Annotated in this window: 54 protein-coding genes and 1 pseudogene (2 of these 55 running past the window's edge); 23 read left to right on the plus strand and 32 right to left on the minus strand. The window is 44.8% G+C overall.

Going from position 1 to position 57,671, the window contains the following annotated elements; genetic code table 11:
• A protein-coding gene (locus tag ACSX1A_RS16690) for a M43 family zinc metalloprotease (protein WP_439880779.1) crosses the window boundary here: on the plus strand, positions 1-727 show its final stretch. It extends 800 nt beyond the left edge of the window; 727 of the gene's 1,527 nt are visible here — the last part of the coding sequence; its start codon lies off the left edge, out of view; it ends in the stop codon at positions 725-727.
• 38 nt (positions 728-765) lie between these two features.
• Here ACSX1A_RS16690 and ACSX1A_RS16695 read toward each other — a convergent pair whose 3' ends face one another.
• From ACSX1A_RS16695 to prfA, 3 genes are all read right to left on the minus strand, one after another.
• Positions 766-1,185, minus strand: a complete 420-nt coding sequence (locus ACSX1A_RS16695; RefSeq protein ID WP_439880780.1) for a secondary thiamine-phosphate synthase enzyme YjbQ — start codon at positions 1,183-1,185, stop codon at positions 766-768.
• Between the two features lie 39 nt (positions 1,186-1,224).
• Entirely contained in the window at positions 1,225-2,598 is a 1,374-nt protein-coding gene (locus ACSX1A_RS16700) for a right-handed parallel beta-helix repeat-containing protein (protein WP_439880781.1), read from the minus strand.
• Positions 2,599-2,754: 156 nt separating this feature from the next.
• The gene (prfA, locus tag ACSX1A_RS16705) at positions 2,755-3,831 is read right to left on the minus strand and encodes a peptide chain release factor 1 (protein ID WP_439880782.1); all 1,077 of its coding nucleotides are present in this window, start codon (positions 3,829-3,831) and stop codon (positions 2,755-2,757) included.
• Between the two features lie 302 nt (positions 3,832-4,133).
• Here prfA and ACSX1A_RS16710 point away from each other — a divergent pair, with 302 nt between their 5' ends.
• Complete coding sequence (locus ACSX1A_RS16710; RefSeq protein WP_439880783.1) at positions 4,134-4,454, plus strand: thioredoxin family protein; 321 nt, start codon at positions 4,134-4,136, stop codon at positions 4,452-4,454.
• A 6-nt stretch (positions 4,455-4,460) separates the two neighbouring features.
• Positions 4,461-4,703: a DUF6952 family protein gene (locus ACSX1A_RS16715; protein WP_439880784.1), complete on the plus strand. Its 243-nt coding sequence runs from the start codon at positions 4,461-4,463 to the stop codon at positions 4,701-4,703.
• Positions 4,704-4,803: 100 nt separating this feature from the next.
• Here the strand turns inward: ACSX1A_RS16715 and ACSX1A_RS16720 are convergent, their stop codons facing one another.
• The 8 genes from ACSX1A_RS16720 to rbfA form a co-directional block, all read right to left on the minus strand.
• Positions 4,804-5,418, minus strand: coding sequence for a TetR/AcrR family transcriptional regulator (locus tag ACSX1A_RS16720; protein ID WP_439880785.1), 615 nt, complete (start codon positions 5,416-5,418; stop codon positions 4,804-4,806).
• A 122-nt stretch (positions 5,419-5,540) separates the two neighbouring features.
• Positions 5,541-6,221, minus strand: coding sequence for a carotenoid biosynthesis protein (locus ACSX1A_RS16725; protein ID WP_439880786.1), 681 nt, complete (start codon positions 6,219-6,221; stop codon positions 5,541-5,543).
• A complete protein-coding gene (crtD, locus tag ACSX1A_RS16730; RefSeq protein ID WP_439880787.1) occupies positions 6,214-7,716 on the minus strand; it encodes a 1-hydroxycarotenoid 3,4-desaturase CrtD in 1,503 nt (500 codons plus the stop codon). The genes ACSX1A_RS16725 and crtD overlap by 8 nt, the downstream gene beginning before the upstream one ends.
• Positions 7,717-7,783: 67 nt before the next feature.
• Complete coding sequence (locus tag ACSX1A_RS16735; RefSeq protein WP_439880788.1) at positions 7,784-8,224, minus strand: SRPBCC family protein; 441 nt, start codon at positions 8,222-8,224, stop codon at positions 7,784-7,786.
• A 157-nt stretch (positions 8,225-8,381) separates the two neighbouring features.
• A complete protein-coding gene (locus ACSX1A_RS16740) occupies positions 8,382-11,288 on the minus strand; it encodes an SNF2-related protein (RefSeq protein WP_439880789.1) in 2,907 nt (968 codons plus the stop codon).
• 207 nt (positions 11,289-11,495) lie between these two features.
• A complete protein-coding gene (locus tag ACSX1A_RS16745) occupies positions 11,496-12,719 on the minus strand; it encodes an ABC transporter permease (RefSeq protein WP_439880790.1) in 1,224 nt (407 codons plus the stop codon).
• A gap of 103 nt (positions 12,720-12,822) precedes the next feature.
• Complete coding sequence (locus ACSX1A_RS16750) at positions 12,823-13,632, minus strand: class I SAM-dependent methyltransferase (protein ID WP_439880791.1); 810 nt, start codon at positions 13,630-13,632, stop codon at positions 12,823-12,825.
• A 24-nt stretch (positions 13,633-13,656) separates the two neighbouring features.
• Positions 13,657-14,049 (minus strand): 30S ribosome-binding factor RbfA, encoded by a 393-nt coding sequence (gene rbfA / locus ACSX1A_RS16755; protein ID WP_439880792.1) that lies wholly within the window; start codon positions 14,047-14,049, stop codon positions 13,657-13,659.
• Positions 14,050-14,151: 102 nt separating this feature from the next.
• Here rbfA and ACSX1A_RS16760 point away from each other — a divergent pair, with 102 nt between their 5' ends.
• Positions 14,152-15,552 (plus strand): hypothetical protein, encoded by a 1,401-nt coding sequence (locus ACSX1A_RS16760; protein ID WP_439880793.1) that lies wholly within the window; start codon positions 14,152-14,154, stop codon positions 15,550-15,552.
• Positions 15,553-15,609: 57 nt separating this feature from the next.
• Here ACSX1A_RS16760 and rpiB read toward each other — a convergent pair whose 3' ends face one another.
• The 9 genes from rpiB to ACSX1A_RS16805 all read right to left on the minus strand — a co-directional run bounded on the left by rpiB (position 15,610) and on the right by ACSX1A_RS16805 (position 25,913).
• Positions 15,610-16,047 carry a ribose 5-phosphate isomerase B gene (gene rpiB, locus ACSX1A_RS16765; RefSeq protein WP_439880794.1) on the minus strand — a complete coding sequence of 146 codons (438 nt, stop codon included), beginning with the start codon at positions 16,045-16,047 and terminating at the stop codon, positions 15,610-15,612.
• Positions 16,047-16,889 carry a twin-arginine translocase subunit TatC gene (tatC, locus tag ACSX1A_RS16770; protein ID WP_439880795.1) on the minus strand — a complete coding sequence of 281 codons (843 nt, stop codon included), beginning with the start codon at positions 16,887-16,889 and terminating at the stop codon, positions 16,047-16,049. Before tatC ends, rpiB begins: the two co-directional genes overlap by 1 nt.
• A gap of 25 nt (positions 16,890-16,914) precedes the next feature.
• On the minus strand, positions 16,915-18,189 hold the full coding sequence (gene glyA / locus ACSX1A_RS16775; RefSeq protein ID WP_439880796.1) for a serine hydroxymethyltransferase: 1,275 nt from the start codon (positions 18,187-18,189) through the stop codon (positions 16,915-16,917).
• 203 nt (positions 18,190-18,392) lie between these two features.
• A complete protein-coding gene (locus tag ACSX1A_RS16780; protein ID WP_439880797.1) occupies positions 18,393-20,567 on the minus strand; it encodes a T9SS type A sorting domain-containing protein in 2,175 nt (724 codons plus the stop codon).
• Between the two features lie 523 nt (positions 20,568-21,090).
• Positions 21,091-23,244, minus strand: coding sequence for a T9SS type A sorting domain-containing protein (locus ACSX1A_RS16785; RefSeq protein WP_439880798.1), 2,154 nt, complete (start codon positions 23,242-23,244; stop codon positions 21,091-21,093).
• A gap of 328 nt (positions 23,245-23,572) precedes the next feature.
• Positions 23,573-24,268: a metallophosphoesterase gene (locus tag ACSX1A_RS16790; RefSeq protein ID WP_439880799.1), complete on the minus strand. Its 696-nt coding sequence runs from the start codon at positions 24,266-24,268 to the stop codon at positions 23,573-23,575.
• An 83-nt stretch (positions 24,269-24,351) separates the two neighbouring features.
• Complete coding sequence (locus ACSX1A_RS16795; RefSeq protein WP_439880800.1) at positions 24,352-24,588, minus strand: hypothetical protein; 237 nt, start codon at positions 24,586-24,588, stop codon at positions 24,352-24,354.
• Positions 24,589-24,647: 59 nt separating this feature from the next.
• Positions 24,648-24,950 carry a hypothetical protein gene (locus ACSX1A_RS16800; RefSeq protein WP_439880801.1) on the minus strand — a complete coding sequence of 101 codons (303 nt, stop codon included), beginning with the start codon at positions 24,948-24,950 and terminating at the stop codon, positions 24,648-24,650.
• 93 nt (positions 24,951-25,043) lie between these two features.
• Entirely contained in the window at positions 25,044-25,913 is an 870-nt protein-coding gene (locus ACSX1A_RS16805; protein ID WP_439880802.1) for an SDR family oxidoreductase, read from the minus strand.
• A gap of 87 nt (positions 25,914-26,000) precedes the next feature.
• Between ACSX1A_RS16805 and ACSX1A_RS16810 the strand changes: the two are divergent.
• From ACSX1A_RS16810 to ACSX1A_RS16835, 6 genes and pseudogenes are all read left to right on the plus strand, one after another.
• A pseudogene (locus tag ACSX1A_RS16810) lies at positions 26,001-26,285 on the plus strand (4a-hydroxytetrahydrobiopterin dehydratase); the annotation flags it as partial.
• Between the two features lie 38 nt (positions 26,286-26,323).
• On the plus strand, positions 26,324-27,013 hold the full coding sequence (gene rsmI, locus ACSX1A_RS16815; protein WP_439880803.1) for a 16S rRNA (cytidine(1402)-2'-O)-methyltransferase: 690 nt from the start codon (positions 26,324-26,326) through the stop codon (positions 27,011-27,013).
• An 18-nt stretch (positions 27,014-27,031) separates the two neighbouring features.
• Entirely contained in the window at positions 27,032-28,270 is a 1,239-nt protein-coding gene (locus ACSX1A_RS16820; protein WP_439880804.1) for an Lnb N-terminal periplasmic domain-containing protein, read from the plus strand.
• A complete protein-coding gene (locus tag ACSX1A_RS16825; protein ID WP_439880805.1) occupies positions 28,267-29,070 on the plus strand; it encodes an inositol monophosphatase family protein in 804 nt (267 codons plus the stop codon). Before ACSX1A_RS16820 ends, ACSX1A_RS16825 begins: the two co-directional genes overlap by 4 nt.
• A gap of 34 nt (positions 29,071-29,104) precedes the next feature.
• Positions 29,105-29,290, plus strand: coding sequence for a FeoB-associated Cys-rich membrane protein (locus ACSX1A_RS16830; protein WP_439880806.1), 186 nt, complete (start codon positions 29,105-29,107; stop codon positions 29,288-29,290).
• A 111-nt stretch (positions 29,291-29,401) separates the two neighbouring features.
• A complete protein-coding gene (locus ACSX1A_RS16835) occupies positions 29,402-29,740 on the plus strand; it encodes a hypothetical protein (RefSeq protein WP_439880807.1) in 339 nt (112 codons plus the stop codon).
• A 52-nt stretch (positions 29,741-29,792) separates the two neighbouring features.
• Here ACSX1A_RS16835 and ACSX1A_RS16840 read toward each other — a convergent pair whose 3' ends face one another.
• The 5 genes from ACSX1A_RS16840 to ACSX1A_RS16860 form a co-directional block, all read right to left on the minus strand.
• Positions 29,793-30,725, minus strand: a complete 933-nt coding sequence (locus ACSX1A_RS16840; RefSeq protein WP_439880808.1) for a mechanosensitive ion channel family protein — start codon at positions 30,723-30,725, stop codon at positions 29,793-29,795.
• A gap of 27 nt (positions 30,726-30,752) precedes the next feature.
• Positions 30,753-31,775: an SPASM domain-containing protein gene (locus ACSX1A_RS16845; protein ID WP_439880809.1), complete on the minus strand. Its 1,023-nt coding sequence runs from the start codon at positions 31,773-31,775 to the stop codon at positions 30,753-30,755.
• A 131-nt stretch (positions 31,776-31,906) separates the two neighbouring features.
• Positions 31,907-33,094 (minus strand): baeRF7 domain-containing protein, encoded by a 1,188-nt coding sequence (locus ACSX1A_RS16850; RefSeq protein ID WP_439880810.1) that lies wholly within the window; start codon positions 33,092-33,094, stop codon positions 31,907-31,909.
• 223 nt (positions 33,095-33,317) lie between these two features.
• Complete coding sequence (gene radA, locus ACSX1A_RS16855) at positions 33,318-34,697, minus strand: DNA repair protein RadA (RefSeq protein WP_439880811.1); 1,380 nt, start codon at positions 34,695-34,697, stop codon at positions 33,318-33,320.
• A 51-nt stretch (positions 34,698-34,748) separates the two neighbouring features.
• Positions 34,749-37,670 (minus strand): CHASE domain-containing protein, encoded by a 2,922-nt coding sequence (locus ACSX1A_RS16860; protein WP_439880812.1) that lies wholly within the window; start codon positions 37,668-37,670, stop codon positions 34,749-34,751.
• Between the two features lie 251 nt (positions 37,671-37,921).
• Between ACSX1A_RS16860 and ACSX1A_RS16865 the strand changes: the two genes are divergently transcribed.
• The 3 genes from ACSX1A_RS16865 to fumC all read left to right on the plus strand — a co-directional run bounded on the left by ACSX1A_RS16865 (position 37,922) and on the right by fumC (position 40,661).
• Positions 37,922-38,404, plus strand: a complete 483-nt coding sequence (locus ACSX1A_RS16865; protein WP_439880813.1) for a DUF962 domain-containing protein — start codon at positions 37,922-37,924, stop codon at positions 38,402-38,404.
• Positions 38,405-38,428: 24 nt separating this feature from the next.
• Complete coding sequence (locus tag ACSX1A_RS16870) at positions 38,429-39,145, plus strand: hypothetical protein (RefSeq protein ID WP_439880814.1); 717 nt, start codon at positions 38,429-38,431, stop codon at positions 39,143-39,145.
• 121 nt (positions 39,146-39,266) lie between these two features.
• Positions 39,267-40,661, plus strand: coding sequence for a class II fumarate hydratase (gene fumC / locus ACSX1A_RS16875; protein ID WP_439880815.1), 1,395 nt, complete (start codon positions 39,267-39,269; stop codon positions 40,659-40,661).
• Positions 40,662-40,719: 58 nt separating this feature from the next.
• Here the strand turns inward: fumC and ACSX1A_RS16880 are convergent, their stop codons facing one another.
• Positions 40,720-42,180 (minus strand): alpha/beta hydrolase family protein, encoded by a 1,461-nt coding sequence (locus ACSX1A_RS16880; protein ID WP_439880816.1) that lies wholly within the window; start codon positions 42,178-42,180, stop codon positions 40,720-40,722.
• A gap of 325 nt (positions 42,181-42,505) precedes the next feature.
• Between ACSX1A_RS16880 and ACSX1A_RS16885 the strand changes: the two genes are divergently transcribed.
• The 3 genes from ACSX1A_RS16885 to ACSX1A_RS16895 all read left to right on the plus strand — a co-directional run bounded on the left by ACSX1A_RS16885 (position 42,506) and on the right by ACSX1A_RS16895 (position 45,029).
• The gene (locus tag ACSX1A_RS16885; protein ID WP_439880817.1) at positions 42,506-43,510 is read left to right on the plus strand and encodes a hypothetical protein; all 1,005 of its coding nucleotides are present in this window, start codon (positions 42,506-42,508) and stop codon (positions 43,508-43,510) included.
• Between the two features lie 35 nt (positions 43,511-43,545).
• On the plus strand, positions 43,546-43,959 hold the full coding sequence (locus ACSX1A_RS16890) for a hypothetical protein (protein ID WP_439880818.1): 414 nt from the start codon (positions 43,546-43,548) through the stop codon (positions 43,957-43,959).
• Between the two features lie 293 nt (positions 43,960-44,252).
• Positions 44,253-45,029: an SDR family NAD(P)-dependent oxidoreductase gene (locus ACSX1A_RS16895; RefSeq protein ID WP_439880819.1), complete on the plus strand. Its 777-nt coding sequence runs from the start codon at positions 44,253-44,255 to the stop codon at positions 45,027-45,029.
• 207 nt (positions 45,030-45,236) lie between these two features.
• Here ACSX1A_RS16895 and ACSX1A_RS16900 read toward each other — a convergent pair whose 3' ends face one another.
• Positions 45,237-45,977: an SDR family oxidoreductase gene (locus ACSX1A_RS16900; protein ID WP_439880820.1), complete on the minus strand. Its 741-nt coding sequence runs from the start codon at positions 45,975-45,977 to the stop codon at positions 45,237-45,239.
• 230 nt (positions 45,978-46,207) lie between these two features.
• On the opposite strand from ACSX1A_RS16900, the gene rlmF reads away from it, so the two are divergent.
• From rlmF to ACSX1A_RS16915, 3 genes are all read left to right on the plus strand, one after another.
• Positions 46,208-47,173: a 23S rRNA (adenine(1618)-N(6))-methyltransferase RlmF gene (gene rlmF, locus ACSX1A_RS16905; protein ID WP_439880821.1), complete on the plus strand. Its 966-nt coding sequence runs from the start codon at positions 46,208-46,210 to the stop codon at positions 47,171-47,173.
• Between the two features lie 88 nt (positions 47,174-47,261).
• A complete protein-coding gene (locus ACSX1A_RS16910; RefSeq protein ID WP_439880822.1) occupies positions 47,262-47,660 on the plus strand; it encodes a methionine-R-sulfoxide reductase in 399 nt (132 codons plus the stop codon).
• Positions 47,661-47,706: 46 nt separating this feature from the next.
• Positions 47,707-48,015, plus strand: coding sequence for a peptide-methionine (R)-S-oxide reductase (locus tag ACSX1A_RS16915; protein WP_439880823.1), 309 nt, complete (start codon positions 47,707-47,709; stop codon positions 48,013-48,015).
• Here the strand turns inward: ACSX1A_RS16915 and ACSX1A_RS16920 are convergent.
• The 3 genes from ACSX1A_RS16920 to ACSX1A_RS16930 all read right to left on the minus strand — a co-directional run bounded on the left by ACSX1A_RS16920 (position 48,012) and on the right by ACSX1A_RS16930 (position 50,468).
• Positions 48,012-48,953 carry a hypothetical protein gene (locus ACSX1A_RS16920; RefSeq protein ID WP_439880824.1) on the minus strand — a complete coding sequence of 314 codons (942 nt, stop codon included), beginning with the start codon at positions 48,951-48,953 and terminating at the stop codon, positions 48,012-48,014. The two genes, ACSX1A_RS16915 and ACSX1A_RS16920, sit on opposite strands and share 4 nt — an antisense overlap.
• Positions 48,954-49,104: 151 nt before the next feature.
• The gene (locus ACSX1A_RS16925; protein ID WP_439880825.1) at positions 49,105-49,701 is read right to left on the minus strand and encodes a hypothetical protein; all 597 of its coding nucleotides are present in this window, start codon (positions 49,699-49,701) and stop codon (positions 49,105-49,107) included.
• Between the two features lie 44 nt (positions 49,702-49,745).
• A complete protein-coding gene (locus tag ACSX1A_RS16930; RefSeq protein ID WP_439880826.1) occupies positions 49,746-50,468 on the minus strand; it encodes a hypothetical protein in 723 nt (240 codons plus the stop codon).
• A 224-nt stretch (positions 50,469-50,692) separates the two neighbouring features.
• Between ACSX1A_RS16930 and ACSX1A_RS16935 the strand changes: the two genes are divergently transcribed.
• The 4 genes from ACSX1A_RS16935 to ACSX1A_RS16950 all read left to right on the plus strand — a co-directional run bounded on the left by ACSX1A_RS16935 (position 50,693) and on the right by ACSX1A_RS16950 (position 53,733).
• Positions 50,693-52,231, plus strand: a complete 1,539-nt coding sequence (locus tag ACSX1A_RS16935) for a hypothetical protein (protein ID WP_439880827.1) — start codon at positions 50,693-50,695, stop codon at positions 52,229-52,231.
• A gap of 107 nt (positions 52,232-52,338) precedes the next feature.
• Positions 52,339-52,716: a diacylglycerol kinase family protein gene (locus ACSX1A_RS16940; protein WP_439880828.1), complete on the plus strand. Its 378-nt coding sequence runs from the start codon at positions 52,339-52,341 to the stop codon at positions 52,714-52,716.
• A gap of 142 nt (positions 52,717-52,858) precedes the next feature.
• Entirely contained in the window at positions 52,859-53,251 is a 393-nt protein-coding gene (locus tag ACSX1A_RS16945) for a DUF6970 domain-containing protein (RefSeq protein WP_439880829.1), read from the plus strand.
• Positions 53,252-53,256: 5 nt separating this feature from the next.
• Positions 53,257-53,733 carry a DinB family protein gene (locus ACSX1A_RS16950; protein ID WP_439880830.1) on the plus strand — a complete coding sequence of 159 codons (477 nt, stop codon included), beginning with the start codon at positions 53,257-53,259 and terminating at the stop codon, positions 53,731-53,733.
• A gap of 92 nt (positions 53,734-53,825) precedes the next feature.
• Here ACSX1A_RS16950 and ACSX1A_RS16955 read toward each other — a convergent pair whose 3' ends face one another.
• Together ACSX1A_RS16955 and ACSX1A_RS16960 are read right to left on the minus strand one after the other, a co-directional pair.
• Positions 53,826-54,614 carry a DUF4382 domain-containing protein gene (locus ACSX1A_RS16955; RefSeq protein ID WP_439880831.1) on the minus strand — a complete coding sequence of 263 codons (789 nt, stop codon included), beginning with the start codon at positions 54,612-54,614 and terminating at the stop codon, positions 53,826-53,828.
• A gap of 263 nt (positions 54,615-54,877) precedes the next feature.
• On the minus strand, positions 54,878-57,671 hold the 3' portion of the coding sequence (locus tag ACSX1A_RS16960; protein WP_439880832.1) for an AsmA family protein. The gene runs 230 nt beyond the window's last position; 2,794 of the gene's 3,024 nt are visible here — the last part of the coding sequence; its start codon lies off the right edge, out of view; it ends in the stop codon at positions 54,878-54,880.

Here is a 57,671-nt window from a genome sequence, read left to right on the forward strand (position 1 = left end):
TGATGGCGTAGACGATACACCCAATCAGTATGAAGAGAACACTGGCTGCCCAAGCGGCAACAAAGTCTCCTGCGACAATGCCCCGTACGGCGATATGTATCAGAACTATATGGATTATACTGATGATGCCTGCATGAACCTTTTTACAAATGGGCAAGCCACGCGAATGCAGGCTTTTTTAAGTACTTCTCGCAATTCTTTGTATAGCTCCCTGGCTTGTTCCGCAACCCTGCGCTCCGATTTCAGAACTGAGATAGTAGGAGATACCCTTACCCTGGCTGGTAAAAAGGTACAGTTCGTAAGTGCCTCTGCCGGCATACGCCCAACGTCGTATTTCTGGGAATTTGAAGGAGGAACACCTGCCACTTCTACTGAAAAGGATCCCATTGTTACGTATCCTAACCCGGGCAGGTATAACGTACAGCTAACTATTACAAATGGAGACCTTAACAGCACCAAAGTTAAAGATAACTATGTGCACGTTACTGTAAATGATTTAACGGTATACCCTAACTCATCTACTGACTTTATCACGATAGAGCAACCAGCCCGCATTACGGTGCGCCAGGTGCAGATGCTGAACCATGTGGGGCAGGAAGTGCTGAGAGCAGAGGTACGGGACCGTGTGCTGCGTGTAGATGTACGCAACCTTTCTCCCGGCATATACTTCCTTCATATCACCAGCACCAACGGTACTATTGTTAAAAAGGTAAGCGTTGTACGATAGATAGGAGAGAAGCTATTTTATTTTTATTAGCGCACCCATTATTCCCCTTGAAGCGTCACGACAAGCGTGCGTTTCGTGGCGTTGTTCCGGTGTTCGCAAAGGTAAATTCCCTGCCAGGTTCCTAAGTTAAAATCTCCGTTTTTGACAGGCACAGTAACAGACGTGCCCAGTATAGCCGCTTTCAGATGTGCCGGCATGTCATCTGAACCTTCTAAAGTATGCCGGTAGTAAGGCTGGTTCTCAGGCACCATGTGGTTGAAATGGCTTTCAAAATCTTGGCGCACCGTTGGGTCTGCGTTTTCGTTAATAGTAAGGCTGGCCGACGTATGTTTTATAAATATATGAGCGAGCCCTATATTTATTTCTTCCAGCTCTGGCAGGTTCGCTGTAATCAGATCGGTTATTAAATGGAAGCCCCGCTTAACGGCAGGCAACCTTATTTCTTTCTGAAACCACATAGTTTAACAATTTGGCGTGAGAGTGATAAAGGACAGGACTTAATCTTTAGTCCTTTCAAAAGCGCCTATGTCCGGGGCAGTAGTGCTACGCACCTCACCTTTGATGTCTGATAACACTGTAGACAGCACCTTAGCCCCTCCGTTGGCAGGAGATAAAGTATCCAGTTTGAAATCAGATTTATCCGGAGCCTTAAATTTAGGCGCCACATTCAGCTTGTTCCCATTATCCTTTAGCTGATCCTTGTATACCTGCGTCCGCAGGATGTTGTTACTCACATTAACCGCAGCAGCAAAAGGAGTTATTAGAACTTCGTTATCAGCGCTAAAGCCATCCGAAAAGATAATGGAGTTCACCAGGCGGAACGAGGTAGGTTTATCCTTTATCTCTGTTCCCGGTATAAAATCGGCAATGGCAAGCAAAGGCGTTTCGCGTAGCAGCGGGTTCTTATAACTGACAATGGTGGAGTAAATGATCTCGTAATTGCCGCCTCCCAGTCCACCAAAGCCATATTGACCACAGTTATGAATCAAGGTATTAACAATTTTCACATCCGAAGTAAAAGCGACTATGCCATCCAGAAAAGCATATTGAATAGCGCAGCCTTCTACTAGAGTGCCTGCTTTACCCGGATTACCGATTCGCAGGCCATACTGCGTATTCTTAATATCGGCGTAGCGAATATTATTACTACCACTTTTAGTTAATATTCTGATACCCTCCCATTGCCCCGGGGCAGTCAGGTATTCCGGTTCACGTCGGTAGCCACTGAACACTACACGTTCTTCGGGGGTACCTTCCACCAGCAATTGTCCGTTTACCAGCAGTACCGATCTGTTACTTCCGTAAATGTGCGTTCCCTTTTCTATAGTTAGCGTTGCGCCTTCCTGTACAAGCACAGTGTCCAGGAGTACGTGCGGCTTGTCGTTTTTCCAGGTCAGTGTGTTTATAGATTCTTTCCGATGAAAATACGCGTTCTGTCCGTATGCCACCAACTTCACATGTTGTGCATTCCCGTTGGTCCGGAAAAGGATAGAGTCCGCTACAAGAAAAGGAAGTTTATCGTCAGAAGGGTTGATATTGGCCTTTACCAATACATATAGGCTATCACCACCGCGTAGCTCCACATTGTTGACAAGGGGGCTTTGTACCCCGTTTACAGTAAGCTGATAAGCAGATGCGCCCGCACCTGCCAAGGCAATCTCACTGATCCTGACTGCTCTTTTATTCCGGTTATATACTTTCAGGCGCTTGGTAACGCTTCCTCTACTCACAAATACTGTATCGAATAACACTGTATCACCAGAGAACTCCAGTACAGCACTTGGGTCTGAGGTAAATATCTCATCTTTTGGCTCACAGGAAAACACGGAGAGCGCAAGGAGAAAGGATAGTATGGCGAGCAGGTATCTCAAAGCATATATGAATTACAGGCTTATTAAAAAACCCGGATTGGTAAATGGGTGCACTACGTTCAGTAGCAATTTAATAAATCGGCTAACAACAAAAAAAGGATGCAGCTTCAGCTATACTTGCCTGACTGCATCCTTATTAATCTTTCTTAGATGGCATTACTCTGCTGATGCGCCTTCTTTTAGCCTTTCAGCATTCTCAGCAATACGCAGTTCCTCGATAAAGTCTTCAATTCCTCCGTCCATAACGTTTGGCAGGTTATAAACAGTATATCCTATACGGTGGTCAGTTACGCGCCCCTGAGGGTAGTTGTAGGTTCGGATCTTATCAGAACGGTCACCACCGCCTACCATAGACTTACGCTGCGCACCTTCTACTTCCTGCTTTTTGGCAAGCTCCTGCTCATAGATACGGGAACGTAATACAGCCAACGCTTTGTCGAAGTTCTTTAGCTGCGATTTCTGGTCCTGGCACTGGGCTACCAGTCCGGTTGGTAAGTGAGTTAAACGAACGGCAGAATATGTTGTGTTCACTGACTGTCCACCAGGTCCGGAAGAACAGAACAAGTCCTTACGGATGTCGTTCATATCCAGTTCAATATCAAACTCTTCTACTTCTGGCAACACCACAATCGATGCTACAGAAGTATGAATACGCCCTTGTGTCTCCGTAGCTGGCACACGCTGTACGCGGTGCACACCAGACTCAAATTTTAACTTACCGTACACATCTTCCCCAGACATGCCTACCATGATCTCTTTATAACCGCCAGAAGTACCTTCTGTGGCATCGATCAGTTCTGTGCGCCAGCCCATTTTTTCAGCAAAGCGGGTATACATACGGTAAAGGTCGCCGGCAAATATCGAAGCCTCATCACCACCTGCACCTGCACGGATCTCCATGATGATGTCTTTGCTATCATTCGGGTCTTTCGGGATAAGCAGTTCCTTCAGATGATCTTCCATTGCTTCTCGCTGCGGAAGGAGCTCATCCATCTCTTCTTTTGCCATTTCACGGAACTCTTCATCCTTCTCTGTTGCAATAACCTGCTTTGCGCTGTCAATATTGCTCAGGATGTTCAGGTACTTCTTATATTCAACAACTATCTTGTCCAGGTCTTTATACTCTTTGTTCAGCGCCTTGAATCTCTTCATATCGCTGGCCACATCAGGCTGGATAAGCAACTGGCTTACCTCTTCAAATCGCTGGTTTATGGCTTCTAACTTATCTAACATTGTTCTCTTCTGGTTTTAGGCTACAAAGATACGAAATTGCAGTGTAGTTTCTTTTATACAAATTAGCTTAAAAAGATGTTCAATTGGTGTAAACATCTCAAAACTATAACCTTGCTACAGGTTTGGTTAGTTTCAATTGGTAAACATGCAGCTATATTAACTCCAGCACAAACAAAAACACACTAGGCCTGTTTATTTAAACTATAGTAAAAGCTGCATATTTTGCTTGAAACATTTACTTTTGAAGCAAGTATGTTTAATGAATACCTGGTTCGATTTTAAACTGATTAAAACTATATAATATGGCCGTAATAAAAGCAACTGACAGCGATTTTAACGAAGTGCTAAACTCTAACCAGAAGGTTGTAGTGAAGTATTATGCGGACTGGTGCGGTAGCTGCCGTTTATTCGCGCCTAAGTTTAAGCGCATGTCCGACGACGAGAACTTTACAAATATCGCCTTTGTAGACGTAAACGCTGAAACCAGTCCGGAAGCCCGTAAGATGGCAGAGGTTACAAACCTGCCTTTCTTCGCCGTTTTTAAGAATGGCAAGCTCATCGACTCTGTTGCAGCCAGTAAAGAAGAGGCTGTGCTTTCCCTTATCCATAAACTAGACGCGTAACCAGACATGAAGATACCTGCGATAAAGAAACTTGTAGAGAACTATAACCTGCATGAACTCATTGCCGCCGAAGAAGCGATTGTAGATGAGCAGCAGCCTGCTATTGAGGTTGAAGGAGATGATGAAGGCGAGCAACTCACGCACATTCTGGCTGCCGTATGGATTCTGAATGATATGGAAGATAATGGCAATGAGTTTAAAAACTCACTCAGAGAATATACAAAAAAAGTGCGCGTATCTATCAGCTAATAACGCTGTTAGTAAAATTCGAACACATCAATGTTTTTCATAAAAAAAGCGTCCGGCTACATAAGTGTATGCCGGACGCTTTTTTTATGAATGACGAATTTTACTTATTGTTTATCTTCGAGAAGAACTCTTCTGCCATTTTCCCCCCGTGCTCTGTACATATCCCTCTTAAATAATATAGGTAGACACTGCGGAACACTTCCCTGATATTATAACGCTCTGGCGGAAAAACCACCGGGTTCAGGATCATAGTTATCTGCTCCAGGATGATCTTTGTAACCAGTTGCAGGTTAACATCTTTGCGGAAAAGGGATTCTATGATACCTCTGTTAATTATGTCAGATATCTGATGGTAGGAGTGGGAGTTAAGATGATCCAGGCAGAGCTTCCATATTTCAGGATATGATTGCTGAAGGTCAACAAAGTAAAGCGGATTCATACTTTGAAGGTTATCCAGTCCGTCCTGCAGCAGCAGCATGATCTCCTCAACAGGGTTTTGGGCCAAAGCCAGTATGCGCTCTTTTCCTTTTTCCTGCGTATCTATATCAAACAGTACCGTCTCCCTTACCAACTCTGTTTTGCTCTTAAACATTTCGTTGTAAGAAGATTCCCTGATGTCTAGCTTTCTGATCAGTTGCTCTTCAGAATTTGCCTCTATGCCTTCTTTTTTAAATATCTGGAGAGTTTCCTCCAATATTGTTTCCAGAAATGTCATTGTCTTTCAGGTATAAATTTGCCCGGGCATTATACATTTATAAAATGACCCAAAGGTTAACTACGCAATTTAGCTAAATTAGTCAGGCTTCATCAAGCGATTCCGGAATACTTGCATACTTTTCAAGCGATAATTCCAATGAACAGGAAAAACAGCAACTGCACAAGGTATACATAGGGCGCCATCGCATTCTTTTTCGGAAAAGCTGCTTTCTGAAAATATAATTGCAAAAATGTGGCCACAATTAACCACCCCAAGTAGTTTGTAATCGGAATATGCCCCCCTTGCCAGCTCCAAAAATCGAATTGCGTGGCAACAGGTTCAATAAAGTAGTCCAGCAGCACCATCAGCAGGGCTGCCACCAAAGCTTTAGCATACCATGCCAGCCGCAGCCTGCTGCTTATTATGCCGGTTACGTAAGTTAGCATCAGCCAATTTAAGCCGATCAGTAAGGGCACCTCCCACACTTTAATTCCTAAGGCTACCCCGTAGCTATAGTTACCAAACAACAAGCCTGTGTGCACCCCCAGCACCTCTGAGAAGAAACCTACCGCAAAAACGACCCCGGCAAAGAGAACAAAAGCAGCGTTCCAACGACGATGAAACGCAAACAGTATCGCGTTGGTGAGCAACAGGTTCATGGGGGTAAGTCGTTGAAAATACTCTGGCCTGCCACTGTAGAGCATCCCCCAAAAGCCTACAGCATGAAAGATGACCAATATGGCCACAGCCAGTGGTAAAGCGTACTTACCCAACCTACGCGCTACAGGTGAGAGGATTGGTGCTGCTTTGATATCAGGCATGGTTCATTAATGAGTTAGCGGGTAAAGGGGCAGCTGCCGGCGTTAGATCTCCCACGATCTTGGCTGAAAGCAAGCACAACGGAATACCTCCGCCCGGATGCACACTGCCACCACAAAAGTAAAGGCCGCTGAGTTTGGCACTAAAATTAGGATGCCGCAGAAAAGCTGCCATCCGGTTGTTGGAGCTGCTCCCATACAAGGCTCCAGCGTACGAAGAAGTATGACTTTCGATGAGGAGCGGATCCAGTACCTGCTCTTCCTCTATTAACGCTTCCACATCGGTTTGTAGCATCTTGCTTATCTTTTGCAACACAGCTTGCCGGGTATCCCTTGTTAACTGGTCCCAGTCCTGCCCCTGGTTGTGCGGCACATTAACCATCACAAACCAGTTTTCTGAATTGGCAGGCGCATCGCCGGCATCAGTCTTGGACGTGATGTTGATGTATACAGTTGGGTCAGAAGAGACAGTTTTATGTTGAAAAATAGCTTCAAATTCTTCTCTATAATCCTGACTAAAGAAAATATTATGCACGTGCAGCTGTGGAAAACGCTGTTTCACTCCCCAGTAAAATATAAGGGCAGAGCTAGACCGCGGCTGCTGAAGCGTTTTTTCAGGAGCGGGTTGGTCTGGTAGAAGCTTACGGTATGTCGGCACTACATCCATATTGCTTACCACCACATCCGCCTTATAAAAGGCCCGATCTGTCTGCACACCTGTAACTTTACCGTCTTCGGCCATTATCCGCTTTACGGGCTCGCTGTACCTGAACTCAACGCCTAATTCCCTGGCCAGCTTCACCAGGCTTTCCGCAATAGCATAAATACCTCCTTTGGGGTAAAAAGCACCGATATTGTGTTCCAGGTGCGGGATAATATTGAGCGTGCCCGGCGCCTGGTAAGGGTCTGAACCATTATAAGTGGCAAACCTGTCCAGCAGCTGCACAAAGCGAGGATCTGAGAACTGCCGTGCATTGGCCTCATGCATGGTGGTGGTCAGGCCGAGGTCGGTCAGGCAGCTTAATGCCTTCAGTACATCAGGGCTCAGGTAAGTATTTAGTTTGTGCAGCGACTTGTGCAGGAAGGTATCTGCCGTGCCTTTATAAAGCCTGCTACTCCTGGTAAGCGCCTCCTTTACCGCTTGCTTCGGCACACCTAGTTGCTGCGCTGCTTCCTCGGCAAATCGCCCGGCATCGGCATAGGCTTTGACCTGGCTGCCATCCGGCCAGAAATAATGCGTGATCGGGTCCAGGCGCGTATAGGTAAAGTAATCTTCAGGCTTGCGGCCAGCCAGTATAAAAAGCTCATCTACCAGGTGTGGCAGTGTAAACAGCGAAGGTCCCGCATCAAACCGGTATTGGCCCAGCCAGAACTCATGCATCTTACCGCCAAAGGTCTCATTGGCCTCCAGCACGGTTACAGCATAGCCTTTTACGGCCAGGCGCACTGCTGTGGCAATGCCCCCTATTCCTGCCCCTATAATAGCTGCTTTCGACATACCCTAATATACGCTTTTATACTTTTTGTGCAGTAAACTGATGGAGCAGGGGAAAAGTTTTCAGTTGTTATACTTTCCCGAACACCCGCTGATATACTGGCTTGCGCATTCCGAATTGTAACCGCATAACCGGGTACAACAACAGGTCCAGCAGTTTGTACCCGGTGCTGTATGTGATGATGTCGTGGATAATGGCCCCTGTTCCATTTTTTGCGACCAGGTGCTTGTGGCGCCAGATGCGCAGGGGAGGGGGCAGCTGCTGCCCTTCATCTATAAAGTAAGCCGCTGCATCCGTAATGTTTCTGTCTACGATCAAACTTGTCCAGCGGAAAGACTTTATACCTGTCTGCAACTCTACATCCACTACATCGCCTGTTTCCGAGCCATCAAAGCGCAACAGCTTTAGCTTAGGGTATGGCGGAGACAGCTTCCGGAACAACTGCTCATCAAAGGCATTGAAAACGCGCATATAATCCTGCTGTACCGCTGTTTGTAAATGTAGCTGCATGTATTGTAGTTGGTGTAGGTTTGGTTACTTATACCGGCCCTGTTTCCATTAACCTCTTCTCAGAGTAAAAGTTATGCCTTTGGGCAAATTAAAAAGCCGCTGCAAGTATACTTGCAGCGGCTTTTTAAACTTTTATACTAATAGTCAGCGGTAAAGCTTAACTCAGCAGATTGTCTATGTCTTCTTTTGTCAAGCTTTTGATGATCGTTTCATCAGTGCTAATGAGGTCCGTGACCAGCTGAATCTTACGGTTCTGCAAGGCTAGAATCTTTTCTTCCACGGTGTCTTTGGTGATGAATTTATAAGTGAACACCGTGTTTTGCTGCCCAATTCTATGCGCTCTGTCCACTGCCTGTGCCTCTACGGCCGGGTTCCACCAAGGGTCAAGTACAAATACATAGTCAGCCGCTGTTAAATTTAAGCCAACACCGCCAGCCTTTAAAGAGATCAGGAACACCTGTATACTTTTATCGTTCTGAAAACGGTCTACCTGCCCCTGCCTGTTTTTGGTGTTGCCATCCAGGTAAGTATAGGCTATTTCCTTCTCATCCAACGATTTTCTGATGATCTCAAGGTGTTTTACGAACTGGCTGAATATTAAAACCTTATGCCCCTTGCCCACAATATTTTTAGTCATGCGCAGCACCTCTTTCAGTTTGCCTGATTCACCTTCGTAGCCGGCATCAGTCATCAGCGGGTGATTTGCAATCTGCCGGAGCTTGGTTAGGCCCTGCAAGAGCATGAACTGCGTATTGCCAGGTCCGTTTTCTTCCAGGTTTGTCAGTATCTTGTTCCTATAAAAGGATTTTGTTTCTTCGTAGGCATGCTCCTGTTCCTCCGTCATTTTGCAGAAGGTGGTATGCTCAATCTTTTCCGGCAACTCCTTTGCCACCTGAGACTTATGCCTGCGCAGGATAAATGGCTTTATCAGCGCGTGCAGCTTACGGGTCTTCTGCTCATCCTTCTCCCGCTCAATTGGTTTAAGAAACTCATTACGGAAAAAGTGCTGATTCCCTAACAGGCCAGGGTTGATAAAAGACATCTGCGACCACAGGTCCATGGTGCTGTTCTCAACCGGGGTACCGGTAAGTATAAGTCTGTGCCTTGACTTAAGCTCCCGCACTGATTTGGAAGTATTGGAGTCCGGGTTTTTTATCGCCTGGGACTCATCCAGAATAATGTAATCGAAATAATAAGTTTTCAGCAGTTGAGCATCTAACCGTACGATACCATAAGAAGTGAGCACTACATCATAATCCACAAACTGCTCCACATTCTTATCGCGGTAAGTGCCTGTGTAGTTTAGAATGCGCAATTCAGGGGTAAACTTCTGAGCTTCGTTTATCCAGTTGTACACCAGGGAAGTAGGCATTACAAGCAGCGAGACCGATTCTGCTCCGCTCTCCTTGCGGTGTTGCAGCATTGCCAGTGTTTGCACTGTTTTACCCAGGCCCATGTCATCCGCAAGGCACCCTCCAAACTTGTAGTTCTGTACAAAATGGAGCCAGTTGTAGCCCGCTTTCTGATACGGCCTTAATTCACCTAGGAAGCCTGCCGGTAATGGCTTGTCCTCGATTGCTTCGAATTCACGTAACTGCTCCAGCTTCCTGCTCATTGTTACGGTAGCCAGGTTGCCATTCTGCAGATCGTTCACCAGAGACATGTGGTGCTTTTTAAGGGTAAGCTGGTGCTCTCCTTCTGAAAAAGCGAATAACTCAATGTACTGCGTAAACCACTCTTCCGGAATAATGGCTACTTGTCCGTTCGGAAGCACGAACTCGTTATTCTTGGTAAGGATATAGTTCTTTAGCTTTATAAACGGCACCTCAAATTCGCCGAAGCGAACCGTACCATAAATATCAAACCAGTCGTTTTTCTCTGATATATCTACTTCAAGTGAAATCTCGCCGATAAAGTAGTTCTTCCCACTGCTTTCTGTCTGGCGAACAGTGAAGCCGGCTTGCTCCAGTTCCTGCAAATTGTTGTTCAGCCACGAGAACGCATCGCTTTTATCGAGCACTGCTTGCCCGTTCTTTAACTCCAGGCCATGTTTTTGTAATTCCTTTGCAAATTCCTTTTCCTGATTTCCACTCCGTATAAGTTTATGGAAAATATAGGAATCAGCGGTTTTCTCCATATTCACACTTATCCGCTTGGCATCCTGCAGCTGCACCAGATGGTCTCCATACTTAAAGGAAAGTGTAAACAGGATCTTCTTTGTCTGCCCATTGCCATTTGCCTTTACAGCAGGCAAGTCAGTAGCTGCGATCTCTGAAAAATGGAGGAAAGGTCTTGGCTCATACTTCTCCGACTGAATATCGAAGCCTTTGGCATGCACATCAAATGACTCTACCAATGCCGCCACAAACTTTCGGTAGTAGTTCTCCTCCACAGAGCGCGGCACAACAATAAACTTTTTATTCAGGAAGGGTTGCAGTTTTTTGCCGTCTACGGCTTTTTCGAAACTGTAGACAACATCATTCAGCATCAGCCAGGCAGGCTCGTAACAGATAAGTGAGGCATTCTTATACTGAAACTCCAGCTTTTGGCCTTCATATTTTATAGTCGGGAAATAATGGGTATTATCGGTGTTACGCATAAAATGGAATAGCACCGTTGCTTTTTCAGGAGCAATACTGATGCGTTTCCAGGTGGGTTCGCCATCCTTCCCCATTATAAAAGTCATCTTGTTGCGCAGCAGGTCCAGTATCTTGCCCATGCGCCCCTGAATATAGTGACTGATTGTATCCTGCAGGTTCTTATCGCCTTTCTCCGGGTCATATACTTTCAGGAAGAAATCTACTGTAGACATCTTTTTGGCAGCGAAACGCTTTAGCACCGCATCCTGCTGTATCTGATCAATAAGCTGGATAAGTTTAAAGTCGTTAGCGTCCAGGCGGGAGGCAAACTCATCCGCATTTTTTGCGGAGATATTCTGATGCTGCAGGGTAAGCTGTCCTTTGGAGTTTACCTGAACCACAAAAGATTCGAACAGGTATCCCAGGTACTCATGCTCGAACAAAGAATAAATTACCTGAAAAGGCTGAGTGGTATAAACTTTCATGCCAAAGACAGTTTTAGGACTTCAAATTTAATCTTAAACAAGCTTAATTCCTATCAAAAAAGCTGCTATTCGCCACCTTATACCAATGATTGGCTAAATGAAGTCAGATGATAAAAGGACTTGAACTGTTGTTTCGCTTACACCAAAGCTATGGTAAAAGCTACATGAAGAGGAGAGGGTACTTGAGTATACTTTAAATGGCGGAGATTACAGGTTCTCTGTCACAGACATGGCAGCAGCCTTACGGGCCGGCCTGATCGACACCAGCAACGTGATCACGATAATGGCTAAACCTGTCAGAGCAAAGTCCTCTACTTCCATCTTCACAGGATAGGCCTCTACAACTGATGTTGCCATACCCATACTTACCAGGCCAAATGTTTGCTGCAGGTTACAGATCAGCATGCCCAGGGTAAGGCCGTAAGCTGCTCCGATAAAGGCCACCAAGGCACCTTCCAGTAAAAAGATGTTACGAATCGTTTTTGCCGTGGCCCCCATGGAGGCGAGGATGGCAATGTCTTTCTTCTTATCAATCACAAGCATAGAGAGTGAGAAGAAGATATTGAGCGAGGCGATGAAAAGTATAAACGCAAAGGTGATAAAAACAAACAGCTTCTCTACCTTAACGGCACGTAGCAGGCTGGTGTGCTGCTCATCGCTATTCTGAATTTTAAAGCTGCTGCCAAGCCTTTTCTGGAGCTCTTGCTTTACCTGTTCTATTTTAGCATCCTCCGTAACCTTTATTTCCAGAGCTGTGCGCCGTCGGCCATACTCCAGCAATTCTTCTGCAAAGTTAAGTGGCACAAAAACGTACGAATCATCATACTGCCGCTCAATTGCAAATATTCCCCCAGGCAAAATGTTAAGGCTATTAAATGCTCCTTCCGGGTTTAGCGGATTAAACTTGGTGTTTCGCGGGTACAGAAACTGCAAAGGCACAAATTGATTCGTTGGCCTGATAGAGAGCTGATACTGTACGCCACGCCCCACCAGGGCGTGGTAGGTATCGTTGTAAACCAGATCGCTGCTTCCCTCCACCACAGACTCCGCAATGGTATTCTGCTCAAAGAAGTTGTCGCTTACCCCTTTCACCTTTACCACCATCTGGCGGTCGTTATAGCGCAGAAGCGCATTGTCTTCTATTATCTCCGAAACCACAGCCACCCCCGGGGTTTTTCGAATACGGTTCATAAACTCCGTATCTGTTTCAAATGACTTCCCTTCTACGGCAGTGATCTTAAGATCAGAGTCGAAGCTGGAGTAGATCTCGCGGATCAGATCCTCTAAACCGTTGAAGACTGATAATACTATGATAAGTGCTGCGGAGCCTACCGCTACGCCTATCATGGCAATGTTGGAGATTATACTAATGATGTTCCTCTTCTTTCTGGAGAAAAAATAACGCTTCGCTATTAGAAAAGGGAAATTCATTAGTTTCTAAGTTGTTACTTCTTATTTAGTGGTAATCAAACTATCGGCTGCCATGGCTCGCACAAATAATGTGAACTACGAAGCAGGTACTTCAACTATAAAATTATTTCCAGGCTTTAACGATCAGGCCTGTCCCGGAGCTGTGCTTCTGGTTTACATCCATCCAGTTCAGCACAAGGCTAAACGGAAAAGTAATCAGGTAGTAAAACGGCAACACCAGGAAGAATAATTTGGAGATATTCAGCATAATCATCGGGTATTTCATAGACAGGCGCCAGGATATCTGCCCGGGTTTACCATATGAATAACGGGCATCCACTCTTCTGAAGCCCGCCAGTTTCAGCTTATCCTGTATCTCTTTGATATTATAGCCATCCCGCACGTGCTCCTCTATAAAAGACTCTTCGCCTTCGCCGTGTACATCGGAACCACCCTGGTCTGACGGAGTTGAAATAAGCAACATGCCGCCAGAGCGCAAAGATGTATGGAAGTTACGGAAAACTTCCACATCCTCCAGTATATGCTCCATCACATCCACAGACAGGATCAGGTCATACCTGTTCTGCTCCCTGTACTTTACCAGATCACCGATCTTAAAAAGCACATTGTGGCGGCCAATAGCGCGAATAAAGCAGTTGCTATCAGAAATTTGCTCTTCCTTAACATCCATAGCCAGTATGCTCCACTTGCTACTGATACCGGACATATAATAGGTGTATTGCCCGAATCCGGATCCTGCATCCAGAATGTGCTGCTCTTTGTTGCGGCGATTTGTTGCCCACTCGCGCAACTCTTTGTGCACATGCCAGGTGCGCAGCAACAGAAGGTCCAGGAGATTATAAAATACGCGGCGCAGAAAAGGCGTCTTGTTAAAAGCGTCACCAAGAACACGCTTTATCGGATCGTACTGCATAAGGGTGAAAAAAGACTTAGCCTTTTATTTAGTGTAAATATCGTCGTCCTCATCAGCTTCACTTGCCGGCGGGATGTCCAGGTTATTGAAAATCTTATCCATGTTAGCGGCATACTCGGCGCTGTCGTCGAGGTAAAATGCCAGCTCAGGTATAACGCGCACCTGGTTCTTGATACGCTGCGCCAGATGATGACGGATTGTTTTAGTGTTCAAACGTACTTCCAGCAGCAGTTCCTGCGGGTTTGGGGCCATCATAACACTTAAATAGGTGCGGGCCAGCCCCAGGTCGGGAGATACACGCACAGTACTTACTGATATAAAAGCGCCCCCAAACAGGTGCGGAACCTCACGCTGAAAAATATCCGCCAATTCTTTCTGAATCAGGCGCGAAAACTTCTGTTGTCTTTTACTTTCCATATGAAGATGCAAATATCATATTAATTTCGCATTTTTACCCCAAAAGCGTCTTACTCATTTCGGGCAAGGCTTATTTATAGTTCCTTCTAACTCCGTCTACACTTGATTAGTTACTTCCGAAGCATACTGCCTTCCCGACTGATCCTGCTGGTCTTGATTTACCTTGGCATTCAGCTTCCTTTAATAATCTGGGGCATTCCTGCCACCACACCCGAACTGCTGCACATGCTGGTTGGAGAGCGATTAGCGGATGGCTTTAGCATGTACAAAGGCGTGTACGATAACACAGCGCCACTGTCGGCCATGGTTTTCTGGGTTATCGACCTGATGGCTGGCCGTTCATTTCTGGTATACAGGTTCACAGCCATGGTCTTGCTGCTTCTGCAGGCAATCATCTTTAACAGCACCCTGAACCACCATAAAGTGTATGCCAGCAATAATTATCTGCCTGCACTTATTTACCTTGTTCTCGGGAGTCTTTCCTTTGAGTTTGATATGCTTACCCCCTTGCTTATCGGAAACACATTTGTCATTTTGTCGCTGCCGTATATCATTACACTTTCCAGGGAGGGCTTCGACAACAACAGGCTTTTTGTAGGAGGGTTTATGCTAGGCCTGGCGGCTATGAGTTATCTACCCCTGGCTATGTTTTTAATCGTAGGGCTGTTTGCCGTAATTTTCTTCTCTTCTAATACCTTCCGTAGTTTTATGCTCATGTTCTGTGGCTTTTTGTTTCCGTATGCCATGCTCATGACCTATTACTTTTATACGGGAGCTCTATCAGAGTTTATTACGCTGCACCTTTTGCGCCCCTGGCAGTTACAGGTTGACTTTTTAAGGCCTCCTGCCGATGTTGCCAAGCTGATGGCTATTCCGGCCGTTATTCTGGTCTTATCCTTACTTAGTGCCTCTTCGCTGCCACAGCGCCTGGTTTTTCAGGTTAAATTTCAGCAGGTGATGTGGGTGTGGCTGCTAACGAGTTTACTGATCATCTTTACCCGCGATGAAATCTCTGTAGCCACTTTTACGCTGGCGCTTCCTCCAATTGCATACTTCAGCGAATTTTTCTTTTACTCCGGCCGAAAACTCTGGATCCTGAATACAGTTTTTCTGGTGGCGCTTGCAGGGGTGTTGGTTCTGCGTTATAGATTAGTGTTAGGCTTAAACAAGTATCTGTTGCTCGATGAGTCGCCGCTGCTACTTGACCCTGACAATAAAGTGCCTATACAAAACAGCACTGTCCTGGTACTCGGGAATGACATCCGGTATTACACACATAATAAGCCCGTTACGCCATACCTTAACTGGGAGCTTGCTCAACGTCACTTTGGTAAGCTTGGAGAATATAAGGCCGTATTTGATATTTATGAGAACTTCAGGAAGGAGATGCCTGCTTACCTTATAGATAAGGAGGGGCTTTTACCTGAGCTTACCTATAAATTGCCCGCCGTATTTGGCAGGTATGAGCAAACAGAATATCCAGATATCTATAAGCTTAAATAGAAAAAGCCGCTTTGTAAAGCGGCTTTTTCTATTTAAGCTTATCCAGTATATTCTTCTTTAACAAGCTGCAATCTTATTTACCCTGTTCTGGTGACGGCCACCTTCAAAATCAGTTTTCAGGAAAGTTGTAAGCATTTCCTTTGCAACATCCTCTGACACAAAACGGGCTGGTATACATAGTACGTTTGCATCATTATGCTCCCGTGCCAGCTTTGCCAGTTCGGGTGTCCAGCATAAGGCAGCACGAATGTCCTGGTACTTATTTGCCGTTATAGCTACCCCGTTACCGCTGCCGCATATCAACACGCCAAAGTCAGCATCTTTATTTACTACTGCTTTTGCCAGCGGGTGCACGTGGTCCGGGTAATCAACAGACGCCTCAGAATCAGGCCCAAAATCCAGTACTTCATGCCCGAGGCTTTTCAGTACCTCTGTTAGCATACGCTTATAAGTAAAACCAGCGTGATCTCCGCCTATTGCTATTTTAAGTGCCATTATAGTGTGTTTTCTTCGTTTAATCGCTTTATATCCTTTTTACGAATCGACTTCGAAATAGTGATACTCACCTCGTAAAGCAGCATCAACGGCAAAGATATCAGCAATTGGCTTACTACATCCGGAGGTGTGATGATAGCACCTACCACCAGGATAATTACCAATGCATGCCTGCGATAAAGTTTCATTGTTTCAGGCGTGATCAATCCTGCCTTTGTCAGGAAAAACACGATCACAGGCATCTCGAACATAAATGCGCAAGCCAGGCAAAGTGTAGTTAGTGTTGAAATATAGGATGAAAGGTCAAATTCATTTACAATGGTCGGATCCACCTGGTATCCAGCAAGGAAGTTGATGGAGATAGGAGAAACGACATAGTACCCGAATAAAAGCCCCATCACAAAAAGTATGGAGACAAAAAACACCGCACCCTGCGAGTTTTTACGCTCCTGCGGATAGAGACCCGGCCTTACAAAACGCCAGATTTCCCAAAAGGCATAGGGAAAAGCGGCTGCCATACCAAGTATGGCAGACACCAGCAGGTGCATGGTAAACTGCCCACTCATCTGCCGGCTTTGTATTGTAAAGCCCATCTGATCTATACACAGTGATTCCGAGCCGATCTTTTGCCCTACCTGGCACATCACCCTGTAACTCAGAAAGTCAGTGCGGGCGGGAGCCAGGATAATATCATGAAACACAAAATTCTTGGCCAGAAAAGCAATTGTACCGAAGATAAAAATGGAAGCTAGTGCTCTGATAACATGCCACCTCAGCTCCTCGAGGTGATCCACGAAGGACATTTCCTGGGGCTGTTTTTCTTCCGTATAAGGTTGATCCATCAAAAGTGGCTCCTATTCTTTAAAATTAATAAGCAAAAAGTGGATACTCCTGCATCCAGTTGTTAATTTCTCTGCGCACGTCACCAATCTTTGTATCGTTGTCATGGTTTGTAAGCACCTGGTCAATAAACGATACGATGCGGCTCATGTCATTCTCTTTCAGGCCCCGCGTGGTAATAGCTGCCGTACCTACACGCATACCTGATGTCACGAACGGTGATTTATCATCGAAAGGAACCATGTTCTTGTTGATTGTAATATCGGCTTTTACTAACGTATTCTCTGCCAGTTTACCTGTAATGCCTTTAGAACGCAGGTCGATCAGCATCATGTGGTTATCAGTGCCTCCTGAAATGATGTTATACCCCAAGTCTATGAATGCCTTTGCCATTGCCTGTGCATTTTGCTGCACCTGCTTTATATAGCCCAGATAATCATCGGACAGCGCTTCAAAGTAAGCTACTGCCTTCGCGGCAATCACATGCTCTAGCGGACCTCCCTGTGTGCCCGGGAAAACAGCGCCATCCAGCACAGATGACATCATACGGGTTTCCCCTTTTGGCGTTTTTAAACCGAAAGGGTTTTCGAAATCCTTACCCATCATGATCATACCACCACGAGGACCACGTAAAGTTTTATGAGTAGTAGTAGTTACGATATGGCAATGTTCAAATGGGTCATTTAACAAGCCACGTGCAATCAATCCTGATGGGTGAGAGATATCAGCTAATAAAATAGCGCCAACCTCATCCGCAGCAGCACGCAGTTTTTTATAATCCCAGTCACGGCTGTAGGCAGAGGCTCCGCAGATGATCAGCTTTGGCTGCTCACGGCGCGCAGTTTCTACTACTTTATCGAAGTCTATTAAACCGGTTTCCTGCTCCACACCATAAAAAGAGGGGTTGTACAGTTTACCAGAAAAGTTAACCGGAGAACCGTGGGTCAGGTGACCGCCATGCGACAGATCAAAACCCAGTATCTTATCTCCAGGCTGAAGCACTGCCAGCATAACAGCAGCATTTGCCTGAGCACCAGAATGGGGCTGAACATTTACCCATGCTACTCCAAACAACTCCTTGGCACGATCAATAGCCAGTTGCTCAGACTTATCTACAATTTCACAGCCACCATAATAACGTTTGCCGGGCAGGCCTTCGGCATATTTATTAGTCATCACGCTGCCCATGGCTTCCATTACCTGATCAGAAACAAAGTTTTCTGAGGCAATCAACTCCAGGCCATGTGTTTGGCGTGCTTTTTCTTGTGCTATAAGGTCAAATATCGCTGTATCTTTCTGCATCACTTGTTTTTGGTTTATAAGCGCTCAAAATTAAAGCTTGCACCCGAATAAACCAATGTTTCAGAAGTTTATATACGGGAGGGGGAGGTGAGTCAGATTTAAGCAGCTGACAAGAATTATTCTTTTAGCTGTTGTCATAACACAAGAGGGCAGCCGTCAACGGATTGCGGCTGCCCTCTTGCGATAGCTATGAGATCCTTTCTTTACTGCTTTATTAATTTCCGGGTATAAATGGCACTCCCTGTATCAACCGTAAGAAAGTATATTCCTCTTTTTAGAGAGCTTCCAGGCCTGATCGTATGTTCGAGAGTGGTTGTTGTGGCACTGTACACTTTCTCGCCAAGGTGGTTGGTTAAATAAAGCCTGCAAAGCTGGTCAGTAGGCAGCACCACCGTCAGTTCGTCTGTAAACGGATTAGGATAGGCCACTAACTGCCCTTCGCTTCTGATCTCCACCACCCGCACCGGTGAGTATGTCACTGTCCCGTCCAGGTCGTGCTGGGCCAGGCGGTAGTAGCGCGTGCCGCTTTTGTGGTAGTCCTCGTGCACAAAGGAGTAGGACTGGGCGCCGTTCTTAGTGGCAGAGCCTTCCTGCACAAAACCCACCTGCCGGAACTCTTCGCCGTCCTCTGAAAGCTGCACCGCAAAACCTGCATTCTCCCGCTCCCAGGCCGTCTGCCAAGTTAAAAGCGCGGCGCTACCACGTGCCTCCGCCTTAAACCAAACAAGGTCTACGGGGAGAGGAAAGTTTTTGCTGCTTAAAGTGTACCTGCCAAACACTCCTTTATCTGTGTTTTGCACACTTAGTGGTCTTGATGGAGAAGTTATACTTTTTACATTGTCGAAATCTCCGTCAACAACCTCCCGCACCATGTCGTAATCGGTAATTATTCCTGTTAACTCCCGGTTCAGGAAAGAAAAATCCATTTTTAAGTTCAGGTTGGTTTGATCACCACTTACATACTTTACTTCGTAGTAGCGCGGCACACTTTGGTTACCATTCCCACTGCGTGTAAACCCTGTTACCCGCTCTACTTTTATCTCCCCCGGATTTATACTGCTACTGGCAAGGTAAAAACCTATGCCCCCAAACGAAGCCCCTGACGCTGTAACCCAACGTTGCGTAGCTATTCTCCCGTTTACATATGCGTTATCAGCTTCACCTGTAAGACTTGCTGTCGGGGCAAGGGTTATTAAATAATAATCCATTAATCTTGGCCCGGTTCCTGTGTTCAAATTACTGTTGCTTATGCTTAAATTGTTAGTTACAGTAATATTGCTTGCAAGTGTAGTTCCTTTTGTGCCTGAAGAGGTGAGGTTATAAAAAGTTGTCAATACTGTTCCACCTATTTGTTGAGGAGCAGTTCCATTGAAAACAATTGTTGATGTGCCGGCAGTAAATGCCCCATCATTAGCCCAACTGCCTCCTATAGTATGTGTATAGGTTTTTGCATCAAATGTACTTCCTAGATTAATTACAAAGTTTCCGGCTACGGAAAAATTCTGCTGCGACTCTTTTACTCCAACCCCGCTTAAATGCAGGTTATTAAAAGCCGTTATAGAACTCCCTTTTATTTGCTGCGTAGCGGCCCCGCTTAAATTTACGGTAGATGCGCCACTTGTAAAGTTGCCGTTGTTGATCCAGTGTCCACCTATTGAATGTGTATAAGCATCAGCCTTAAAGTTAGCAGTGCTGCTGATTGTAAAGTTTTCAGCAACTGTGAGCCCTCCATCAACAACTTTTTCAAAAGGCCCTGTTACTAAGCTGTTAGAGCTCCCGCTTAAAACAAGGTTTTTATAAATAAAGGATTTTTCAATTAACTGCGATGTAGCTGTCCCATTGTATTCCACAGTACTATTCGGAGCAAAGGCATAGTTCAACCAGGTTGATCTACCATCTAAATCTACCTTATCTGAAATCTTGAGAGTTCCACCTGAATTGATGGTGAGCTTGCCTATTTTTCCATTAGCCTGCCCGTTCCCGGATGTTTCAAATTGTTTTATAGTGGCAACTTGCAAAACACCGTTTATTACTAACTCTGCTTTGGGGTTATCTGATTCTAAAATAACTGAATTACATACCGCATTAGTCACATTTACTGTAACCACTTTATTGCCAGGTATAACTACAATATCTCCTGAGCCCGGAATAGTGGTAGTTGCCCCCGTGCCAGGTGTCCAGGTAGCTGGATCTGACCAGTTACCATCTTTTTTTGCTGTAAAAGTTGCCGCTGAACCATATAGCGGTAATAGTAAGAGTAATAAAACTGGCACCAGTTTTACTAATGAAAAACCACTCCATCGATGCCGGAATTGAAGTATAATGGCAGCAAATCGTATAAACTTCACATTAATGATATTGATATATACTGGCATCATTTTACGAGTGATTTTATTACTGAAAATATGTTTTTAATTAAAAATTCTTTGAAAGTTGCAACATTAAAACTCACTTTAAATTATTAATTCAATATTCTATTTGATTATTCTAGCAAGTTTATAAGGAACTTTTAAGTAGTATACCATTGATTCAAGCGCATAAACATACATTTAGCAATATTTATTATTAAATATACTATATATATTAATGTTTTGTTATATGAGATGCCCCAATAGTGGAACAATACAATTTTTTTATTGTATTTAAATTTGAATTATTAACTAGACAGATAGAAGTATTTGACTTGTACATGCTTAATAGCATATAAAGCATCTGCAAGAATTGTTAAAACAAACGTGATTGATAACAATGAATAACTGAAGGACAGAAAAGATAATAACAGCCAAGGCAACTTTAAGCTTGCCCAAACTTACTTTTACATTAGCCCCACCTGATTACTATAAAAAAAGGCTTGCTGCAGGAACCTGCAGCAAGCCTTTTTTTATAGCTTTTATAACTTCTTTAACGCTTAATTAATTTACAGGCATAGGTTTCATTTGCAGTGCGTACGGTTAAAAAATAAACTCCACTTTGCAAGGAAGCACCTAAAGATATGCTGTGTAAAGCTTCTTGTGATAAGACTCTGTAAACCTCTTGGCCTATCTGGTTTATAATGATAATACTAGAAGGGGCGTTTGAAGGCAGCACCACCGTCAGTTCATCTGAAAACGGATTAGGATAGGCCCCTAACTGCCCTTCGCTTCTGATCTCCACCACCCGCACCGGTGAGTACGTCACCGTCCCGTCCAGGTCGTGCTGGGCAAGGCGGTAGTAGCGCGTGCCGCTTTTGTGGTAGTCCTCGTGCACAAAGGAGTAGGACTGGGCGCCATTCTTAGTGGCAGAGCCTTCCTGCACAAAACCCACCTGCCGGAACTCTTCGCCATCCTCTGACAGCTGCACCGCAAAACCTGCATTCACCCGCTCCCAGGCTGTCTGCCAAGTTAAAAGCGCGACGCTACCACGTGCCTCCGCCTTAAACCAAACAAGGTCTACGGGGAGGGGTGCTATCTTTTTTGCCAGTGTATATTTGGAGAATACACCACTATTCACATTCTGTACTGTTGTGGTACTTTGCTTTGTGAATTTAGGCCTTGTAAATTTCCCCGGTGACAGCTCCCTTACTAACACATAATCATCTATCGATGGCGGTATTTCCATGGATAAAAATGTAAAGTTCATTGTCAGACTTATGCCAGTTATGTCGCCTGCACTCACACGTTGCACGTCAAAATACCGGGGAACACTGTTATCCACTCCGTCAGTTAATGAAAATCCTGTTATTCGCTCAACCTTAATTGACCCCGGATCCACGGCATTACGGGAAATGTTAATTGCAATTCCTCCAAATCCTTGTGCACCGCTTGCCGGTATAGTACGTGTAGAAGCTATTCTGCCGTTGATATAAGAATCGTTCGTCTCCACTGTGATGAGCCTGGCTGTGCTTGAGAGCGTGATCAGATAATAGTTTGCTAAGGTTCCATTGCCTGTATTCAGTTTTCCATTGCTAAGGCTAAGGTCATTGTTCACTGTGATGTGATTGGTCATCAGCGCACTTTTAACAGGTGTTGTCGGAAGCGTTATGGTGAGGTTATGAAATGTAGTTTCGGCTGTACCACCAATGCCTACTTGTGAAATAGATGCTAAGCTGCCGGTAAGCTTAACAGTAGAGGTACCTGGCTCAAAGATATTGTTGTTAACCCAATTGCCCCCGATATTTATTTGTCCTAATACTCCTCCGTTAGCAGTACCGTTATTTGTAAAGTCTTTGGCAACATTTAAAGTACTTGAGTTCATATTTAGCTTTGCGCTGCTGCTTGCAACTACTCCATTTGTCACTGATCCTGCCACTGTCATATTACAAGTGTTTCCATTATACACCCCATTGCCAGAAACAGCCAGATTTCCTGTTACATTGTGTAATGGATTCGGAACAGCCGTAGGCAAATCTGGACTTGCATTAAAACTTGCTAAACCCGTTATGATAAAATCCTCAAGTACTGTTAAAGAGGGATTTAAGGCGTAAGTATGTGTATTTAACGTTATAGTGGTAATTAACTTTTTTACTCCCTGGCCACTTAGTATCAGGTTCCTATAGTTGAGCCAGGGTAATATTTTCTGTTCTGTTCCCGTTCCATTATACTCCACCTTGCTCCCAGCCAGAAAACTATAACCCACCCACCCACTGGGAGGAGCCTCAAAATTATATGCATCATATATTTTAAGATGCCCCTTTTCAGTTATCTGTAATTTAGGATTCTTATTTGTAGAGTTATCTGCTAACTGGTTAATGGTTGTCACCTGCAGGATGCCGCTAATGATAATGATGCCTCCGCCAGTGCTACCAGTGCCCCCAGTTTCTAAGTTTAGCGTAGCGCAGGCAGCGTTTTGCGTGGTTTCTAAAACCGTCACTGTAATGCCCCCTGGTATATTCACAATGTCTCCCGCACCTGGTATGGTTGTAGTGGCTCCTGCGCCAGGTGTCCAGGTTGTAGAGGCCGACCAGTTACCACTAATTCTAGCTGTAAACGTTGCTGCCGATGATACCAACGGACACAAACACAGTGTTGTGAAAATGAAAGCATTGAGGTAAAAATAAGCGGCGAAATTTTGCTTCATGTAGCTGTTTTAAATACTATTTTACCTTGAAAATAAATGATATATTATTGTATAAATACAAATATCAAACACCCTATTTGTAAGCTTTTTAATAAAATAAATAACTTATACAGGGGTATTGTATGTTATCAACTACAACAAATACTTTCACGTGTAGCCTAAAGAAGAAAAGTACTTATATCTATATATAAATATACATTTTCATTAAATAATATACTAATGAAGAAGTGCGATTGTTAAAATAGTACTATGCTATAAAAAATATGGATGTTATAACAATTGAAATCTTTGCTACGCAGAAAGCTCGACTGTCAGCATGTTGATGGGATTAGCTTTTACGGGCTACAAAATAAGGCCTGTCTTCGTTAGGTTGCACGAAGAGCTCCTGTGAGTCAAGGTCGAGGGCGACCAGGTTACCATAGGCGGCGTTACGATAATATACACAACCAGCATCAAGGTTTATTTTGGCGTCTTTGTGTCCTGTTGATTTTTTTATACTATGAAGAGCTGTAGGTGTGTGCCCGTGCAGCAGGCGCTTATTATCCAGCAGGTCCCAGTCTACTTTGTAATTCCGGATGTTCATCATGGCATCCGTGTCTTTGAAGATATCTGACTGGTTAAAGTCAAAACCGGCATGCACCAGGTAAAAGTCAGGGATATTAAAGTAATAGGGGAGTTGTTTAATAAAATGCACATACTTTTTAGGTACATGCTCAAAATCAGTGATATCGAAGCTCTGTAATACAAGTTCTTTTTCGGGCGAGGTTAGACTCAGCGCCTTTTCTCCTTTTTGAGAGGCCTTTAAAAGCATTTGATCGTGATTACCGCGCAGGCAATGAACCTGATACTGTTGTTTTTGCAAATGCAGTATAAAATCAATAACGCCTTTACTATCTGGTCCTTTGTTTACCAGGTCGCCTAAGATGTAAAGTTCATCTGTTTTTTTAAGTTTAAGCTGCTCATGCACGAGTGCTTTTAATGTTCTATGACAACCGTGTATATCAGTCAGGGCGTATCTGGCCATTCAGTTTAAAGTTGCGGAAAGCAAATATATAAGAAAGCACCTGTTTTGCAGGTGCTTTCTTATATATAGACATCAGGTATTACTTAGTTATACTTATTGTTATCTATTTCTGTCTTATCCGTATTACGGTTCGGATTATTGGTTTTTACGTTCGCAGCCGGATCATTCGGCCCCTCTGTATACTTCTTCTTTAGCTCTTTGTGTTCAGCACGTGTCTGGTTAGGATCAACTGGCTTACCGCCGGCAGCTTTATCCTGGCCCTGACCTGCAGGCTTTCCTTTGTTTTCTGAGCTTGGTTGTGTGTGCTTATATGATGGCATAATGTCCTCCTTTGTTAAATTAAAAATTGTTTCGCCTTTTATTAAGGCTGATCCTATACTTAGGTGCCGCGGCCTTCCTCCTCGGTACGCATGTTGTCTGGTGGAGGAGTGCCGTCGTCAGCATAATCATTTACACCTGTAGCAGATGGTCCTTCAGATGCTGTATCGCTACCGAAGCCCTCTTTCCCGTCACGGTTGCCAAAGCCACCGCGCTGGTGTTCGTTTTTAGGCGGATCTGCTCCGGGCACTATATGGCCCGCTCTCATTTCCTCCTCACTGGTATCATCTTCTATTACTCTTATTGGCCGCTGGTTAGGCCCCTGGCCCCGCAGCTGGCTTTTTTTATCTTTATCTTCAGCCATAATTTATGCTTTTCTTTAGTTAAAACGCCTCTGAAATTCCAGCGCCTTCAATAGTGTTTTACTCGATTTATATCGCTTAGGTTCGGAACAATGTCAGCTTACCACCATTTCTCCACCGTTCACATGAATCATTTGACCGGTAATAAAAGAGGCATCATCCGAGGCCAAAAAGACATAGGCCGGGCCTACTTCTGAGGGTTGGCCGGCACGCTTTAGCAAGGTGTTCTGGCCAAATTTGCTTACATGTTCTGCATCGAAAGAGGCTGGGATAAGAGGCGTCCAGATAGGGCCCGGCGCAACACCGTTCACTCGGATCTTATCATCTGCCACCATTTGGGCCAGGCTACGGGTAAAGGATACAATGGCCCCTTTAGTAGAAGAATAGTCCAGCAGCAGTTTGTTGCCATGGTAAGCAGTAACAGAAGCGGTATTTATGATACTGCTTCCTTCTTTCATGTGGCTAAGGGCAGCTTTCATCAGGTAAAACATAGAGAAGATATTTGTCTCGAACGTACGCTTCAGTTGCTCAGCCGAAATGTCTTTGGGGTCCTTTTGTTCGTGCTGCTCACCCGCATTATTAACGAGAATATCTAATTTGCCCAGGTCACTCACAACCTTTTCCACCGCATCCCTGCAAAACTGCTCATCAGCAACGTCTCCGGATATTAAAATACATTTACTGCCCTCTTTTTCTACCATCTCTTTGGTGTTCCTGGCATCTTTATCTTCATCAAGGTACACGATGGCTACATCCGCTCCTTCACGGGCAAAATAAACTGCCACTGATCGGCCAATACCACTATCACCCCCGGTAATAAGCGCCACTTTACCTTTCAGTTTATCGCTTCCTTTATAAGTTTTGCGTATTACCTCCGGTTCTGGCCGCATCTCATGCTGTTTTCCAGGTTGATCATCCTGAACCTGTGGGGGAAAAGATTTCGGTTTATTTTCCATAGTTTTCATAGCTTTATGTTAGAACTCCATTTTTAAGAAGATTTTACACTATACGCCTTCAGTTAAGGGCATGTTGCTGGGCTACAGAAGCATAGCTACACAAACGCTGTTACAGAGACCATCATGTGGAAAGAAGAAAATAATAAACTTAAGCGCAGCCTTGTTTTCAAAGACTTTAAACAGGCAATGACTTTTATGAACCAGGTGGCCCAAGCGGCTGAAGAAGCTGATCACCACCCCTGGTGGAGCAATGTGTATAATAAAGTGGAAATAGAACTTACCACGCACGATGCAGGTAACACTGTTACAGAAAAAGATAAGAAGCTGGCTGCAAAGATTGATGAGATCTATGATCAATTAACCCGCTCGTACAGCAGGTAGGTCTCTGCTTTTATGCCTTTTTGCCTTACCTTTGACCCATGCAGGAACAGGAAAAAACAAATTTGTATTTAGTACCGACCCCTATTGGCAACCTGGAGGATATAACCCTCCGTGCAATTCGTGTGCTGAAGGAGGTAGATGTTATACTTGCCGAAGATACCCGCACCAGCGGAAAACTGCTGCAACATTTTGGCATTGAGAAGCGGATGCATAGCCATCATCTGCACAACGAACATAAAGCTACCGCGCATCTCGTTGACAGGATGAAAGAGGGCGAGGTTATGGCCCTGATCTCCGACGCTGGCACGCCCGGTATCTCAGACCCGGGCTTTTTCCTGGTGCGTGAGTGCCTGAAGAATGATCTTAAAATTGAATGTTTACCCGGAGCCACTGCTTTTGTTCCTGCTTTGGTTAAATCCGGATTCAGCACCGATCGTTTTACGTTTGAAGGTTTTCTGCCAGTCAAAAAAGGTCGCCAGACCCGCCTCATAAGCTTAGCAGAAGAGGAGCGGACCATGATATTCTATGAGTCGCCTCACCGCCTGCTAAAAACGCTGACCCAGTTCAAAGAATATTTTGGGGAAGAGCGTCAGGCCTCTGTTTCACGTGAAATCTCAAAGATGTTTGAAGAAACGATAAACGGCACCCTAGACGAACTGATCAATATTTTTACTACAAAGGCTATCAAAGGCGAATTTGTAGTAGTGGTAGCAGGAGCTAAAGCTTAATGCCTGAATCAGATTTTTATGAAGAAGTATTTTAAAACACTCCTATTTACATTTGTCCTCTGCTTCTATGCATTGCAAGGGCAGGCGCAGTTTGAAGGTTACCAGCTTTCCCCTGCTGCCAAAATAAGCCTGATCACCTGCTCAAGCGGGAACGATCTGTATGCTGTATTCGGGCATAGCGCTGTAAGGGTACAGGATCCTGCCAGCGGTATGGATATTATTTTCAACTACGGCACGTTCGATTTTAATGAGCCTAACTTTTACCTCAAGTTTGCCAGGGGCAAGCTAAACTACAAGCTGTCGGTGGCTTACTTTTCTGACTTTTTGTACAGCTACACCATGGATAATCGTTCTGTGTATGAACAGGTGCTAAACCTGACGCCGGAGCAAAGGCAAAAGTACTGGAACTTCCTGACAAACAACTACCTGCCGGAAAACCGGTTCTACCTCTACGACTTCTTTTTTGATAACTGTGCTACCCGCATCCGGGATGGTTTGGAGGCTACTTTCCCCAATAACCAGATCAAGTTCAACATCAGCCAGTTCGATAAAGACTATACTTTCAGAAACCTGATCGACTTGTACCTGCCGCCACAACCCTGGGGAGACTTTGGCATAGACCTGGCTTTAGGTGCTAAAATTGACCGGGAGGCGACACCTTATGAATACATGTTCCTGCCGGACTACTTATCCAAAGGTTTTGCGAACGCAACCATAGAGCAGAATGGGCAGTCAGTGCCACTAACCAATTTACCGCAGGCAGTTTACCTTCAGGATACGTCCAGGCTACCTGAAACGCCACTGTTTACTCCTTTCCTGCTTTGTTGGGTACTACTGGTGCTGGTGCTTGCATTTACAGCATATGACTTCATGAATCGCCGACGCAGCCGTGGGTTGGATTTTACCTTATTTCTGGTTACAGGCTTTTTAGGACTCATGTTCCTACTGCTTTGGTTTGCGACAGACCATCAGGCTACGGCTAATAACTATAACCTGATGTGGGGAATACCGACTCACCTTATAGCGGCTTTTTACATTGGGCGCCGGGAAATGCCTAAGTGGATGGGGACCTATTTGCTGATCACTGCTATCATAGCGGCATTACTCGTAGTTGCCTGGCCGTGGTGGCCCCAGGAGTTCAATATGGCCTTTCTTCCCATTGTGCTGTCTTTAGGAGTAAGAGCTGCGTATAATGTATGGTTTTTAAGGAAAGTCGAAGTAACAGTAACCAAAGCCAAAGTAAAAGAAACCATATGAACCTGCAGCAACTGAGCCAAAACCTAAACGTTCTTGTCCGTAGCGTCGGAGCCTTTATTTTACATGAAGGCGAGAACTTTGATCGCTCAAAAACAGAACATAAAGGTTTTAACGATCTAGTATCTTATGTAGACAAACAAGCAGAAGAGCAGCTTGTGGAAGGGCTGCGGAAGATATTACCAGAAGCAGGCTTTATAACAGAAGAGAATACAGCTACTAACCGGGGAGAAAGATATAACTGGGTAATTGATCCGCTGGATGGCACCACCAATTTTATTCACGGCCTGCCAGCATACACAGTTAGTGTTGGTCTGATGGACGGGGATGAAGTGGTAGTAGGGGTGGTGCATGACCCTAACCGTGACGAATGCTTTTCTGCACATAAAGGGGGAGGAGCTTTTTGTAATGATAACCCCATCAAGGTTTCAGATGCACCCGCTTTAAAGGACTCACTTATAGCAACCGGTTTTCCTTATTATGATTTTAATCTGACGCAGCAATACCTGCAGGTACTGGGAGGCTTCATGAGTAAGTCGCATGGTATCCGCCGCATAGGGTCAGCTGCCTTAGATCTGGTTTATGTAGCAATTGGCAGGTTTGAAGGCTTTTTTGAGTATAATCTCAATGCCTGGGATGTAGCAGGCGGGGCCATTATTGTACAGGAGGCTGGTGGCAAAGTAAGTAAGTTTACTGAAGGTGGGGATTATATCTTCGGGCGAGAAATTGTAGCCAGCAACACTTCCATACATTCCGAAATGCTGGAGACTATTGCTGAACATTGGAAACAGCCCGGCAACTAAACTTTTTATACTTTTGCATGGTTGATAAGAGCGTATGATACAGGAACTCATTATACTGGTAATCTTTCTGGCAGCAGCTTTCTATATGGCCCGGATGCTGTACCGTAGCTTCTCCGCAAAAAGCGGTTGTGCCAAAGGCTGTGGTGGCGCCTGCTCTACCATCGACTTCAAAAAAATACAGAAAGACCTGGACCAGCAACAGGCAACCCTCAAGAATTAATTAACACTTATTCTTTCCTCAACGTCAATTTATCTTTCTCCTTTTGTATCCAAACTCTGTTTTTGCGTATAGTTCAGTACTCGACAATTGGAACAATAAACACTAGTTGATATGCAAGACAAAGTTGAAGAAAGATCTTTGATAAACGTACTGAACCGACTCCGCAAAGACGGCTTCAAGTATGATTTCAAAATATCTGATAATGGAAATTTATGCACAATGGAGGAAAAGGATACTTTTACTCCTGAAAAAGTGCGTATCGTGGATTTTTACCGCTTCGAAGGTGAAAGCGACCCAAGTGATATGTCGATTCTATATGCGCTTGAGACTACAACCGGACTCAAAGGAACCATCTCCAACTCGTACGGCCCTTATGCTGATGAACGCGTTGATAACTTCCTGAAGCAGGTAGAAGACTTAGGAAAAAATCTTGACAAAAAAGACAAGTAACATCAAGGGCCGACTACTATGTCGGCCCTTGATGTTACTGCTGTTAAAAGTTTTACCGGCCATTGCCTCCCAGGCCCTGGCCATTTTTTATAGAGGTAGTTATCGTCTGTAGCTCCTCGCTTAATTTTTCTCCTCCTTTTATACCGAAATCCAATGTGCGGATCGGGAATGGGATAAGAATATCGTTCGCATCGAAAGCTTTCTTTATCCGGATGATAGCATCGCTTTTAGCTCCTACATAATCAACCTGCCGGCTGTAACTCACCCAGAAGCGTGCTTTAAAGTTAATGGAGCTATCCCCGAAGGCATCATACATTACTTCAATGTCACGTGTCTTCACACGGTTTTTTACGTCTTCCAGCGCCTCAATCACAACTTTCTGTACCTGTTCCAGATCCTCGGCGTAAGAGATGCCCACTTCAACATCAACGCGACGAATGCCATGGATAGAGAAGTTGGTAAGCGGGTTTTCGAAAACCATTTTGTTTGGCAGCTTTACCAGTTCGCCGGTTGGTTTACGAATGTCCACAGTACGTAGTGTAATGCGTTCAATTACACCAAAGTAATCATTGGTTTCGATCATATCGCCAACACCAAATGGTTTTTGAACTGCTATGATCACACCAGATATAAAGTTGGCTGCAATATCCTGAAAGGCAAAACCCAAAGCCAAACCGATGATACCGACACCGGCTAACAGAGAAACAACAACTTTATCGAGCTGCAGCACACTGAGCACGAAAAAGAAACCAACCAGGAGCAGCACGAGGTAGGTAATAGTGGATACCAGGTTGTTGATGGCAGCACTATGCGAGAAACGGCCAATTACACGGTCTAATGCATTCTGAATTACTTTTGCCAGCCAAAACGTAATAATCAAAAGTATAAGGGCTACCAATAGGTTTGGAAGCATCAGAATGATCTGATCCCCCCACGACTCCAGTTTGCGTAAGAGCAGCTCCAGAGAATTGTTGATGTCTTTCATATATGTTTCCAAATTTATCTTATCAAGTTAGGCCCAAACTTTTGTTCCTTCAGTACAGTTCCGGCACATTTCAATATTTGCACGGGAGCCTAACAATGCCTGTCGAAACTGATTATACTTTTCTCCTTGCCACACTTCGGCAAAGCTGTTTCCCTTGAGGTCGCCTAACCTATACTCTGCGTCTTTGTCAAAGCAGCAGGGCACTACCAGCCCATCCCAGGTAATAACGCAGGAGTGCCACATTTTCCAGCAATGATTGAGCAGCTTGTTTTTAATAGCAAAACTACCATCACCATTGTTTTTATACCTTGAGTAATAATCTATGGTAGGTATGAGCGGAGAACCGTTCGCGTAATCATAGATCTGGGCTGTTTTAAACACTACTTCATCCACGCCTAACTCATTTGCCAACTCTTGTACGTCCTGTAGCTGATGCTCGTTAGGCTTCACAACCAGAAACTGAAACATGATGTGTGGTGTTTTCGATTTCAGCTCTTTTTTCCACTTCACAACGTTTCGTGTCCCCTCCAGCACCTTGTCAAGCTTGCCTCCCACACGATAGGCGGCATAGGTCTCCTGGGTGGTTCCGTCAATAGATACGATCAGGCGATCTAACCCGGATTCAACTGTTTTGCGGGCCATCTCATCGTTCAGGTAATGAGCGTTAGTGGAGGTGGCAGTATAAATGCCTTTATCTGACGCATACTTTACCAACCCTAGAAAATTCTTATGCAAATAAGGCTCCCCCTGAAAATAGAAAATGAGGTACAGCAGGCGCTTGTGCAGTTGGTCAATGGTCTGGATGAACAGATCATCCTGCAGCATACCGGTAGGCCGTGTAAACGATCGCAGGCCGCTGGGGCACTCCGGGCAACGCAGGTTACAGGATGTAGTCGGCTCGAGTGATATGCTAAGCGGCTGCCCCCAATGGGTTGCCTTACCTGTAACTTTAGAAACTATATAACTACCTACCACCTGCAGCGCATTTAACGCACGTAGCGGAGTAAGTTTTGATAAAAAATTTAACCCATCGGTTAATTGAAGCTTCATGTAGTATGGAGGCTAAAGGGGCAGTTCAGGAAGAAGCAGTACAGCTTCTCTGGTTAAATAAAAGGGGCAGCCTTAAAGGCTGCCCCACTAAATTATACTTTCTGATGCGAAAGACCAAAAATCAGGCTTTATTAGTACCTAAAAAGGGCTTTAACATTTGCACGTCCATCAGTTACTTCGTTCATACCTCCGTAGCTGCTCACAAAAACCTTTCCGCCCTGGGCCAGCGTTTTAGTAGCTGCCAGGTTTATAAGGTCATGATCGCCACGCTGGTAGTTATCGTGTATTTCGGCAGTGGCACTTTTAGCGTCATAGCTTCCCCAAACCGGTTCGCTGGGGGCAATAAATAATGTATCGATGCGTCCGTGTACGGCTTCTGCTGCCACTGTTGCAATATCTTCAGATGTTACACCGGTGCCTGCCACGTTCTGGTAACGGTTAAGCGAATCGGTATGGTTCTGCTGCATCATAGGCTTTACTACACGCAGCGCCTTCTCATGCAGGTTGTTTATGTTAGAGATATCCGCATTTTCGTTTACATTGATGTTGTCTGGGGCAATGTTCTTATACTTGCTGATGTTGCGGTAGATGCCGCAATAGTGATCTACACCTGCCAGCACTAGTGGCTCTGATTCGTTGTGCAGTATCTGTTGCAAGCTATTGTCTATCTCCAGCATAAATTCACGAACACGCTCATGTTCCTCATCGCCTTTAGTGGAGCCGGGGCCATGCACTATGTTAGAGCCGTTTACGGTTGTAGTGGAGTTTGTAAAATCCTGGTCGTTACCTTTTATATCAAACTTCAGGGCCTTGTTCATAGTTTCCGGCACAAAAGAGCTGATATCAATCGGCCTGATCTTTTCAAGGGTCGCCTCAAAGAAACCGATCTTCTCGCGGTACAGACAAAGTATAAAAAAGCGTCCGTTCTGGCTGAGAATAGGCAGCATCGGAGTAAAGTAAAAGTGATCTAGCACATAAACCACGTCTGGCATTTCAACCGGAACAGTGTAATGTGTAGAGAAACCTTTTGTGATAAAGACTGCAAGTCCTTCTGCCTGGTGCCGCCAGAAGTTGTTGTCATTCAGCAGCGCCTCCGCCGGCTTCATATATTCCTCAATTTCAGCTTCCGGAACATCGTGCCTTGCTAACAGTGCCTTTGCTTCTTTTATCTTATTCTTAAATAAGATGTGATCCTGGCCATTCAGGGTTTCTTTACCAGAGCGGTGAGTAGGGATGTAGATAGAAATGCACAGCGCATTCTTTGTATTATTCTGTACATTAAGCAGCTTCTCAATGTCATTCTTGTTGATCAATGCCATATGTTTGTTTTGTTTAGTATAAGATCTGAAATGAATTCCTTTTTCCTGTTTTATAGCAGTAAAGGGTAGAAATTAAGTACGCATCTATAGTATGAACGGTTATTAAAGCGCAAAAGATAACCTTTCGTGTGAATGGCCTAAACAAAAAACCTCCTGGCACTAAATTGTGCCAGGAGGTTGAGAGACAAACTCCCTTTTTTTTTAAATATTATACTGCTTCAATTTACCCAAACAGGCTACTAAATACATCCTCTAACCTGCCAAACGCATGCACCTGGATAGCGAATTTACTAAGGTCCAGCCCCTTTTTGTTATACTTGGAAATATAGATGTCTTTAAAACCCAGCTTTTCGGCCTCACTTATTCTGTTCTCAACACGATTAACGGCACGTATCTCACCACCCAGACCTACTTCGGCTGCGAAACAGGTTGTACTTGGTATGGCCATATCTTCAAAAGACGACAGAATGGAGGCACAAACAGCAAGATCAAGCGCCGGATCCTCTACTTTCAGACCTCCGGCAATGTTCAGGAACACATCCTGGGAGCCTAACCTATACCCTCCGCGCTTCTCCAGCACAGCCAGCAGCATGTTCAGGCGCTTGGCATCAAAACCGGTACTGGCACGTTGTGGCGTACCATATGTTGCCGGGCTCACAAGGCTCTGCACCTCTATCAGCAAAGGCCTGTTACCCTCCAGCGTAGCACCGATAGAAATCCCACTAAAGGCATCTTCACGTTGCGTGATCAATATTTCAGACGGGTTGCTCACCTCGCGCAGGCCGGAGCCCAGCATCTCATAAATACCCAACTCAGAAGTAGAGCCAAAGCGGTTTTTGGTGGTGCGCAGAATCCGGTATGTCATGTGGCGGTCTCCTTCAAATGTAAGCACGGTATCTACCATGTGCTCCAGTATCTTTGGCCCTGCCAGGTTCCCCTCTTTGGTAATATGGCCAATCAGAAATACCGGCGTACCACTTTCTTTGGCAAACTTCAGTAGCTCAGCCGTACACTCCCGCACCTGGCTCACACTACCTGCACCAGCCTCAATAAAAGAGGAGTGGAGGGTTTGGATAGAGTCTATCACCAATACCTGTGGCCTTAGCTGCTCTATTTGTTTAAAGATGTTCTGTGTACCGGTTTCAGTAAGTATAAAACAGTCAGACGTTTGCGCTGCAAGGCGTTCCGCACGCATTTTTATCTGCTGCTCGCTTTCTTCCCCGCTCACATATAAAATGCGTAACCCGGACAGGCTTAGTGCTATCTGCAGCATAAGTGTAGACTTACCAATGCCGGGCTCACCACCTATCAATACCATAGAACCGGGCACGATACCTCCTCCTAACACACGATTCAACTCCTGGTCCTGGGTAATAATTCGCTGCTGCTCCTGATAGCTTATATCCGCAATAGGTTTAGGCTTGTTGGATACTTGTGCTGAACTACTTCCTACTTTCCAGGCACTGGTGGGGGTTACTTCCTCCCGCTGTACCACTTCTTCTACATAAGTATTCCACTCTCCGCAGGCCGGACACTTACCAATCCATTTTGCTGATTGTGCGCCGCAATTCTGGCAGAAATATGATGTTTTTATCTTGGCCATTAATGGTTCTTAAGCAAATTAGTTATTGAATTCTGCATCTCTTGTTTTCGGCTAAACAGCTGCAGGTATGGGTTCCTGTTTAAAGTATACTTTAAAGGTTGTTCCTTCGTCAAGCTGGCTCTCTACTTCAATGCGGCCCCCGTTGTTCTCAATGATACGCTTGACAATGTAAAGCCCGATGCCAGTGCCCTCCACGTGGCTGTGCAGGCGCTTGAACATAGTGAACAGCTTGTGCTGCTGGTTTTTTTTGATGCCTAATCCGTTGTCCTGCACCTCCATCACTACATACTCATCTTCCTGATATGTTCTTACTGATACATGCGGTTTTCGGTCAGGAGACCTATACTTGATGGCATTCGAAATTAAATTGTAGATGATACTGCGGAGGTTTTTACGCGCATAAAGGATATTCTGCACCTGCAGGTTGGTGGTAACTGTGGCGCCTGATTTTTCCAGTATCCCTTGTATATCCTGCTTAATGTCCTGCAGCACATCTGCAAACTCCAGTGGCTCCACCTGCGACTGCAGCTCTTTCTGCACTTTGGTGATCTCGGCCAGATCTGCGATAGTGCCTTTCAGCTTATTTACCGCATTCTGCATCATATCCAGTATCTGCATGTCTTCAGGGTTTAGATTACCCTGCAGTACATTCCGCAGCAGCTCTGCCAAACCTTCCATGTTTGCGATCGGTGATTTGAGATCGTGCGAAGCAGTGTACACAAAGTTGTCGAGGTCGTTGTTGATGCGCAGCAGCTCATCGTTTTTATCAACCAATTCGTCATTTTTGGATAGCAGCTCTTTCCGGGCCTCTACCAGTTCCGTCACCTCCACGGCAAATACAAGTACAGCCTCAACATGGCTTTTGCTATCTATAAGGGGCTGGTACACCACATTAAAGTACCCATGCACTTGCTCACTATCGGATTTACGCTCTACTATAGCCGGTACCTCTTTCCCTACAAACGGTATACCCGTTTCAAATACCTGCTCTATTCTGTTAAAGAACCCATCCCGCTCCACCTCAGTGTGTGCCTCATACATTGTTCTACCCACCAAAGTGCGGTTGCCATACAACTTGCGGTATTCCGGGTTGGCTAACACATACTGGAAATCAGGGGCACGCACCAACCCGACAAGGGCAGGCACTTCCAGGAATAGCTTCTGCAGCAACTCAGCATTCTGCTTTACCTTTCGCTCAGCCATTTTCATTTCCGTGATGTCGATAATAGACCCGATATAGCCCAGAAACTTGTGGTTGATGCCAAAACGCGGGGTTCCGGAGTTTACCACCCAGCGCATTTCACCATCATGCCGCCTCATCCTGAATTCAACCCGGAACGGGGCTGTTCTATCAGTAGAGCGCTGGTAAACTTCCAGGAAATTTTCTACATCCCCAGCCTCTATTACTTTTTGCCATCCTTCTGTGATACTCTCATCGAAGGGCTGGCCTGTAAAATCTTCCCATTGCTGGTTCACAAACACACACTGCCCCCACACATCTGTTACCCAAATCATTACAGGTGCATTGTCGGCCATGTTCCTGAACCGCGCTTCTCCTTCAATAATTGACTGCTGTGCTCGTTTTTCGTCTGTAATGTCACGTACCTCAATGATCGCATATGTTTCGCTGCTGCTTTCTGAGATAGGCTGCACCGCGCAGGACACATCAAAGAAACTGCCATCTTTACGAATGAACACATCCTCATAAGAGCGCATCGGGTCTTTAACTGCCACGGCATTGCGAATCAAACACTCATTAGCCGGAAAAGGAGTGCCATCCGGGTGCATGTAATGGATCAATTCGTGCAAGGTTCTCTCCTTTACTTCCTCAAAAGTATAACCTGTCATCTCTTCGGCAGCCGGATTCATAAAGGTGCAGTAACCATTGGCATCAATTATAAACAGCGCCGCCGTGGCATTATCAGTAATAGTTTGCTTTAATCTGTTTGAGCGCCTTGTATTGGACAAAGACCAGATAATGAAGAACATCAGCAGACCGATTATAAAGCCCCCCAATAGTATGAAATAGGGCAATTCTGTGTCTGCTGACCTGCCGAACGCTGGCTTGGCGGTTATATACAAGCGCCATGTATGGTTACCTATGCTGATGGTACCTATCTTGCTGTACCTCCTGTCGCTCTTGGTATGGAAATAGAGGATTGAATCGGAGCTGTAGAGCAACGACTCTTTGTCCATTGAGGTGCCATCATAAACCTCCACATCAATATCCCCGAAACTTTGCCCCAATACAGACTTCATCAGGTCTTTTGCCCTGAAAGGGCTATAGACAAAACCTTTAATAAGTTTCTGCCGCTCCTGAATGCTCTCCGGGTCTGCATTGTGTTTGTAAATAGGAAGATATATCAGGAATCCGGCCTGTTCATCCTTACCTGTTTCCTGCACCAGTCGCACCTTACCCGATAGGGCGGGCTGTTTTGTGTCTCGGGCGATCCTCATGGCTGACTGCCGTATCGGTTCGCTAAACATATCAAAACCAAAGGCTCGCAGGTTCCTGTCAGAGAATGGCTCTAAATAAATGATGGAGGTATAAACAGGCCGATCTCCCCTGGGGTATACCTGGTAAGATCTGTAGCCTTCGCGCCGAATCTTTTGCTCATGCGCTTCGAGTTCTTCCGGTCTTATAAAATGAGCATATCCAAACCCCTGTATACCAGGGTAGTTCTGCTCCAGGTGCAGCGTTTGGTAGTACTCGTGCCAGGCACTGCGCTCCACGGTATCGGATGCAATGAACAAAGCCTTGGCTCCGATCAGGATCTGGATATAATCCTGCATGCGCTTATCAATCGCTTCAGTAGCCTGGTCTGCTCTTAAAGTGAAGAGTTTTTCGCTCCGCTCCTCTGCCTTTCTCTTGGTTTCCGAATAAATAAAAAGCGTAAGAAGAAATATGAGCAGGAAAGAAAAGATTGCAATAAAATAGTCTCTGATGAACAGCTTGAGCCTTGTGAGCTTCATATTTTTTTTAGCATTTAAGGTCCACTGCAACGTGTATCCCACTGCCTTTTAAAGATGACCAGAAAATGCACTTTGGTGTAGTCAAATATACAAATAAAGTAAGTAACCGGCAAGTATAAACAGGACGCAGAGACTGTTTATATACACAGGAATAAAACAAATGGGAATTTATGGCATCTTGATTTTATACTACAAAAAACGTACTTTTCTTAAGTTAAGTGACGTAGTTCAAAATTAACCCGAACCGCCCCATGAAAAAGATGCAGCAATGGTTTGACGATTATGGCCAGAGCCATCAGAACCATACAAACAAAATAATACACTGGATCTGTGTACCTCTGATATTTTTCAGTATTATCGGCCTTTTGGCCAGTATCCCCAGCGGTGCGCTAAAGGAGCTGTTTCCACCGCAAGTCCAGCCTTTTGTTCATTTCGGAACAGTGGTTGTTTTGCTTGGCTTGCTTTTTTACCTGCGGCTGTCGTTCACAATGTTTCTGGGCATGGCCTTAGTGTGTGCCTTTATGCTGTGGGCAGTTTATGCCGTAGATGTATATACTAGCGCCCCACTCTGGCTTGTAAGCCTCACTGTTTTTATACTTGCCTGGATAGGCCAGTTTTACGGGCATAAGGTAGAAGGCAAAAAACCATCGTTTCTGAAAGACCTTCAGTTTCTGCTGATAGGGCCGGCATGGCTGCTTGGCTTTATTTATCGGAAATTAGGTATCCCGTATTAACTTTGCAGCATAAATACTTGCCTTATGCTGGAGATCATCAAAATTTTACTTTTAGCTTTCTTTGCTGTTGCGGTGCTTTTGCCTGTTATACGCTACATGCTCCGCACACTGTCGCCGGCACGTGGCCTTACTCCACTTACAGCAGATGAGGTTAAATATATACAGCGGCAGGAAGTAAAACTGACAATACTTTATTTCTTTTTTGCCTGTGTACTAGCTGTATTCAGCGCAGGTGTGCTGGCAATGATTTCCAGCATCATTCATGCGTCGAATGCGCATTTGTTTGTACTAACCCCAAATTTCAGGGCACTTTTTGCACCCGGACTGCTGCTGGGCCTTACATTAGCGGCTATTCCGTTGCGGCTGGTACAGAGCACGCTGCTCAGCCATGATTTTGATCTCTATAAAAATTATATGCAGCACGTAGAAGGGGAGCGGTCCACCAGGAAATATGGTATCGTACTAATCCTGATGCTGGTGATCTCCGGTTTGGTTTCCTGGTATGCTATGCGCTGGCATGTTGCCATAGACTCAGAAAAGCTTGAGATCACGAATCTTTTACAGGAACAGCGCACTTACCTGATGCAGGACATCCAAAATATACATTACCTTGGTGCAGAAGGAGAGTACTTAATCTCTTTTAACGACGAAACCACGATCAATACAGCCTACTTAAAGCCGGTACAACTTGAGATGATTGCATTACTGGCAGCACGTTCCGGAAAGAGGGTAATCAGGTAAGTAAACGTAGCTTTTACAAACCTTGCGCGCCTGCTTTAGTAATACCTAAAGCTAGCATCCCGAAAAAATAATTTTGTATTTTTGCCACAAACAAGATCTTTTAATCCAAACATAAAACTAGATGCAAGTTCGCGTAGAGAAAGATACCATGGGACCTGTAGAGGTACCTGCAGACAAATACTGGGGCGCCCAGACACAGCGCTCAAAAGAGAACTTTACGATTGGTGGCCAGCGTATGCCGCAGGAGGTAATTGAGGCCTTTGCCATACTTAAGAAATCTGCGGCGCAGGCTAATGCTGAGTTAGGTGTGCTGTCGCAGGACAAAGCAGAGATCATCTCTAAAGTATGCGACGAGATACTGGAAGGAAAGCTGAACGACCAGTTCCCGCTGGTAGTATGGCAGACAGGTTCTGGCACGCAGTCTAACATGAACGTGAACGAGGTAGTAGCTAACCGTGCACATGTACTGCTTGGCGGCGACCTGATGGATGAGAAAAAGAAGATCCACCCAAATGACGATGTAAACAAATCGCAATCGTCTAACGATACGTTCCCGACAGCTATGCACATTGCCGCTTACAAGAAAGTGGTGGAGCACACGCTGCCAATGGTAAAAAAACTGCACGATACGCTGAAGGCGAAGTCGGAGGAGTTTATGGATGTAGTGAAGATCGGACGTACGCACCTGATGGACGCTACACCGCTGACACTAGGCCAGGAGCTTTCCGGTTACGTGAAGCAGCTGGAGTATGGCATGAAGGCACTAGAGAACACACTTGATCACCTGAAAGACCTTGCGCTAGGTGGTTCTGCAGTTGGTACAGGCCTAAACACGCCTGCTGGATACGATGTGCTGGTAGCTAAAAAGATCTCTCAGTATGCTGGTCATGAGTTCCGTACGGCTCCTAATAAATTTGAAGCGCTTGCCGCACACGATGCCATGGTAGAGACTTCTGGCGCCTTAAAGCAGCTAGCAGTTAGCCTGATGAAGATTGCCAATGATATTCGATTGCTGGCTTCCGGTCCGCGTTCCGGTATCGCTGAGATCATGATCCCGGAGAACGAGCCGGGTTCTTCCATCATGCCGGGTAAAGTAAACCCAACACAAGCCGAGGCTATGACCATGGTTTGCGCACAGGTAGTTGGTAACGATGTAGCGATCTCTGTAGGAGGCATGAACGGCCATTTCGAGCTGAACGTGTTTAAGCCGGTGATGATCTACAACCTGCTGATGAGTGCTCAGCTGATCGGCGACGCCTGCGACTCTTTTGATAAGCACTGCGCCGTTGGTATTGAGCCAAACAGAGAGCGTATCAAGCACAACCTGGAGAACTCGCTAATGCTGGTAACTGCGCTTAACCCACACATTGGTTACGACAACGCCGCCAAAATCGCGAAGAAGGCTCACAAAGAAGGTACTACGCTTCGTCAGGCAGCCATCGAACTTGGCCTGCTAACCAACGAGCAGTACGACGAGTGGGTGAAGCCAGAAGATATGATCGGCAGCTTGAAATAGTAACTTTATACTTTAATAGAAAAAGGAAAAGCAGCTCCGCAAGGGGCTGCTTTTTTGTTTACTTATTTCTAGGTGCCTTGCTTGCCTTTGTTGTTTTCTTGTACATAACCTGGCTCTCCAGCCAATCTCCTATGGATTTCAAAGCTTCAGGAGCAAAGGTTTCTTCTAAAATATAGGGTTCATCATATGTGCCTGTGACAGAAGTTTGCATAAAGTGATTCATCTTCGGAAGTATAATTTCTGTAAAGTTATTATTGCCTCCTGCAAGCAATCCTTTTTTAATGGCTGAAAAATTTGATTCTGCAGGCGCTTGAGAATCCTTAGCTCCACTTATGGCTAAAACAGGAACCTTAATATTTCTCAGGTAAGGCTTCGGATCAAAATGTAGGTGGTGGAAGTGCCATGGATTCAGATACGGAGCAACGTAGATGTCGCTGTAATCAGCATCAGAACCCGTCTCCTCTTTAAACCATTTGTTAAAGTTAACTCTTGAAGTAGCACTATCAGGAGCTGCAGCAATTATTTCATATGCCTTATCTTGAAACTTTACATCCTGGTTACTCTCTATCTTCTCTTCTGATAATCCCCTGGCTTTTAACAACGCGCGATGCGTTGCCTTACTTAGTTCTACTCCATTTAACCCTACTGCTGCCATTAACACAACACCGGCAACAGCAGGATCCTCGGCCGCTACAATCTGTGTCATGAGTGTACCTTCGCTATGGCCAATCACATATACATCTTTTACTTTCACTCTTTTATCTGTACGGAGAGCTTTTACTGCCGCCGCTGCATCTCTGGCAAAGTCTTCCGTAAAGTTCCCCCCAAAAGTACCGGATGATTCGCCTACACCGCGCTCGTCGTAACGAAGAACTGCAAATCTACGCTTCGTCAGTTCATCAGCCAACACTAAAAATGTTTTGTGGTAAAATTGTTCGCTGTCGCGGTTATGTGGCCCTGAGCCAGAAACCAATACAACACCCGGTAATTCTTTCTTTTCTTTAGGAGCAGTGATGGTACCACGAAGGATTACTCCTTCATCTCCTCCTTTAAACTCAGCAGGAAGTACAGCGTAAGGAAATGGCGCATGTGGAGTTTGTGGACGACTCGGTAGAATAGTGCTAATGTTCACAGGCTTAAGGGTTAAAGGAGCATTAATACCTACTGAAGGCACAGCTAAAGTACCGCTGATTTCTTCTTTTTGTTTATTGTATAATGCTGCATAGATATAGCTCGCCATGTGATCTCTAAAACTTACCCATATGCTATCTCCTACTACCTTAATGCGATCTGCCTGTAAGTCATGCATTCCTGAAGAAGGTAAAGAAACAAGTACTTTTGTTTTTTCTCCCTCTGTTGCACTGAAGTTGAATAAACTTTGGTGTGCTGTTGCTCCTCCAAAATTAAGCTCGCCTGCCCAGGCGCCTTTTGGCAGTTGCTGTCCAAAAGAGACAAAAGAATGAAGCAGTAAGAAGGTTATCGAATGAATCTTCAATAATTTCTGTAAATGTGTTTTCATAGGAAGAAGTTTGCTATATATAAACATAACTATATTAATTATAAATAGCAAACAGTCTTCATACCCCCTGGTGGGGTATCTACATATTCGATAGTGTGTGCTAACAGTGCCTACTTAACTCCATACCGCAAGTTTAGCGTCAGCGCAACTTGTGGAGATACTTACTGGCCAGTTTGTAACTGGCGTTTATCATAACTATACTTTCGCAAGTTGAAAACTTGCTGCCATACTTCCCCACATTTACCGCTTCGCTCAAACTTGCGGGATTATGAGAGATTATGAAAACGCTTTACTATATTACTACTCCTAAACACTGAATCCCGCTATGAACCAGCTTGTTTACGCCATAACCTTTATACTTTCATCAACCCTTATACTTTCCTGCTCCCAAGGAGAAGCTAAACAGGAAGCCATAGCTATTGAGTCCGAAGAAGCTATTCAGGCAAGCCAGCCTGTTACCAACGCACACAGCGAAGTGAACCGGGAAAAACTGGCAAATGAATGCGAAGCATATTATGAAGAGTGGGAAAAACTGAATGCTGAAAAAGCAGATTACTTCGAGAAGAACATACTTGCCAAAGCCCTGGCTAACCCAGAGTTGCCGGAGAAAAACCGAAAATTCCTACTCGACCTGAAGGAATACCTGCGCCAATCAGATATTGATAAAAGTGGCAAGCTAGTACCACAGCAACTCCTTTTTCCTGTGTTTAAGCTGAACGAAGGAGAGTTAGGCATCATAGGATTTCCGCAATACGATACCAAAGATGAGACCTTTACAGATATTTCAGCAGAGCGCAAACAGCTGAAGAGCCACAACATCTCAACAACTGCAGATCCGCATACCGAAAAAAATCTTGTTTACCACAAACAGATGGCTGATTCGCTTTTCAGGCACTTAGATAGTTCAGTTTATACTTTTACAGCGCAGAAGTCGGTAAAAACGCAGCTACAAAACTTCGCAACCTACACCGGAGAATGCCTGGAGTATTATAATTACCTCCTGGATACAAAACCATTTAATAGTAATGACCGCATCTTATTTGGCAGTAAGTATAACATTGAGTTAACCTTCAGGAATTATCCTGAGATTGACGTGGCTCTGAAAAGTCAGCTTAAGCCCGAGTGCGCTGATTGCCCTTCCAGCTTTGAGCTAGAGAAAACCTTTGCATCGCTTAAGGGAGTAGACGGTTTGTACTTTAACTACGCTGATACTTTTCCGCTGAATAACAAACTGGAGACCCCATCCAGAGGGCTTGTGATGAAGATGGGAGACAAGATCGTTTACCTGTGGCATGATGAAGTAGACCTGATCGGGTGTAGCTGTATTTAAATTTTATATGAGTTTATCTAACATTCTTTGAAATTATGATCAGCACAAAGCTTTTAATGACTGCTACTGCCATTGTTATGGGGGTTACTGGTCTGGCACTTTCCTTTTTCCCGCAAGAAATAGCAGAAAGCATGAACGGCACTGCACCAGCCAATGCTATTGTTATGCAGGTATTAGGTGCTGTATATTTCGGTTTTGCCACGACAAACTGGATGGCAAAGGCAAATTTGATTGGTGGAATCTATGGCCGGCCCATTGCACTCGGAAATTTTGCACATTTTATGATAGCAGCACTGGCCCTGGTGAAATTATCTTTCAAAGCGCCAACTGATCTATCCCTGCTGGCAATCACCATCACCTATTCCATATTTGCTCTGTTGTTCGGTTATTTAGTATTCACACATCCTGCTGCCGAATTAAAACAAAGAAAAGCTGCTACTGGAAACTAATTTATCTTTCTAAACTCGAACAACGCACTGTTATTTCCATGTCGCAAGTTTAGCGTGAGCGTAACTTGCTGCTATTATTGAGGCCGGTTTGTAAAGGCGTAAATACCCAAACATTATATCCGCCTTTGCAAACTGGCCCTATACCCAACCACCAGTTACCGCTGCGCTCAAACTGGCGGTATAATAAGTACAGAGTAAGCTGTCGTGCAACCATCATCTTAGGTACGTAGTACGCTTAAGGTATATGTTTCAAGCGAAATGCGCTGAAGCTATTATAACCTATACCTGCTGCTATGGACAAACTACAAGGTAAAGTCGCACTGATTACCGGCTCTGACTCCGGCATTGGCCAGGCCACTGCGATAGAATATGCAAAAGAAGGAGCAGACATAGTTATCTGCTACCATACAGACAGAGAAGGTGCTGAAAAAACACTTCTCCAGGTAGAAAAACAAAACAGGAAAGCTATCGTGCTACAGGTGGATATAAGCGATGAGCAGCAGGTAGAACAACTGTTTGAGCAGGCGCTTAAGAATTTAGGCACCATCGATATACTTGTGAATAATGCCGCAGTTAATGGTTCGGGCATTCGTGTGGCTGATATGAGTACCGAGGTTTTTGACCGCACTATCAAAACCAACTTATATGGTACTTTCTTCTGCTCCCGCGCTTTTATCAGGCACAGAAAACAACAGGGTGGTAAAGGCAAAATCATTAACATATCCTCGGTGCACGAAGAAATTGTTTCGGCAGGCACGGCAGATTACTGCGCCTCAAAGGCTGGCATTCGTAACCTTGCACGCACCATGGCCCTGGAACTGGCTGAAGACGGCATCAACGTAAACAACATTTGCCCGGGCATGATCCTGACGCCCATGAACCAGGAAGCCGTGGAAGATAAAAAGGCTCGTGAAGAAAGTGAAAGACACATCCCTATGAAACGAGCAGGTAAGCCAGAAGAAATTGCAAAAGTAGCTGTTTTCCTGGCTTCTTCAGATGCTGACTACGTTACAGGCTCTAGTTACTTTATGGATGGAGGGCTATCTCATAACGTAGGCCAGGGAGCTTAAAGCGTTCTTAACAAAAAGTTACTGCTTCCCTGAAGGCTTCCCCAATACCGCAAGTTTAGCGTAAGCGTAACTTGTGGTTATAGTTTCAGGCCAGTTTGTAACTGGCGATTATCATAACTATACTTTCGCAAGTTGAAAACTTGCTTCCATACTTCCCCACAAGTTTCCGCTCCGCTCAAACTTGCGGGATAATAGTGAGGCTAAAACCTACTGCTTCCCAGAAGGCTTCAGCAAAATTTCATTCACATTGGCGCGGTTGGGCAATGTGAGGGCGTAAATTATGGAATTTGCAATATCTTCAGGTTCAAGCTTTGGCTCATCTTTGCCCCAGTCCATGTCGTTGAGCAGTTCCTTATCGGTTACAGCCTCACGCAGGTCTGTGTTCACAGTACCTGGTTCTATGGTGGTGATGCGAATGTTGAAGTCCGGGGACAGTTCCATGCGCAGCCCTTCAGACAGCGCGATGACAGCGGCTTTGGTAGCACCGTACACAGCGCCACCACGGTACATCACACGTCCGTCAATAGACGCCATGTTCACAATGTGGCCGCTCTTGTTTTTGGTCATGGTGGGCAGCACAGCATACACCGTTTTCAGGATACCCTTCAGGTTTACGTCAACCATCTTCTCCCACTCGTCCAGGTGGCGGTTTTTCATGTAGGAGAGGGGCATCAGTCCGGCATCATTTACCAGTATATCGATGGTGCCATACGTGTCGAGGGCTATTTGGGCCATAGCTTCTACCTGGTTCAGGTCCGTTACATCCGTGGCGGCAACAATGGCCTCCCCGCCGTTAGCTTCTATTTCTTTTTTTACCTCCTCCAGGTCATCTGCGTGTCGGGCAGCCAGTACTACCCTGGCACCTGCTTCAGCTAGTGCTTTGGCTGTGGCTTTACCTATTCCTTCTGATGCGCCGGTTACAATGGCTACTTTATTTTTGAGCTTCATAATTTACCAGTTAAATGAAGTTTTCTATACTTGCCAATGATGCAGGGGGTTACTTATGCTGCAAAAACCACTTTATACTAACTGAAGTTTTAAGGTAATGGAAGAAAACCGGAGCAGCCAGCGCAGAAATTATCTAATTTTGGAACGGCTAAGCCAAAAGCATGGCTTTGCACGTTTAAAAACTAAGATTTCCTGGCACTTCGCTAGTTTAGGCTTGTGCCCTACTTTGTATGTCACTTAAAAAGAAATCGCACCCAAAAGAAAAAGCTGGTTTGCACCCCAGAAACAGGCACCGTGAACGCTACGATTTCAAGCAGCTTGTTAAAAGTTGCCCGGAACTGAAGCCGTTTGTCACCATAAATGCTTACAATGATGCATCCGTAAACTTCTTTGATCCTGAAGCGGTAAAGATGCTCAACAAAGCCCTGCTAGTGCATTTCTACGACATCTCCAAGTGGGACATCCCTCAAAACTACTTAACCCCGCCCATTCCCGGCAGAGCAGACTATATTCATCACGTAGCAGATTTACTGGCGGCTTCAAACAAAGGCAGGATTCCGACTGGGAGCAAAATAAAATGCCTGGATATTGGCACCGGCGCCAGTTGCATTTACCCGATCATAGGGCACAAAACGTATGGCTGGGCTTTTGTCGGTTCAGATATAGACCCTGTCTCCGTTAAATCGGCCAATAAGATAGTTGAATCAAACCCTGCTTTGAAGGGGAGTGTGGATTTACGGCTGCAGCACGAGCCCAAGAATATCTTTCACGGGATCATCAGGAAAGAAGAGCATTTTGATCTGACTATTTGCAACCCTCCCTTCCATAGCTCCTTGGAAGAGGCCCAGGCAGGAACCATGCGTAAATTAAAAAACCTCCAGCAAAAGAAACCTGCCAAGCTTACACTCAATTTTGGTGGCCAGAATGCTGAGCTGTGGTGTAAGGGGGGAGAGGCTACATTTGTGGAGAACATGGTAAAAGAAAGTATGCAATTCGCCGCATCCTGCTTTTGGTTTACAACACTGATCTCCAAAGCTGCTAACCTGAAACGCGTTCTCTATGCTGTAGAAAAAGCAGGTGCTACAGATGTAAAAACCATTGAAATGAGCCAAGGGAATAAAGTAAGTCGTATCGTAGCCTGGACTTTCCTGACGCAGGAGCAGCAGCGCACATGGAAAGAAGCGAAATGGGTTTAGAAAAAGTATGAATTGCTAAAACACTTATATGCTTTCCCATGTTCTTTAAACCACACGTATAAAAAGACCAACGTAAAAACCACAAACTATGAAAATAGCGAAAGATCCATCAGAATATAATAAGCTTACACCAGAGGAAGCACGCATAATAGTTGATAAAGGCACAGAGTATCCCGGTACGGGAGAATATGAGCACAACAAGGCCGAGGGGGTATACTTGTGCAGGCGCTGCAACAATCCGCTTTATACTTCAGAATATAAGTTTGAGTCGCACTGCGGCTGGCCAAGTTTTGACGATGAGATAACTGGCGCGGTAAAGCGTATACCAGACGCTGACGGAAGGCGTACAGAAATCGTTTGCGCCAATTGTGGGGCACACCTGGGGCACGTGTTCGAGGGGGAATACCTTACGCCAAAGAACGTTCGCCACTGTGTAAACTCACTATCGATGAAGTTTGTGCCTGTGGATGAACTGGAAAAGCAATAACTAATTGCATGGCAGTTGTGGAAGCACAGCTGTCATGCTGTTTTCAATGGTTCGAAATCAGAAGATAAATACCTCAAATCAAGCTCAGGAGCAGGGGGTTTACAGCTGCTCACGTTGTGGCAACTCATTGTTCCAGGCCAGCACCAAATTCGAAATAGGCTCTGGTTTCCCAAGCTTTTGGGCACAGATTGGGGAGCATGTGCTGCACAACCCACTGGATACGTATGGCCGGGATAGAATTCAGTTGCTTTGCAGCCAGTGCAAGCAGCACCTGGGCCATTTGTTTAAAGATGCCAGAACACCTACTAATGTTCGCTACTGCATTAATGCAGGGGCAATAAAGCATGAAGTTTAGTTACTGCTTTGTATTTGCCTGGAGTGGTATAAGCTTCTAAAAAACGCAGGAGCCAACAATCGTAAAGCTATTTTAGCTTCGTAGTCGTGGCCGTTCATATAGTCCTTCCTGTTTATTTTCGACTCTGTCCAGGTAAACTTATCGGGTGTGTATCCCGGGCTACTCGCTTTAACAATTATTTTATTCGATAGCATATCCTGCGTTACATTCAGGTTTATAGTATAGGCAGCAGGGCTTTTACCTTTTTTACTGCTGTAATTAGGATAATAGTTAAACACCGTGTATTTGTTTGGGTCTTTGCCTGCGGTACGTAGCTGCTCAAGCACAATTGAGTTATTTATGATCCGGATAATGCCTTCGCGTTGTCGTTTGTTAAACCCTTTATCAAAGTTGATGCTGTCTATGGACATGGTAATGATGCCGGGTTCATCGCTGTTGGATGGTTGCAGAAAACTAGTAGTAGCAATTACATTTTTGAGAGGACCTGTCAAAACACTGTCACTGTAAAACTGTTCGTTGTGTTGCAGAAACAGCTTTTCAGGTGAAAAAAGTTTTAGCTCATTATACTTATCCTCTTGCACGTCACCTTTTATCTTGCCAATGCCGCTGTTGGGGCGTAAGTATAACTGGTAGTAAACTCCGGCTTTTCCGTTAAGATTCAGCGTATCCAGTGAGGCAACTAAGGTGTGGTTATACTTCCGATAACGCTTTCCGGCAGTAGTGTCTATTTTAAAAGCTTGTTTTTCTTCCTCAAAGGTCTTTATCCTCTTCACATAGATTTTATTCACCTTCTGAAACTGCTCCTCATACTTTTCGCCAGCTGTGTTGGTAAATTCAAACTTATCAATGGTTACAGGCCGTTTGTATAGCTCATTTCTGCAGGATTGGATACCTAAACCAAGCACCAGCGCTAGGGCAATTATAAGTAGCTGTTTCATAGATTTTTTTTAGGAATAGATTAAACTAACTAAATTCTTAGTTAAAACGCAACGCTTGTAGTACATATTTTAAATCAAGTAGTTACCTAAAACAGGTGCAAAGTGCTTGCCAGCAAAGCCAGCAGGCACTTTGCACCTGTTTCAGAATGTCTTATTGCCACGAGTTGAGCACCATAACTGTAGCCACGGCCGCCACTACCGTAAAAGCGCCTATACCAATTCCTGCACCGGCTGCCGCTTTGCCCAGTTTCCTTTTCTTGGCCCGGTCTTCATAGCCTCTCACGTAATCAGGATTAGACAGGTAGTTGATGTCAGACACAGGATGGTTAGCCGCTTTTGGGCGCACCAGCCCAATAGCCACTGACCCTGCCAAACCATAAGGGAAAATAAAGCTACTCGCAGCAGACCCCCACATAGCTCCTTTTCCTTTGTAGAGCAACTCGGCATCTTTTCTGCCTATCTCATACATTTGCTCTGGTGTATTAGGCATCATAACGCTTTGCTGGCCTATTGCTTCTGCAATTATCTCTTTGCTGCCATTAGCAAACCGTATCATAAAAACATCTGCCTTTGGTATCAGGTAGAGCTTACCTGTTAGCGAGTCCGGGTGCTGATAGGTGATCTCAGATACTTTGATCTCCACAACATGGGCCAGGATCTCCTCCCCATTCAATTTGATAATTTTATCTTGGGCAAAAGCGCTTTGCAAAAGCACCAGAAACAGGACGAGCAACATACTTTTTTTCATAACATGTGTCCTTAGAATAGTTTACTGATTGATATGAAATGCAATTATCTGCGGGAATTAAACCCAAACAGCACACTGAAACGGCCTCCGTCTTTTGAAGGGGCAAAGGCAAAGTTTACCGGAAAGTTTACGCCCTGGCTCTGAAAGTTAGTGCCTGCAGCCAACACCAAGCCAGCTCCACCTAATGATAAGTTAGGCCCTACACCAAACTCAAACCCCTTAGCGCCTCTGATGCCAATTAAAGCACTTAGGCTTGGCAGAAACTTGCCCTGCTCTAAACCACCAATCAAGGGTACAAATTCAAACAACCCGGACACCCCATTATCAAGCGTAAAAACCCTGGTTTCGAACTGCCAGCCAAACTGCGTCATGAAATTGTTCACGTCAGTATTAAACTCCTCATTAATATTATCGCTGTACCGCTGGCTAAGCACAGTAAACCCAATCCTAGGCCCCGATAGCTTCAAGTTCTTCTGCTCATTACCATACCCAACCTGGTTGCCATAATTCCCCTGTGCGCTAGTAGCAGGAGCCTGGTTAAACACCTCTTTTGTGCCATTCTCATACTTTATCATGAACACATCCTGCTTAGCTATAGTGAAAATAGGTCCTTCCTGGTTATCAAAGCGTTTATACTTGATAACATCCAGTCCGATTTCCTGAACTTTCACCTGAATTTCGTCGCCATTACGCTTTAAAAGCAGATCCTGGGCCTGGCTCATCAAGCATGTAAATAGGGCCAGGCAAGAGAGTATGAGTCTTTTCATTGCAGATTTTTAAATTATGATAATTTAACGATTATATTGAATCAAAAGTAATAGACATAAAACAGGTTATAAAGCCACATATACGCCTTTAAGGACTTTTTAAACCTAATTAAAAAATATATATTACTGATTTTAAATTATTTACATATTATAATTCAGACTTTTAAAGTTATTAATTATTTTGCGATGGTGTTAACCAGCATTAAAATGTAACCGCTTTAAGTATGGATGATCTGAAAATTACGCTCGACACGCTTTCAGAGGATGACAAGCGGGAACTTGCCATATTTATTAAGCGCAATAAAAAGAAGAGGCAGCGGAAGGACCTGGAGCTTTTCCAGTTGTTACAACAGCAGCATACTTATACAGCTGAACAACTTATAAACCGCCTTTATCCGGATGCACCAAATCCTGTAGCGTATTATGCCCTCCGGAAACGGCTACTGCGGCACCTTTCCGATTTTATTTTGCTCAAGCGCACCACAGAAGACATTACGGCAGCCTCTTCTATTATGGGAATGCTTTCTCTGGCAAACTACCTTTTTGATGCGCGGGTAGACAGACTGGCGTGGGCCCACTTGCGCAAGGCAGAAAAGCTGGCACAATCTAACGAGCAGTACGACCTGCTAAATGCTGTTTATAACCTACAGATAGAAAAAGCAGACAGTGAGTTTGCTGACCAGCTGGAGTTGATCATTGACAAGCGAAACCAGAATAAAATAATTGCCGATGAGGATGAAAGAGCCAATATTGCCAATAGCATCATAAACCAGAGGCTTCATGCTGTGCGCCAACAGGGTAGCGATCTGAATTTTGATAAGATCATTCAGGAGGTGCTGAGTGCATATGATCTTTCAGAAGCCGTAAATAAACGCCCGTCGTTGCTTTACAAGCTGATGTCTATAGCCCGTAGCGCCATACTTGCCCGAAAAGATTTCCTTTCTTTTGAACCATACATCATCAACCAATACCAGGAAGCAGAGCAACATTATGGGTTTAAAAAAGCACACTACCACTACAAACTCAGCCTGCTTTACATGATCGCGCACGTGCTGTACCGGAATAAGAAGTTTAACAAGTCAATGCATTACCTGGGCCTCCTGAATGAAGGAATGAGTAAGGAAGGTAAAATACATTACGCTGCATTTTATCCGCGCTATATTTTTCTGATGGTAGCCAACCTGGTATTTCTGCACCGTAACGAGGAAGCTATTGCTTTAATGGAATACTTACTGTACAAAAGTAAGCTTACCCTCGGCACCAAAGATCAACTTACTGCACAAATGGGCCTGAGCTTTAACTATTTTGCACAGGGAGCTTATTCAAAAGCTAACAGAGTACTGATGAGTATAAAGCGGTCTGACAAGTGGTGCGAAGGCAAAATGGGGCGGGAGTGGGTACTGAAGAAGAACCTCGGTGAGCTGATCCTTCAGTATGAATTAAATAACGAAGACCTGGCCCTGAATAAGATCCGGGCATTTGAACGTACTTTTGGAGATCTTCTGCGGGAGCCTGCTTACAAAAATGTTAAACACTACCTGCAGTTAATAAAGCTTATGCTCGATCAGCCTGAGGCAATAGAAAAGCCTGCATTTGTGCAGCACGTGGAAAACACCCTTGAATTTACCTCCTTTGAAAGTACTGATATTCAGGCGATGAGTTTCTATGCCTGGTTAAAAGCAAAAATGCAGCGTAGGCCCTACTATACTGTACTACTGGAGCTGGCCAACAGCGCCTGGGAGAATAGCCTGCAAAATGAGTAAATCCAAAGTAATTTGCAGACATTATAACGAGTAACGAAAGATAGAAAAGGCTTTATCATTAACTTAGTATAGTTACTCATAGTAAACCTCTACAAAACGAAAATACCTTGCGCACATATTTCAAGAAACGTTACAATAGCTTCCGGTTTGCCTTTAAGGGAATAAATTCTGCCATCAGATCAGAGCCGCACATGCGCATCCATATTTTGTCGGCGGTGGCAGTGGTCATAGCCGGTTTTGCCTTTAACATAACCAGAATGGAATGGTGCCTGTTAGTGGGTAGTATGGGATTAGTTATAACAGCCGAAATCATCAACACAGCCATTGAGACCCTTACTAACCTAGTGTCTCCGGAAATTAATCCTCTGGCTGGAAAAGCTAAAGATCTGGCCGCCGGCGCTGTATTAATTGCCGCTCTCACAGCCGCAGTAGTAGGCGCTGTTGTGTTTCTGCCTTACCTGTTGGCTTACACCAGATTTGATTAAGTTTAGAAAACGTCTCTATAAAAGCTACCACAAACTGTAGTAAGCCGGAAAAGAAGCTCTTAAAGTAACTACAAACCCGGTGTTGCAACCTGCAATTCAATAGAATTATTTACCTTTGCGCCTTATACTTAAAATAGCTTCTATGCTTAGAGCAACGTTTATAGCAAAGGCGATTCTTGTGCTGCTGGTAATATTTACTGCTGCCTGCAAGCCTGGTGCTTCACAACAAGTATCTGATGCCGCAACTGAAAGAGCTCAGCTTGCTCCGTGGCTGAACAAACTGATCAATGAGTTACAGCAGGAAGAACCTGCTAACCCACCTGCTAAGATATACCGTTATACTTATAAGGAACAGGAAGTATATTACCTGACAGGGCGCTGCTGCGATATACCCAGCAAACTGTACGATGCGCAAGGAAACGTGCTGTGCGAACCGGATGGAGGTATTACTGGAAGGGGAGACGGCCGCTGCCCCGATTTTTTTGAGAGGCGGCAGAATGAAACTTTAATTTGGGAAGATAAACGAGAACGATAAGTAAAATGACTGGTAACGACGTACTAAAAAATCTGTCAGAATATAACATTTGGGCAAATCAGACAATGCTGGATGTATTTTCAGGTTTGCCAAGCATACCAAACAACGCGGCACGCTTGTTCAGCCATGCACTCAACGCACAGGCCATTTGGATTGCACGCATCACCGGTACACAAAGCCCGGTTAAAGTATGGGAGGAGCACAACCTGGCACGACTTAAAGAACTGCACAAGAATGCATCTTATAAGCTTGCTGAAATAGTAGCGAATGCTGACGAAGCTGAGTTCAACCGCCTGATAGACTATACTAACAGCCAGGGCAACAAGTACAGTACACGCGTGCTCGACATCCTGACACATGCTTTTAACCACGCTACCTACCATAGGGCACAGGTTGCCACAGACCTGCGTAAAAATGGACACACACCACCTAACACAGATTACGTGACTTATGTGCGTGAACTGATGGGCCAGGTATATTAGTTTTAAACTATAAAGCATTAAACACAAAAGGCTTCCTGTAACAGGAAGCCTTTTGTGTTTGTAATAGTGTTTACTTTTTAAAACGGAGTCTGCTATTCAGGCAGTGCTACAGTACCCAGATCCTTGATCTGATTCTGCGATACGCTCACGTTCTCAACAGTTTTATTGTGGGCATCACCCTCGGTATAAAACTTTACAGTATATGTACCTGCCGGCACTCCTTTGATAAGGAAGTTACCGCTTTCATCGGCAAAGCCACCAATAGTATCGTTAGCAGCAGAGATAACATAAATACCTGGCTCATATTCAACTGGGGTAACTTTACCTTTGATACCCCCGGCTACAGCCTGAGTGATAGTGCGAATAACTGGCTTCAGGTTATACATGCCATTGCCTCTTGGCACTACAGACTTGGCTGCATCAAAGTCCAGTAACAGCACATACGTTACATCACTTTCAAGATCCGCATTGATATCCAGCTTTACACCAGATTGCTGTCCGCTAGGTGTTTTAAGAGGCACAACAGTACCATCTTTTAGTTTTAAGCTGTTATCGTTACCCAAAATAAGTCTGATCTGGGAGATTTTACCAGCAGGCAAAGTTGAACTGGCAAGCAATGTATCATTACCGTTCGCAAAATCAAGCAGGTTATATACACCTGGGTTTATCTCGTCTAAAGTAATCCAGCCAGCATCATCTCCATCAGTCTCTTTGTGCACCTGCACCGACTGTACATCGATGTTAACCTCCTCATAATCACCTGGTGAGTCAGTCATACGAACTTGCATTTTAGCAGTACCTGTGTTGTCACTTTCATTGTCGCAGGCGCTGAACCACACAAGGCAGCCGAGCATTAGCGGAATAAGATGTTTTCTTTTCATGGTAATTGTATGTTTAAGTTATCTGCCAAATATCGGGCAGTAATATGAAGACAAGATGAAGAAACGAAAAACTTCTATTTTTAATTTTATAGCACCTTCACTCATCTTCTCTCTTGGAGGCCATCCAAATTGACAAACGCAAATAATTGCACGAAATTACGTTTCTCCCAAAAAGAAAGATGCCTGAAGCTTGCGCGCCAGGCATCTTTCTCAAAATGTATCAATTAATAATTCAGTTAATTCTAAAAACGCCTAAAATTGTATTAATCCGTACCTGTCTTGGTTGTATCCTGCTTCACAGGCTCTTGCTTCGGTGCTGGTTTTGGCTTAGGCTTCAGAAAATCGCTGATTTTATCTGCAGCCTGCTTCTTGATCTGCTGCTCTGCATCACTGCGTTTCTTCTGTAATTCCTGCAGTGCTTTCTGCTCAGCCTCCATCTTCTTACGGTTCACTTCTGCCTGAATACTATCCTGCAATTGCTGCTTACGTATTTCTACCTGCTTTTTGGCTACATCGAGTTTATTTTCAACAGCTTCCTTTACAAACTCAGTTGCTTTTTCTTTCACTGAGCCACCCGTTAAGGCTACCTTCGGATCAGAGTATGTTCCACCGATATTCAATTTTAGTGTCACACGGTCCGATCCCTGCATATTCTCTTTGCCAAGGATACCTGCTAAGCGCGAGTTAACTTCCCGGCCCACTTTCCCCGACGGTACGTTTAAAGCCGTTACATAATCAATGCCGCCATCTACATTTGTACTACCGCCAACCGACATATCGATGTTGCCAACGCTTACATCGAAAGGCTTTACTACAAACTTGCCATCCACAATCCGTGCATCTATGTATTTATTTTCGATTACAAAGTTTTTCAGATCCTGAAAGTTGGTCAGGCTGCTGATCTTATCCAGGATTGGCACATCTCTAACGGCGGCTTTAAGAACTTTAATAACTCCCTCACCATCTAATGTCTGAAAGACTGGTACCATGTTCTGCCCCAACTCACCTGCAAAGGCAAAATTAGTAGAGAATTTACCTTCCAGCACCTTAGCGATAGGGGCAAACACCTTAACCGTATTGAAAGCTGCAAAAGCTTCTTTAAAGCTAAGATTCTGTATATCCAGTTTCATGTCGAAGAGCGGGTGCAATAAGTCTTTTGTATCATAGCTACCACTGGTGGCAAACGTGGCACCTAGGGTATTAAAAGTAACTTTGTTCAGCCTGGCTGTTTTATCTTTCACTTGCACCTGCCCACTCATATTATTAAGTGTAAGGTTAGAATACAGCACTTTCTTCGCATCAATGTTCAGGGTCACATCCAGGTTCTCCGGCACTTCTACTACGCCTTCTGTAGCTTCATCAGTCGGAGCACCCTCATCAACTACCATCCACTCGTTTACATCAAAACGGTTAGAGCTGATATTAAAATTACCACGCAACGACTGGTTATCAGCCAGCGCATAACCAAGATAGTTTGAGATAGAGCCTGTGGCCTGAATATCACTTTTACCCAGATAGCCGCTCATGCTTTGTATTAAAATACGGTCGTTGTTAAATGTGGCAGCGGCTTTATCAATACGCAAACCGTTTGGCATATCGGTACTTACATACTTCAGATTGTTTACCGCTATCGTACCATTCGCCTGCACATTAGTATACTTTTCTGCTTCTATATCAGACATCTTTCCTTTGGCAGCAACATTTGCCCGGATCACACCCGCCAGTGTGGTATTTTCTATCGGAAAGATCTTGGTCAGTTTGGTAAGGTCAAGTACTCCGTCTACTTTAAAATCAAAGGCGGGCTTATCAATGCCAACTATCAGCGCACGGCCCTCCAGAGGTTCGCCTGCCAGGGCCATTTTAAAGTGCTCAATATTAATGCGGGTATCAACTGTGTTGCCTGTTTTATTCAGGATATTTGCCGCCATGTTCAGGCGCTCAATTGGCTCCGGAAAATCCTTGGACTTCACATATCCGTTCGTCAGTACCATATCAGCATCGATCACCGGCATTTTGGTATCGCTGTAAGTTCCTTTTGCATCGGCATCCACTTTAAGCAAGCCACGAAGCGTCATACCTTCTATCGGGAACACATTTGTAAGCTCCTGCAGGTTCACATTTGCCTTAACGTTTCCATCCACATACATCGGCTCCAGCCCGCGCACCAGCACACGGCCATCAATTGGGTTTTTACCGAACTCCATGTGCATCTGCTTTACATCGATCACTGTTTTGGCCATGTCGCCATCCGGATTATCCACCAGCATGTGCACGTTAATGTTTGTAGCGGCCTGCGGCATGTCCGGGTACTTAAACATAGCATCTACAATTTTTAACTCCGTACCAAAGCCAGGGGTAAGGGTATCGTTAAGTCGTCCTTTAATGTATCCGTCAAAGCTAAGTTTACCATTCGTTTTAATGTCATCAAACTTATCTGAGTACATCCCCGGCACCACCGACAATACACTTTTAAAATCTGCGTCAGTTGCTTTAAAGGTAAGATCCATGGCAATGGTCTCTTCAGGCATCAGAATAGAACCATCAAATTTAAAAGGAAGTGAGTTTAACCGGATACTGTTGTCTTTGAAAGTATAGAGCGACTGGTTAAGATCCATGCTCATGGTTACATCTGCATCCAGCGTGGCATCCTGAATGTACTTCACCCCATCGTACACCATATTAAATTTCTCGGCAGTAGTTTGTGAAACCATGTCGAAAACATCTTTCTCGAAGTCTCCGCTACCTGTGTGGTTTACATTATAACCCTGCAGGCTTAGTGGTATGCTGCGGTCATCGTAAAAAAGGGTACCGTTGTTCACCTCCCATTGCTTGATGGCCAACCTAAAATCTGACGCACCAGTATCGCTTTCTGTGATTGTTGTATCCTCTATAAAAATATCCCAGTTGGCTTTTCCGCTTTTAAGCACAATAAGCCTGACAACCGGTTCGTCTAAAGTAACAGAGTTTATCTTCAGTTCATCGCCGCTGATCACGCTCATCAGGTCCAGGCCCATGAAGAAAGATGGAATCTGTGCCAGCGTATCCGTTTGGAAAGAA

It is taken from the genome of Pontibacter sp. MBLB2868 (assembly GCF_051904785.1).
Taxonomy (GTDB): Bacteria; Bacteroidota; Bacteroidia; order Cytophagales; family Hymenobacteraceae; genus Pontibacter.

What these genes read in the sequence shown, in the direction of transcription:
- ACSX1A_RS16750 (WP_439880791.1), bottom strand. Translation starts at nt 13,632, where the DNA reads ATGCAGTACGATCCGATAAAGCGTGTTCTTGGTGACGCTTTTAACAAG.
- ACSX1A_RS16890 (WP_439880818.1), top strand. Translation starts at nt 43,546, where the DNA reads ATGATCAGCACAAAGCTTTTAATGACTGCTACTGCCATTGTTATGGGG.
- ACSX1A_RS16695 (WP_439880780.1), bottom strand. Translation starts at nt 1,185, where the DNA reads ATGTGGTTTCAGAAAGAAATAAGGTTGCCTGCCGTTAAGCGGGGCTTC.
- rbfA (WP_439880792.1), bottom strand. Translation starts at nt 14,049, where the DNA reads ATGGAAAGTAAAAGACAACAGAAGTTTTCGCGCCTGATTCAGAAAGAA.
- ACSX1A_RS16795 (WP_439880800.1), bottom strand. Translation starts at nt 24,588, where the DNA reads ATGCCATCATATAAGCACACACAACCAAGCTCAGAAAACAAAGGAAAG.
- ACSX1A_RS16950 (WP_439880830.1), top strand. Translation starts at nt 53,257, where the DNA reads ATGACTGGTAACGACGTACTAAAAAATCTGTCAGAATATAACATTTGG.
- ACSX1A_RS16745 (WP_439880790.1), bottom strand. Translation starts at nt 12,719, where the DNA reads ATGAATTTCCCTTTTCTAATAGCGAAGCGTTATTTTTTCTCCAGAAAG.
- ACSX1A_RS16865 (WP_439880813.1), top strand. Translation starts at nt 37,922, where the DNA reads ATGAAAAAGATGCAGCAATGGTTTGACGATTATGGCCAGAGCCATCAG.
- ACSX1A_RS16830 (WP_439880806.1), top strand. Translation starts at nt 29,105, where the DNA reads ATGATACAGGAACTCATTATACTGGTAATCTTTCTGGCAGCAGCTTTC.
- ACSX1A_RS16945 (WP_439880829.1), top strand. Translation starts at nt 52,859, where the DNA reads ATGCTTAGAGCAACGTTTATAGCAAAGGCGATTCTTGTGCTGCTGGTA.
- ACSX1A_RS16825 (WP_439880805.1), top strand. Translation starts at nt 28,267, where the DNA reads ATGAACCTGCAGCAACTGAGCCAAAACCTAAACGTTCTTGTCCGTAGC.
- ACSX1A_RS16895 (WP_439880819.1), top strand. Translation starts at nt 44,253, where the DNA reads ATGGACAAACTACAAGGTAAAGTCGCACTGATTACCGGCTCTGACTCC.
- ACSX1A_RS16720 (WP_439880785.1), bottom strand. Translation starts at nt 5,418, where the DNA reads ATGACATTTCTGGAAACAATATTGGAGGAAACTCTCCAGATATTTAAA.
- ACSX1A_RS16740 (WP_439880789.1), bottom strand. Translation starts at nt 11,288, where the DNA reads ATGAAAGTTTATACCACTCAGCCTTTTCAGGTAATTTATTCTTTGTTC.
- ACSX1A_RS16785 (WP_439880798.1), bottom strand. Translation starts at nt 23,244, where the DNA reads ATGAAGCAAAATTTCGCCGCTTATTTTTACCTCAATGCTTTCATTTTC.
- ACSX1A_RS16715 (WP_439880784.1), top strand. Translation starts at nt 4,461, where the DNA reads ATGAAGATACCTGCGATAAAGAAACTTGTAGAGAACTATAACCTGCAT.
- prfA (WP_439880782.1), bottom strand. Translation starts at nt 3,831, where the DNA reads ATGTTAGATAAGTTAGAAGCCATAAACCAGCGATTTGAAGAGGTAAGC.
- ACSX1A_RS16850 (WP_439880810.1), bottom strand. Translation starts at nt 33,094, where the DNA reads ATGGCATTGATCAACAAGAATGACATTGAGAAGCTGCTTAATGTACAG.
- ACSX1A_RS16935 (WP_439880827.1), top strand. Translation starts at nt 50,693, where the DNA reads ATGGATGATCTGAAAATTACGCTCGACACGCTTTCAGAGGATGACAAG.
- ACSX1A_RS16710 (WP_439880783.1), top strand. Translation starts at nt 4,134, where the DNA reads ATGGCCGTAATAAAAGCAACTGACAGCGATTTTAACGAAGTGCTAAAC.
- ACSX1A_RS16885 (WP_439880817.1), top strand. Translation starts at nt 42,506, where the DNA reads ATGAACCAGCTTGTTTACGCCATAACCTTTATACTTTCATCAACCCTT.
- tatC (WP_439880795.1), bottom strand. Translation starts at nt 16,889, where the DNA reads ATGGATCAACCTTATACGGAAGAAAAACAGCCCCAGGAAATGTCCTTC.
- rpiB (WP_439880794.1), bottom strand. Translation starts at nt 16,047, where the DNA reads ATGGCACTTAAAATAGCAATAGGCGGAGATCACGCTGGTTTTACTTAT.
- ACSX1A_RS16805 (WP_439880802.1), bottom strand. Translation starts at nt 25,913, where the DNA reads ATGAAAACTATGGAAAATAAACCGAAATCTTTTCCCCCACAGGTTCAG.
- crtD (WP_439880787.1), bottom strand. Translation starts at nt 7,716, where the DNA reads ATGTCGAAAGCAGCTATTATAGGGGCAGGAATAGGGGGCATTGCCACA.
- ACSX1A_RS16820 (WP_439880804.1), top strand. Translation starts at nt 27,032, where the DNA reads ATGAAGAAGTATTTTAAAACACTCCTATTTACATTTGTCCTCTGCTTC.
- radA (WP_439880811.1), bottom strand. Translation starts at nt 34,697, where the DNA reads ATGGCCAAGATAAAAACATCATATTTCTGCCAGAATTGCGGCGCACAA.
- ACSX1A_RS16800 (WP_439880801.1), bottom strand. Translation starts at nt 24,950, where the DNA reads ATGGCTGAAGATAAAGATAAAAAAAGCCAGCTGCGGGGCCAGGGGCCT.
- ACSX1A_RS16915 (WP_439880823.1), top strand. Translation starts at nt 47,707, where the DNA reads ATGGTTCGAAATCAGAAGATAAATACCTCAAATCAAGCTCAGGAGCAG.
- ACSX1A_RS16840 (WP_439880808.1), bottom strand. Translation starts at nt 30,725, where the DNA reads ATGAAAGACATCAACAATTCTCTGGAGCTGCTCTTACGCAAACTGGAG.
- rsmI (WP_439880803.1), top strand. Translation starts at nt 26,324, where the DNA reads ATGCAGGAACAGGAAAAAACAAATTTGTATTTAGTACCGACCCCTATT.
- ACSX1A_RS16955 (WP_439880831.1), bottom strand. Translation starts at nt 54,614, where the DNA reads ATGAAAAGAAAACATCTTATTCCGCTAATGCTCGGCTGCCTTGTGTGG.
- ACSX1A_RS16835 (WP_439880807.1), top strand. Translation starts at nt 29,402, where the DNA reads ATGCAAGACAAAGTTGAAGAAAGATCTTTGATAAACGTACTGAACCGA.
- ACSX1A_RS16780 (WP_439880797.1), bottom strand. Translation starts at nt 20,567, where the DNA reads ATGATGCCAGTATATATCAATATCATTAATGTGAAGTTTATACGATTT.
- ACSX1A_RS16860 (WP_439880812.1), bottom strand. Translation starts at nt 37,670, where the DNA reads ATGAAGCTCACAAGGCTCAAGCTGTTCATCAGAGACTATTTTATTGCA.
- glyA (WP_439880796.1), bottom strand. Translation starts at nt 18,189, where the DNA reads ATGCAGAAAGATACAGCGATATTTGACCTTATAGCACAAGAAAAAGCA.
- ACSX1A_RS16925 (WP_439880825.1), bottom strand. Translation starts at nt 49,701, where the DNA reads ATGAAAAAAAGTATGTTGCTCGTCCTGTTTCTGGTGCTTTTGCAAAGC.
- ACSX1A_RS16930 (WP_439880826.1), bottom strand. Translation starts at nt 50,468, where the DNA reads ATGAAAAGACTCATACTCTCTTGCCTGGCCCTATTTACATGCTTGATG.
- fumC (WP_439880815.1), top strand. Translation starts at nt 39,267, where the DNA reads ATGCAAGTTCGCGTAGAGAAAGATACCATGGGACCTGTAGAGGTACCT.
- ACSX1A_RS16735 (WP_439880788.1), bottom strand. Translation starts at nt 8,224, where the DNA reads ATGCAGCTACATTTACAAACAGCGGTACAGCAGGATTATATGCGCGTT.
- ACSX1A_RS16790 (WP_439880799.1), bottom strand. Translation starts at nt 24,268, where the DNA reads ATGGCCAGATACGCCCTGACTGATATACACGGTTGTCATAGAACATTA.
- ACSX1A_RS16870 (WP_439880814.1), top strand. Translation starts at nt 38,429, where the DNA reads ATGCTGGAGATCATCAAAATTTTACTTTTAGCTTTCTTTGCTGTTGCG.
- ACSX1A_RS16845 (WP_439880809.1), bottom strand. Translation starts at nt 31,775, where the DNA reads ATGAAGCTTCAATTAACCGATGGGTTAAATTTTTTATCAAAACTTACT.
- ACSX1A_RS16880 (WP_439880816.1), bottom strand. Translation starts at nt 42,180, where the DNA reads ATGAAAACACATTTACAGAAATTATTGAAGATTCATTCGATAACCTTC.
- ACSX1A_RS16920 (WP_439880824.1), bottom strand. Translation starts at nt 48,953, where the DNA reads ATGAAACAGCTACTTATAATTGCCCTAGCGCTGGTGCTTGGTTTAGGT.
- ACSX1A_RS16910 (WP_439880822.1), top strand. Translation starts at nt 47,262, where the DNA reads ATGAAAATAGCGAAAGATCCATCAGAATATAATAAGCTTACACCAGAG.
- rlmF (WP_439880821.1), top strand. Translation starts at nt 46,208, where the DNA reads ATGTCACTTAAAAAGAAATCGCACCCAAAAGAAAAAGCTGGTTTGCAC.
- ACSX1A_RS16900 (WP_439880820.1), bottom strand. Translation starts at nt 45,977, where the DNA reads ATGAAGCTCAAAAATAAAGTAGCCATTGTAACCGGCGCATCAGAAGGA.
- ACSX1A_RS16725 (WP_439880786.1), bottom strand. Translation starts at nt 6,221, where the DNA reads ATGCCTGATATCAAAGCAGCACCAATCCTCTCACCTGTAGCGCGTAGG.